The organism is Pseudomonas sp. 1L-C-7-B-C1, assembly GCF_057291635.1.
The window spans coordinates 56,157-111,326 of sequence record NZ_JBXAWH010000003.1 but is presented as its reverse complement, the minus strand read 5'-3'; the positions used below and the strand labels follow the sequence as shown (position 1 = coordinate 111,326).

53 protein-coding genes (2 of these 53 running past the window's edge) are annotated in these 55,170 nt (G+C 61.1%); 29 read left to right on the top strand and 24 right to left on the bottom strand.

Annotated features, from left to right (window positions below):
* Positions 1-253, bottom strand: the beginning of a protein-coding gene (locus tag AC0Z8Z_RS06060) for a tyrosine-type recombinase/integrase (RefSeq protein ID WP_485618406.1). It extends 1,052 nt beyond the left edge of the window; the window shows 253 of its 1,305 coding nt (coding positions 1-253); its start codon is at positions 251-253; its stop codon lies beyond the left edge, outside the window.
* A gap of 1,180 nt (positions 254-1,433) precedes the next feature.
* On the opposite strand from AC0Z8Z_RS06060, the gene AC0Z8Z_RS06055 reads away from it, so the two are divergent.
* On the top strand, positions 1,434-1,790 hold the full coding sequence (locus AC0Z8Z_RS06055; RefSeq protein ID WP_485618405.1) for a hypothetical protein: 357 nt from the start codon (positions 1,434-1,436) through the stop codon (positions 1,788-1,790).
* Between the two features lie 210 nt (positions 1,791-2,000).
* Here AC0Z8Z_RS06055 and AC0Z8Z_RS06050 read toward each other — a convergent pair whose 3' ends face one another.
* Entirely contained in the window at positions 2,001-2,249 is a 249-nt protein-coding gene (locus AC0Z8Z_RS06050) for a CsbD family protein (protein WP_485618404.1), read from the bottom strand.
* A gap of 280 nt (positions 2,250-2,529) precedes the next feature.
* On the opposite strand from AC0Z8Z_RS06050, the gene AC0Z8Z_RS06045 reads away from it, so the two are divergent.
* Positions 2,530-3,156, top strand: a complete 627-nt coding sequence (locus AC0Z8Z_RS06045) for a glutathione S-transferase family protein (protein ID WP_485618402.1) — start codon at positions 2,530-2,532, stop codon at positions 3,154-3,156.
* 126 nt (positions 3,157-3,282) lie between these two features.
* Here AC0Z8Z_RS06045 and AC0Z8Z_RS06040 read toward each other — a convergent pair whose 3' ends face one another.
* Positions 3,283-3,651, bottom strand: coding sequence for a histone-like nucleoid-structuring protein, MvaT/MvaU family (locus AC0Z8Z_RS06040; RefSeq protein WP_485618400.1), 369 nt, complete (start codon positions 3,649-3,651; stop codon positions 3,283-3,285).
* 555 nt (positions 3,652-4,206) lie between these two features.
* Between AC0Z8Z_RS06040 and AC0Z8Z_RS06035 the strand changes: the two genes are divergently transcribed.
* Positions 4,207-4,542 (top strand): hypothetical protein, encoded by a 336-nt coding sequence (locus tag AC0Z8Z_RS06035; protein WP_122537078.1) that lies wholly within the window; start codon positions 4,207-4,209, stop codon positions 4,540-4,542.
* 80 nt (positions 4,543-4,622) lie between these two features.
* On the opposite strand, the gene sfnG is transcribed toward AC0Z8Z_RS06035, so the two are convergent.
* From sfnG to AC0Z8Z_RS06020, 3 genes are all read right to left on the bottom strand, one after another.
* Positions 4,623-5,723, bottom strand: coding sequence for a dimethylsulfone monooxygenase SfnG (sfnG, locus tag AC0Z8Z_RS06030; protein ID WP_485618398.1), 1,101 nt, complete (start codon positions 5,721-5,723; stop codon positions 4,623-4,625).
* A 264-nt stretch (positions 5,724-5,987) separates the two neighbouring features.
* Positions 5,988-7,472 (bottom strand): chemotaxis protein CheW, encoded by a 1,485-nt coding sequence (locus AC0Z8Z_RS06025; RefSeq protein ID WP_485618397.1) that lies wholly within the window; start codon positions 7,470-7,472, stop codon positions 5,988-5,990.
* Positions 7,469-9,235 carry a methyl-accepting chemotaxis protein gene (locus AC0Z8Z_RS06020; RefSeq protein WP_485618395.1) on the bottom strand — a complete coding sequence of 589 codons (1,767 nt, stop codon included), beginning with the start codon at positions 9,233-9,235 and terminating at the stop codon, positions 7,469-7,471. Before AC0Z8Z_RS06020 ends, AC0Z8Z_RS06025 begins: the two co-directional genes overlap by 4 nt.
* A gap of 564 nt (positions 9,236-9,799) precedes the next feature.
* Between AC0Z8Z_RS06020 and AC0Z8Z_RS06015 the strand changes: the two genes are divergently transcribed.
* Both AC0Z8Z_RS06015 and AC0Z8Z_RS06010 read left to right on the top strand, forming a co-directional pair.
* On the top strand, positions 9,800-12,046 hold the full coding sequence (locus tag AC0Z8Z_RS06015; RefSeq protein WP_485618394.1) for a putative bifunctional diguanylate cyclase/phosphodiesterase: 2,247 nt from the start codon (positions 9,800-9,802) through the stop codon (positions 12,044-12,046).
* 320 nt (positions 12,047-12,366) lie between these two features.
* On the top strand, positions 12,367-13,506 hold the full coding sequence (locus tag AC0Z8Z_RS06010) for a glutathione-independent formaldehyde dehydrogenase (RefSeq protein ID WP_122537083.1): 1,140 nt from the start codon (positions 12,367-12,369) through the stop codon (positions 13,504-13,506).
* A gap of 132 nt (positions 13,507-13,638) precedes the next feature.
* Here the strand turns inward: AC0Z8Z_RS06010 and AC0Z8Z_RS06005 are convergent, their stop codons facing one another.
* Positions 13,639-14,262: a dTMP kinase gene (locus tag AC0Z8Z_RS06005; protein ID WP_485618392.1), complete on the bottom strand. Its 624-nt coding sequence runs from the start codon at positions 14,260-14,262 to the stop codon at positions 13,639-13,641.
* A gap of 3 nt (positions 14,263-14,265) precedes the next feature.
* Entirely contained in the window at positions 14,266-14,811 is a 546-nt protein-coding gene (locus AC0Z8Z_RS06000; RefSeq protein ID WP_485618390.1) for a glutathione peroxidase, read from the bottom strand.
* A gap of 299 nt (positions 14,812-15,110) precedes the next feature.
* Between AC0Z8Z_RS06000 and AC0Z8Z_RS05995 the strand changes: the two genes are divergently transcribed.
* Together AC0Z8Z_RS05995 and AC0Z8Z_RS05990 are read left to right on the top strand one after the other, a co-directional pair.
* Positions 15,111-16,694, top strand: a complete 1,584-nt coding sequence (locus AC0Z8Z_RS05995; RefSeq protein WP_485618388.1) for a putative bifunctional diguanylate cyclase/phosphodiesterase — start codon at positions 15,111-15,113, stop codon at positions 16,692-16,694.
* 186 nt (positions 16,695-16,880) lie between these two features.
* Positions 16,881-17,042, top strand: a complete 162-nt coding sequence (locus AC0Z8Z_RS05990; RefSeq protein WP_172612166.1) for a hypothetical protein — start codon at positions 16,881-16,883, stop codon at positions 17,040-17,042.
* A 138-nt stretch (positions 17,043-17,180) separates the two neighbouring features.
* Here the strand turns inward: AC0Z8Z_RS05990 and AC0Z8Z_RS05985 are convergent, their stop codons facing one another.
* The 7 genes from AC0Z8Z_RS05985 to AC0Z8Z_RS05955 all read right to left on the bottom strand — a co-directional run bounded on the left by AC0Z8Z_RS05985 (position 17,181) and on the right by AC0Z8Z_RS05955 (position 22,312).
* Entirely contained in the window at positions 17,181-17,420 is a 240-nt protein-coding gene (locus AC0Z8Z_RS05985) for a Rieske (2Fe-2S) protein (RefSeq protein WP_172612165.1), read from the bottom strand.
* Positions 17,413-18,258, bottom strand: a complete 846-nt coding sequence (locus AC0Z8Z_RS05980) for an iron-containing redox enzyme family protein (protein WP_485618387.1) — start codon at positions 18,256-18,258, stop codon at positions 17,413-17,415. The genes AC0Z8Z_RS05985 and AC0Z8Z_RS05980 overlap by 8 nt, the downstream gene beginning before the upstream one ends.
* Positions 18,255-19,100: a dihydrodipicolinate synthase family protein gene (locus tag AC0Z8Z_RS05975; RefSeq protein ID WP_485618385.1), complete on the bottom strand. Its 846-nt coding sequence runs from the start codon at positions 19,098-19,100 to the stop codon at positions 18,255-18,257. Before AC0Z8Z_RS05975 ends, AC0Z8Z_RS05980 begins: the two co-directional genes overlap by 4 nt.
* Complete coding sequence (locus AC0Z8Z_RS05970) at positions 19,093-19,605, bottom strand: DUF6190 family protein (protein ID WP_485618384.1); 513 nt, start codon at positions 19,603-19,605, stop codon at positions 19,093-19,095. The genes AC0Z8Z_RS05975 and AC0Z8Z_RS05970 overlap by 8 nt, the downstream gene beginning before the upstream one ends.
* Positions 19,598-20,791 (bottom strand): pyridoxal phosphate-dependent aminotransferase, encoded by a 1,194-nt coding sequence (locus AC0Z8Z_RS05965; RefSeq protein ID WP_485618382.1) that lies wholly within the window; start codon positions 20,789-20,791, stop codon positions 19,598-19,600. The genes AC0Z8Z_RS05970 and AC0Z8Z_RS05965 overlap by 8 nt, the downstream gene beginning before the upstream one ends.
* A gap of 152 nt (positions 20,792-20,943) precedes the next feature.
* Positions 20,944-21,642, bottom strand: coding sequence for a LuxR family transcriptional regulator (locus AC0Z8Z_RS05960; RefSeq protein ID WP_485618380.1), 699 nt, complete (start codon positions 21,640-21,642; stop codon positions 20,944-20,946).
* 40 nt (positions 21,643-21,682) lie between these two features.
* Positions 21,683-22,312 carry a glutathione S-transferase family protein gene (locus AC0Z8Z_RS05955; protein ID WP_485618378.1) on the bottom strand — a complete coding sequence of 210 codons (630 nt, stop codon included), beginning with the start codon at positions 22,310-22,312 and terminating at the stop codon, positions 21,683-21,685.
* A gap of 88 nt (positions 22,313-22,400) precedes the next feature.
* Here AC0Z8Z_RS05955 and AC0Z8Z_RS05950 point away from each other — a divergent pair, with 88 nt between their 5' ends.
* On the top strand, positions 22,401-23,471 hold the full coding sequence (locus AC0Z8Z_RS05950; RefSeq protein ID WP_485618376.1) for a transketolase-like TK C-terminal-containing protein: 1,071 nt from the start codon (positions 22,401-22,403) through the stop codon (positions 23,469-23,471).
* Here AC0Z8Z_RS05950 and AC0Z8Z_RS05945 read toward each other — a convergent pair.
* Positions 23,456-23,920 carry a MarR family winged helix-turn-helix transcriptional regulator gene (locus tag AC0Z8Z_RS05945; protein WP_485618375.1) on the bottom strand — a complete coding sequence of 155 codons (465 nt, stop codon included), beginning with the start codon at positions 23,918-23,920 and terminating at the stop codon, positions 23,456-23,458. The two genes, AC0Z8Z_RS05950 and AC0Z8Z_RS05945, sit on opposite strands and share 16 nt — an antisense overlap.
* 128 nt (positions 23,921-24,048) lie before the next feature.
* Here AC0Z8Z_RS05945 and aceE point away from each other — a divergent pair, with 128 nt between their 5' ends.
* The gene (aceE, locus tag AC0Z8Z_RS05940) at positions 24,049-26,718 is read left to right on the top strand and encodes a pyruvate dehydrogenase (acetyl-transferring), homodimeric type (RefSeq protein WP_485618677.1); all 2,670 of its coding nucleotides are present in this window, start codon (positions 24,049-24,051) and stop codon (positions 26,716-26,718) included.
* 112 nt (positions 26,719-26,830) lie between these two features.
* On the opposite strand, the gene AC0Z8Z_RS05935 is transcribed toward aceE, so the two are convergent.
* Positions 26,831-27,841: a zinc-dependent alcohol dehydrogenase family protein gene (locus AC0Z8Z_RS05935; protein ID WP_485618374.1), complete on the bottom strand. Its 1,011-nt coding sequence runs from the start codon at positions 27,839-27,841 to the stop codon at positions 26,831-26,833.
* Between the two features lie 176 nt (positions 27,842-28,017).
* On the opposite strand from AC0Z8Z_RS05935, the gene AC0Z8Z_RS05930 reads away from it, so the two are divergent.
* A complete protein-coding gene (locus AC0Z8Z_RS05930; RefSeq protein ID WP_485618676.1) occupies positions 28,018-28,917 on the top strand; it encodes a LysR family transcriptional regulator in 900 nt (299 codons plus the stop codon).
* An 81-nt stretch (positions 28,918-28,998) separates the two neighbouring features.
* On the opposite strand, the gene AC0Z8Z_RS05925 is transcribed toward AC0Z8Z_RS05930, so the two are convergent.
* Positions 28,999-29,928, bottom strand: coding sequence for a cupin domain-containing protein (locus AC0Z8Z_RS05925; RefSeq protein WP_485618373.1), 930 nt, complete (start codon positions 29,926-29,928; stop codon positions 28,999-29,001).
* Between the two features lie 292 nt (positions 29,929-30,220).
* On the opposite strand from AC0Z8Z_RS05925, the gene AC0Z8Z_RS05920 reads away from it, so the two are divergent.
* The 3 genes from AC0Z8Z_RS05920 to AC0Z8Z_RS05910 all read left to right on the top strand — a co-directional run bounded on the left by AC0Z8Z_RS05920 (position 30,221) and on the right by AC0Z8Z_RS05910 (position 33,285).
* Complete coding sequence (locus tag AC0Z8Z_RS05920) at positions 30,221-31,534, top strand: ABC transporter substrate-binding protein (protein WP_485618372.1); 1,314 nt, start codon at positions 30,221-30,223, stop codon at positions 31,532-31,534.
* Between the two features lie 55 nt (positions 31,535-31,589).
* Positions 31,590-32,363, top strand: a complete 774-nt coding sequence (locus AC0Z8Z_RS05915; RefSeq protein ID WP_485618370.1) for an L-iditol 2-dehydrogenase — start codon at positions 31,590-31,592, stop codon at positions 32,361-32,363.
* Positions 32,364-32,562: 199 nt separating this feature from the next.
* Complete coding sequence (locus AC0Z8Z_RS05910; RefSeq protein WP_485618369.1) at positions 32,563-33,285, top strand: YkgJ family cysteine cluster protein; 723 nt, start codon at positions 32,563-32,565, stop codon at positions 33,283-33,285.
* A 48-nt stretch (positions 33,286-33,333) separates the two neighbouring features.
* On the opposite strand, the gene AC0Z8Z_RS05905 is transcribed toward AC0Z8Z_RS05910, so the two are convergent.
* On the bottom strand, positions 33,334-34,290 hold the full coding sequence (locus AC0Z8Z_RS05905; protein ID WP_485618367.1) for a threonine dehydratase: 957 nt from the start codon (positions 34,288-34,290) through the stop codon (positions 33,334-33,336).
* A 105-nt stretch (positions 34,291-34,395) separates the two neighbouring features.
* Between AC0Z8Z_RS05905 and AC0Z8Z_RS05900 the strand changes: the two genes are divergently transcribed.
* Positions 34,396-35,202: an AraC family transcriptional regulator gene (locus AC0Z8Z_RS05900; RefSeq protein ID WP_485618366.1), complete on the top strand. Its 807-nt coding sequence runs from the start codon at positions 34,396-34,398 to the stop codon at positions 35,200-35,202.
* A gap of 15 nt (positions 35,203-35,217) precedes the next feature.
* Here AC0Z8Z_RS05900 and AC0Z8Z_RS05895 read toward each other — a convergent pair whose 3' ends face one another.
* Together AC0Z8Z_RS05895 and AC0Z8Z_RS05890 are read right to left on the bottom strand one after the other, a co-directional pair.
* On the bottom strand, positions 35,218-35,844 hold the full coding sequence (locus tag AC0Z8Z_RS05895; protein ID WP_485618364.1) for a glutathione S-transferase family protein: 627 nt from the start codon (positions 35,842-35,844) through the stop codon (positions 35,218-35,220).
* A gap of 16 nt (positions 35,845-35,860) precedes the next feature.
* Positions 35,861-36,076 carry a DUF6434 domain-containing protein gene (locus AC0Z8Z_RS05890; RefSeq protein ID WP_122537105.1) on the bottom strand — a complete coding sequence of 72 codons (216 nt, stop codon included), beginning with the start codon at positions 36,074-36,076 and terminating at the stop codon, positions 35,861-35,863.
* Between the two features lie 145 nt (positions 36,077-36,221).
* On the opposite strand from AC0Z8Z_RS05890, the gene AC0Z8Z_RS05885 reads away from it, so the two are divergent.
* The 3 genes from AC0Z8Z_RS05885 (at position 36,222) to AC0Z8Z_RS05875 (ending at position 40,171) form a co-directional block, all read left to right on the top strand.
* Positions 36,222-38,549, top strand: a complete 2,328-nt coding sequence (locus tag AC0Z8Z_RS05885; protein WP_485618363.1) for a putative bifunctional diguanylate cyclase/phosphodiesterase — start codon at positions 36,222-36,224, stop codon at positions 38,547-38,549.
* Entirely contained in the window at positions 38,537-39,412 is an 876-nt protein-coding gene (locus AC0Z8Z_RS05880) for a phosphate/phosphite/phosphonate ABC transporter substrate-binding protein (protein WP_485618361.1), read from the top strand. The genes AC0Z8Z_RS05885 and AC0Z8Z_RS05880 overlap by 13 nt, the downstream gene beginning before the upstream one ends.
* 480 nt (positions 39,413-39,892) lie before the next feature.
* Positions 39,893-40,171: a hypothetical protein gene (locus tag AC0Z8Z_RS05875; RefSeq protein ID WP_485618360.1), complete on the top strand. Its 279-nt coding sequence runs from the start codon at positions 39,893-39,895 to the stop codon at positions 40,169-40,171.
* Positions 40,172-40,209: 38 nt separating this feature from the next.
* On the opposite strand, the gene AC0Z8Z_RS05870 is transcribed toward AC0Z8Z_RS05875, so the two are convergent.
* Positions 40,210-41,037 carry an EamA family transporter gene (locus AC0Z8Z_RS05870; RefSeq protein WP_485618359.1) on the bottom strand — a complete coding sequence of 276 codons (828 nt, stop codon included), beginning with the start codon at positions 41,035-41,037 and terminating at the stop codon, positions 40,210-40,212.
* 75 nt (positions 41,038-41,112) lie between these two features.
* Complete coding sequence (gene gcvA, locus AC0Z8Z_RS05865; protein ID WP_485618358.1) at positions 41,113-42,018, bottom strand: transcriptional regulator GcvA; 906 nt, start codon at positions 42,016-42,018, stop codon at positions 41,113-41,115.
* A 352-nt stretch (positions 42,019-42,370) separates the two neighbouring features.
* Here gcvA and AC0Z8Z_RS05860 point away from each other — a divergent pair, with 352 nt between their 5' ends.
* The 7 genes from AC0Z8Z_RS05860 (at position 42,371) to AC0Z8Z_RS05830 (ending at position 50,292) form a co-directional block, all read left to right on the top strand.
* Positions 42,371-43,531: a transporter substrate-binding protein gene (locus tag AC0Z8Z_RS05860; RefSeq protein ID WP_485618356.1), complete on the top strand. Its 1,161-nt coding sequence runs from the start codon at positions 42,371-42,373 to the stop codon at positions 43,529-43,531.
* Positions 43,528-44,112 (top strand): ANTAR domain-containing response regulator, encoded by a 585-nt coding sequence (locus AC0Z8Z_RS05855; RefSeq protein ID WP_485618354.1) that lies wholly within the window; start codon positions 43,528-43,530, stop codon positions 44,110-44,112. The genes AC0Z8Z_RS05860 and AC0Z8Z_RS05855 overlap by 4 nt, the downstream gene beginning before the upstream one ends.
* Positions 44,109-44,957: an ABC transporter permease gene (locus AC0Z8Z_RS05850; RefSeq protein WP_485618352.1), complete on the top strand. Its 849-nt coding sequence runs from the start codon at positions 44,109-44,111 to the stop codon at positions 44,955-44,957. Before AC0Z8Z_RS05855 ends, AC0Z8Z_RS05850 begins: the two co-directional genes overlap by 4 nt.
* Complete coding sequence (locus AC0Z8Z_RS05845; protein WP_485618350.1) at positions 44,957-45,883, top strand: ABC transporter permease; 927 nt, start codon at positions 44,957-44,959, stop codon at positions 45,881-45,883. Before AC0Z8Z_RS05850 ends, AC0Z8Z_RS05845 begins: the two co-directional genes overlap by 1 nt.
* A gap of 26 nt (positions 45,884-45,909) precedes the next feature.
* A complete protein-coding gene (locus AC0Z8Z_RS05840) occupies positions 45,910-47,517 on the top strand; it encodes an ABC transporter substrate-binding protein (protein ID WP_485618349.1) in 1,608 nt (535 codons plus the stop codon).
* A gap of 88 nt (positions 47,518-47,605) precedes the next feature.
* Positions 47,606-48,553 carry an acetamidase/formamidase family protein gene (locus AC0Z8Z_RS05835; protein WP_485618348.1) on the top strand — a complete coding sequence of 316 codons (948 nt, stop codon included), beginning with the start codon at positions 47,606-47,608 and terminating at the stop codon, positions 48,551-48,553.
* Positions 48,550-50,292 carry an ABC transporter ATP-binding protein gene (locus AC0Z8Z_RS05830; RefSeq protein ID WP_485618347.1) on the top strand — a complete coding sequence of 581 codons (1,743 nt, stop codon included), beginning with the start codon at positions 48,550-48,552 and terminating at the stop codon, positions 50,290-50,292. Before AC0Z8Z_RS05835 ends, AC0Z8Z_RS05830 begins: the two co-directional genes overlap by 4 nt.
* A 16-nt stretch (positions 50,293-50,308) precedes the next feature.
* On the opposite strand, the gene AC0Z8Z_RS05825 is transcribed toward AC0Z8Z_RS05830, so the two are convergent.
* On the bottom strand, positions 50,309-50,860 hold the full coding sequence (locus AC0Z8Z_RS05825) for a cytochrome b (RefSeq protein WP_485618345.1): 552 nt from the start codon (positions 50,858-50,860) through the stop codon (positions 50,309-50,311).
* A gap of 190 nt (positions 50,861-51,050) precedes the next feature.
* Between AC0Z8Z_RS05825 and AC0Z8Z_RS05820 the strand changes: the two genes are divergently transcribed.
* The 5 genes in view from AC0Z8Z_RS05820 to AC0Z8Z_RS05800 are tightly spaced (each overlapping or abutting the next) and all read left to right on the top strand, a layout consistent with a single transcriptional unit that may run on beyond the window.
* On the top strand, positions 51,051-51,773 hold the full coding sequence (locus AC0Z8Z_RS05820; RefSeq protein ID WP_485618344.1) for a thermostable hemolysin: 723 nt from the start codon (positions 51,051-51,053) through the stop codon (positions 51,771-51,773).
* Entirely contained in the window at positions 51,763-53,244 is a 1,482-nt protein-coding gene (locus tag AC0Z8Z_RS05815) for an AMP-binding protein (RefSeq protein ID WP_485618343.1), read from the top strand. The genes AC0Z8Z_RS05820 and AC0Z8Z_RS05815 overlap by 11 nt, the downstream gene beginning before the upstream one ends.
* Positions 53,241-53,930, top strand: coding sequence for an iron-containing redox enzyme family protein (locus AC0Z8Z_RS05810; RefSeq protein ID WP_485618342.1), 690 nt, complete (start codon positions 53,241-53,243; stop codon positions 53,928-53,930). Before AC0Z8Z_RS05815 ends, AC0Z8Z_RS05810 begins: the two co-directional genes overlap by 4 nt.
* Positions 53,917-54,726, top strand: a complete 810-nt coding sequence (locus AC0Z8Z_RS05805; RefSeq protein WP_485618340.1) for an SDR family oxidoreductase — start codon at positions 53,917-53,919, stop codon at positions 54,724-54,726. The genes AC0Z8Z_RS05810 and AC0Z8Z_RS05805 overlap by 14 nt, the downstream gene beginning before the upstream one ends.
* Positions 54,723-55,170, top strand: partial view of a tetratricopeptide repeat protein gene (locus AC0Z8Z_RS05800; RefSeq protein ID WP_485618339.1) — the 5' portion only. 194 nt of this gene lie beyond the right edge of the window; 448 of the gene's 642 nt are visible here — the first part of the coding sequence; its start codon is at positions 54,723-54,725; its stop codon lies beyond the right edge, outside the window. The genes AC0Z8Z_RS05805 and AC0Z8Z_RS05800 overlap by 4 nt, the downstream gene beginning before the upstream one ends.

The window sequence follows — 55,170 nt, the reverse complement described above, 5'->3', positions numbered from 1 at the left end:
TGGATTTGAGCATTGTCCAAAGCAGCAATCGCTCGACGTGGGTGCGGTAGGAATTAAACGTGGATTCATTGCCGGCGTAGGATTTGAGAAAGCTGCGCACGGCGCGGTAGCCTTCGATGGCCTGAGTCTCGGCGGGGAACTGCTCGAGATATTCACGGATCGCAGGAAGCTCTTCCTTTAAGGAGCTGAAGTTGAGCTCGCCAAACTTCGCGTAGGTTTCGAACAAGGGATGAGGTGACGAGGGCGCGGGCATGGGAATTCGCTTGGTGGCAACGCGGAAGGTGTCGGCATGATCAGGCAGGATGGGCGTAGATGCAATATCCGGGTCTGACAGTTATCGGATATTGCATTTGTGGGTTGGGGTGTGTTAGCGGGGTTGCCTGGATCCATCGATGGGTTTGGTGGAATGGTCTGGGACTTACACGCTAATTCTGCCGTTACCTTTGCTCGGGCGGCATGTGCCACTGAGCGCTTGGGCGAGTTTAAGCCCATAAGCATGGCGATTTTGCGGATTATCAGGCGCTGTTACAAATGCGCCGATGCTCTGCAGGGCTTGCTCTACGTGGGTTTCAGGGCAACTTCGGGCGTTGGCGACCACGTTGAGAGGTATTGGGGACTGCCAGTTACCGGGTTTGGGTGGCTGACCATTGGAGGCGTCCTGGTTCAGACCTCGGGCGGCTGCATCTGGTGCGGGGTTCCAGCATGGGTATCCAGGGCTGCTGTTCAAGATCCTGGGGATGAGCTTCCAGTGTCGTTGACATGCAGTGCCGTAGGTCTGGAGATCTGCGCCGCGTGACACGGGATTTGTGGTGCGTGCGTTGGCGATGCGTAGAGATCGACGCGTGCTGGATGCGCGCACTCGGCACCGATGGGGTCATAAGTGTCGACAACGCTCGCAGGTTGCTCAAAGCGGATTCGAATGCGGCGTTAACTTTGCGTGGTGTGGTGTGGTGTGCAGGCAAGGCTTGATCACAGTTGTTGGATCAGCAAGATTGGAGGAAGCGGTGAGCCGCCAGCACTCAAGATGAGCCTTGATGTCAGCATGGCGGATGGCGGATGGCGGATGGCGACATAAAGGCACGACAGCCATAGCGTTCGATTCTCGCTCCAACCGCCCTGGGAACGTAATATCAGGTTACGCATAATGTATATTATGTTAAATTATGAAACACTTTACCTCATGCATCCGCCCAGCCGCCTATTGACAGCTGGCCTTTGACATCGGCCTCACGCTTGTCATACCAACGTGCTCTTAAGCAAAATGTCGGTCAGCTCGTAACGTCTTTCGCAAGGATCGGGCACGTATTCACGGATGGAGCATGAATCATGTCACTGCACAGCGCTGCCACAGCTCCATTGCCAAAAGCTAACTACAGTCTTGGCCGCGTCTTTAAATCGTTTCAACGCACCTTCGCTTGCTTGGTTACTCTCTCATGACGCTCACAGCCTGGATCACGGTCTTCCAATGGGGCTTGGGGATTGTCGGCGCACTTGTGCTGGTCCCTAATACCGCAATGCCGCCAGCATCAAAGAACGTGGACCACCCCTCAAGATTCTGGCGAGTCTTCTTCAGGGTCATGGCCGTCTTGGCGAGCAACCTTTTCTCGTGGTTCGTTACATGTATCTTGATAATCCAGGTGTTCGGAGATCTCGATACCGGTGACATGCCCGAGGGCATCCGCGCCCTGCTGACGCTGATCCTTCCGCTGCCCTTACTTTTGGTTTTCTATTGGCTGATCGTCAAAGCGGCGCGCAAGGCCGAACGCGATCGATCCATGCCTTCACACTAGCTTTCGCTAAGTGGCTTGGTCGAACGGGCAATGGGAATAATTTGCTTATTGCTGCCGGGGTTAATACCCAGCGCGCTCAAAAGAGACAGCGAATCAAAAGAAGGTACCTGACCTCGCCTCCTTCAAGCTGCTGGTAGACAGTCCTTAAGGAGGCGGGGAAATGTAAACTCAGAGCGGGACGCCCCAGGCGGAGCTTTCCTTGCTCCTCACTCAGCGGCGGAAGAGACGGTCCAGAATCAGCAAAGCAATCCCACCAATTGCCACTGCAGCGACTGGTTTTTCTCTAACAAACGCAGAGACGCTGTCCATGGCATCGCCATAGGCCTGGGTCAACTGACCGGAAGCTTGGCGACCGGTACCTTCCGCCTCCAGCGTCGAATCACCAAACAGTTTCCCTACTGCGCTCTGTGCTTTGCCGGCCATCTGCTCTACAACGCCTTCTACCTGTTCGCTCTTCATGATTCACCAAACCTTCGTATGTGAGTGACCCAGGATCAGCCTGGGAATGGGGCAACGTGCGCAGAATTAGGGGCCAGGGGCAGTGATTAGTTCAGCGACGATCAGCCTCCGGGCTCCTGCGCATGACGGCTAACCGATTCTGCGCCTGTAACCGCCATGGGCTTAGACGTCCCAAGTGCTCGCCTCGCCAAATGATCAAGCCAACGCTGACAACCATTTAGAACCACGGTGCGCCACAAGAGTCTGTCCTTACACACCCTTAAGCCTCATCGAGAACTTCATGATCATCGTTCATCATCTCAATAACTCCCGTTCGCAGCGCATCCTCTGGTTACTGGAAGAACTCGCCCTTCCCTACGAGATCAAGCACTACCAACGAGACGCCAAAACCAACCTGGCGCCCCCAGAGCTGAAAGCCATAAACCCGCTGGGGAAATCCCCGGTGATTCAGGATGGCCCTCATGTACTGATCGAGTCCGGCGCTATCGTCGATTATCTGATCCGCCGCCACGGCAACGGCCGTTTGCAACCTGACCCGGCCACCGCAACCTACGACGAATACGTGCAGTGGCTTCATTTCGCAGAAGGTTCGGCCATGCTGCCGCTGATGCTCAACCTGTATGTCGGGCGTCTTGGGGAAGCCGGCAAGCCGCTGCACCCGCGAATCGAATCTGAACTGGCCAACTATCTGGGGTATCTGGAGACCGCGTTGAAACTTACCCCGTACTTGTTGGGCGAAGAAATCAGCGGCGCGGACATCCAGATGAGCTTTATTGGCGAGTTTGCAAAGTCCCAAGGCATGCTGCACGACTACCCTGGCCTCTCCGCGTGGATCGACCGGTTCCAGGCGCGGCCGGCCTATATCAGTGCGGTAGAAAAAGGCGGTGATTACAAGTTCGCAAGCTGAGTACTAAACACGCAGGCTTGCTAGCCCCGGCCTGGAAAGCGTCTCCAGACGCTTCATAGCTCACGTCAGGGCGCAATCGCAGTCATAAAAAAGCCGTCTCACGACGGCTGTTTCAGCTTCACCGGGTCATTTAACCAACCAGTTCTCAACCTCGTCGCCGAACTGGCCTTTCCAGGCTTTCAAAAGCTTGTGGTTGCCGCCCTTGGTTTCTACGACCTCACCTGTCAGGGGGTTTTTATAAACCTTCATCTCTCGGGCCTTACGTGTTTTTTTCTCGGCAGCCACTGGAGCAGACTGCCGACCGCTGGATCCCTGAGGATCGAGAATGCCGACTATCTCTTTCAAGCTGAAGCCGTACTCACCGAGCAGGCCACGCAGTTTGGTTTCAAATTCGATTTCTTTCTTCAAGCCGCTATCATTTTTCAGGGTTTCAAGTTCGGCGAGCTGGGCTGCGAGCTGCTGTTCAAGTTTGCGGAATTCAGCAAGGCGGGACATTTAGATCTCCAAGGTCGTTTTGATATGGCCGATGTTAGCCGAACGCCGGTAATCAGTCATTCGCCTGGTTTCCCTAAGTACTCCGCCAAACGGCGGGCGCCGCAACAGTGATATCGCCCGGCTGGCTTGCCACGACTGTTTTGTCGGCTCGGCATCGCTCAACCGGTGGGCGATGGTTTGAACTCCTGCAACTACGTTGCGGCAGCCGTGGGTAGCGACGCAGCACGCACACCTGAATCAGACGCTGCAAACCTGCTCCTCTCAAGGATTCACATGACCGACGTGACTATTACGCAAAGCGAGGATGGGAGTATCTAGAGTCATTTCATGCCTGGGGCAAAGAGCATTCGCTCATGCAGCGCTTGCTTTAGGCCTTCCCTGCAACAATGTTTTCCCGTCACAGGCATCGGTCATTCAGGTCATTGGGGCGATCTGAATCGCCCCGGATTTAATAGACACCTCGAATGAAATTGAAGATGTGTCTAAGTGTTATCCCTTCGGGTAAAGTGTCGCCGCCCGATAATTGGATTCGGGCTATAGTCAATGGAGTTTTACGTGAAGTCCTTTAGCAAAATCATCGCTTCTGCAGTGTGTGGTCTGGTTCTGGCGGGTTGCACCGGCACCGCCATGAAGACTCAGCAATATGACAGGAGCCAGTACACCGTCGTTGGCCATAGCGAGGCAAGCGCGACTGGCCTGATGCTTTTCGGCCTGATCCCGATTCGTCAGAACGACCGTTTTGTCCGCGCTCAGAGTTACGCCATCCAGGCCAAAGGTGGCGATGCGCTGATCAATACTCAAGTGCAGGAAAAGTGGTTCTGGGCCTGGGTTCTGAATGGCTATACCACGACTGTATCCGGTGACGTGATCAAACTGAAAGCCGCTCAATAAGTAGCCTTCGGTTTAAGAAAGCCCGGTTCGCCGGGCTTTTCTGTTTCCAGCGTCTGGAATGTCTCTCGCTCATCAACGTATCAAGCGCTTTGAGCAATAGAACCAGTGTGATTCAAAGCTTCCAGCTCACGTACAAGTGGCAGTACCTGTTTACCGAAATACGCGACTTCCTCCTGAAAGTGCAGAAATGCGGAAAGCACCAGGTCCACGCCCACGGCTTTCAACGCCACAATGCGCTCGGCAATCTGCCTGGGCGTTCCAATCAGGTTTGTTTTAAACCCGTCGTTATATTGAATCAGGTCTTCAAAGGTGGACTTGGCCCAGTTCCCCTCGCCTTCAGGACTGGCCTTGCCGGCCTGTTTTGCCGCATCGCCAAACGCATTCACGGCTTCAGGGTCGGCCTGATCGATGATTTCCTGTAGCACCGCGCGTGCTTGCTCTTCGGTTTCGCGAGCGATGATGAACGCGTTGACGCCGATCTTCACTGAATGCCCGTTGGCCGCTGCCTTCGCACGAATATCATCCACCTGAGCCTTGATGCCTTCTAGCGTATTGCCGTTGGTGAAGTACCAGTCGGACACCCGCGCAGCCATGTCGCGGGCGGCGCAGGAGCTGCCGCCCTGAAAGATTTCAGGATGGGGTTGCTGGATGGGCTTCGGGCGCAGTGTGTAATTGTGGAAGCGGTAGAAATCACCTTTGAAGGTGAAGTTGTCTGTTGTCCAGATGCCTTTCAACGCCTGGATGAACTCTTCCGAACGACGGTAGCGCTCGTCATGCTCCAGCCATGGCTCACCAATGGCTTGAAATTCACCCTTGAACCAGCCACTGACAATGTTGATCGCCACGCGGCCTGCCGTCAGTTGGTCTATTGTCGCCAGCTGCTTGGCGACAACGGCGGGCGTCCAGGGACCGGGAAGGATGGCCGCGATCACTTTGAGTTTCTCGGTCGCCGCCAACAACGCATGACTGAACGCGACGGACTCGTGTTGGTTATCTGCGCCGTATCCGGCCGTGAAACGGATTTGCGTGAGCCCGTACTCGAAGCCCGACTGCTCGGCAATTTGTGCCAGCTTGCGGTTGTACTCGATGCCCCAGTCGGTGCGCTGCTCGATTTTACTGACGACCAAGCCACCGCTGACGTTAGGTACCCAGTAGGCGAATTTAATTGCGTTCTGACTCATCTACCGATCTCCAGACAGAGCAAGGGAGCCGCCTGGCGTGGTCACCAGGTACGGTTTGAACACCTTCCTGAAGTGGAAATAGCAGCAACTGTGCCAGCTAATAATTCAGATAAATTTCAGCGAGTTAACCCGCCGGCAACGTATTTATCGAAAGCCCGGCAAACAACGTTTTGCTGGATACGTGTTGCCAGGCAAACAGTTGGACAGTCCATCCAATAGCAGCGACCAGGCTGTTCAGTGGGCTTGGGGGCCATCATCTGTTGCTCAGCTGGCGCGGCGTTGGGTCTCTTCCTGAGCCTCGGCCTTTTCCAGCCCTTTGACGACGTTGCTCAAATTGATCAGCGTCATCCAGCGGACCTGATCGCCCTTGCCGATGCTCACCAGGCTGCGCATGCGGTCATTGACCGAACCCCTGATGCTCGCGCTTCGCTCCCACCCTTCGGGATGCTCGGAGGCCGGGTGGGTGAAGGTTTCAATGGAGTCAGTACGGTTGACCACCAGCCCGAAGTTATTAACCTCGCCTTTAACCAATAGCACCCGTTCCAGGGCATTGCCGGGAGGCGTGGTGCCTTCTACCAGACTGCTCAGGCAGACCAGCGGAATTTGCTCGCCGCGCAAATTGAAACTGCCCAGCAAATGGGTGTCCGGTTGCGCAAACCGGACAAAGTGCTCGGGCATATCGAGGATTTCCAACACTTGATCAAGCGGCACCACAAACTGCTGCGCCGCCTGGAATAGCAGGCACGTCTGGTTCATCTGCGCGAGGCGATCGCCTAGCGCGTCCTGCTTTGGCGGGCCAGTCTGATAGATCCTGGCGAAACTGAGCGTTTCCGAGCGTTCCAGCAAATCGCAATGTTCAAGCAACAATGCCTGGTCTCCGTTCTCCAGCCCGACAACACCGGCAAACATCCCGGGCTCTCGTAATCCATAGCGGGGCAGCGGCAGGATTTCATGGGCACGCTTGCGCACTATCGAGATCATTCGGTCATAGACCAGACCGATGCGATAGCCTTCTGCCGAGGTCAACACCAGCAATTGATTCTGGGGCTGCGCCATTGGCGGACGATCAATGCCCAGTATCCGGTTCAGGCTCAAGGCAGGCACATCAACCCCGCGCCGGTTCACGACGCCCAGGCAATAATCGCCCCCCAGCTTGCTCGGCAGCATGTCGGGGCGGTCGACCAGTTCGGTGATGGCTTTCGCGTCGACGGCGTAGCGCTTTCCTTCGCACTCGAACACCAGCAAGTGACGCAGCGCCTGGGATGGGTCCTGCACCCGTACTGGATGGGCGACATCGCCCGACTGCGCAGTCAACACCTGCGGCAAGCCACACAACGCGTCCAGGTCGAGCCGGTAAATCATTCGTTCATGTTCCAGCATCACGAGTTCTGGCAGCAGCGCAACCGCGGTGCCCTCCCCGCCGAGACGGCACAGGTTTCGCGCCTCGACTTTCATCACGTCACTGACGCCGCTGACCGCAATGCCCAGGCGTCGGCCTTGATGATTGACGATGGCAACCATCTCCAGCGGATCGTGCCGGGACACATCGTGCTCGCCGAGCAACGAGCGCAGCTCGATCAGTGGCAGCGCCTTCCCGCGCAGACTGAACATGCCGAGCAATGCGCCGCCTTGCAGCGGATGGGGCTGCAGCCGGGTGGGCCAGTTGATCACCTGCTCCAGTGCCTGAGCTTCGATCGCAACTTCCAGAGCGCCCAGCTTGATTACCCCAAAAGCCAGGGCGTCGCTCATAGCGTTTCAACCTGGCCTGGGGCGCTCAAGCCCTTGCCCAACCCGGTCGCCAGCTTGATACGGTTGAGCTCGCCGATCAGTTCAGCGACCCGCTCAGCCAGATGATGCTGTTCTTGCGTCGCCGCGCCGATGGTCGTCATCGCGCCATTGGTCTTTTCCACCCCGGCAACGATCCGCTCGAACGCGCTCCCTGCGCTGCGGGAGATCTCGCTGCCGGAGTTAATGCGGCGGACCGTCTCCTGGATCAATTTGTTGATCTTGGTGGTGGCTTGCGAAGACTTTTCAGCGAGCTTGCGCACTTCGTCGGCCACCACTGAAAAGCCCAGCCCATGCTCACCCGCCCTCGCCGCTTCAATCGCGGCGTTGAATGCGAGCATGTTGGTCTGACCGGCGATCGTGCTGATCACCTCGATGATTTCCTGAATGTCTTCTGCCGATTTGCCGATGGTGTCCATCGCCGCAGACGCCTCGCTGAGGGTCTGGGATCCGCGCTGGGCTTCATCCTGGGTAATGCGCGCCTGATCGTTGGCGTCGCCAGTGGTTTTGACCACTTCTTCGATGGCCTGCATCAGACGCGTGACGGACTCATCCATCGCCTGGGTCTTGGCTTCAATGGCTTCTTCCAGCTCGACCTGAGCGGTAATGTCGGTGGCGAACTTGACCACCTTGTAGGGTTGCCCCACCGCATTGAACACTGGGTTATACGTCGCCTGAATCCAGATTTTCTGACCGTACTTGCTGATGCGCATGAAGCGCCCGGTGAAAAACTTGCCGCTGCTCAGCGCGCCCCAGAATTCACGATAAGGCGTGGTCTTGACGTACTCGGGTTCGCAAAACAGCGAGTGATGGCGGTTCTTCAATTCCTCCATCCGGTAACCGACCAGATCCAGGAAGTTGGCGTTGGCCGAGAGGATATTGCCGCTCAGGTCGAACTCGATCACGCCCTGGGCGCGGTTAATGGCGTTGACCTTGCCTTCGTGCTCCATTGTGCGAACTTTGGTATCCGTCACGTCGGTGGCGAACTTGACGATCTTGTAGGCCTGGCCCTGGGCATCAAGGATCGGGTTATAGGACGCCTGAATCCAGACATCCCGACCGTCTTTGCTCAGGCGCTTGTACTCGTTGGAGTCGTACTCGCCCTTGCTCAGCTTCTCCCAGAATTCGCGGTATGCCAAAGACGCGGCGTATTCGGGCTCACAAAACATCCGGTGGTGCTGGCCCACGACTTCATCCAGCGTGTAGCCCATGGCCGAGAGGAACTTGCTGTTCGCGGTCAACACATAGCCTTCAGGGCTGAATTCGATCAACGCCTGTGAACGCTCGATCGCCTCGATTTTGCTTTCCCATTCGGCATTGCGATTGCGCACTTCGGTGACATCGCTGGCAAATTTCACGATTTTGAAAGGCTTGCCATTGTTGTCCATCACCGGGTTGTAGGTAGCCTGCAGCCAGATCTGCCGTCCGTCCTTGGCCTGACGCTGGTACTGGCCGGCATCGAACTTGCCGGTGCCCAGCTTCTCCCAAAACATCAGGTATTCCTTGCTGGTCGCATAGTCGGGCATGCAAAACAGCCGGTGATGGCGCCCACGAATTTCTTCGAGGTCGTAACCCATGCACTCGAGAAAGTTCTGGTTGGCATACAGCACGTTCCCCTGCAGATCGAACTCGATCACGGCCTGTGAACGGTCGATAGCGTTGAGGAGGGAGTTCAGGTCTGCGCCGGTCTGGGCAAGTTCGGCAGTCGAATTGGATGAATTGTTCATGGGGCAGGTCCGCAAAAAAGGATGTTGAGTGGGCGGGGCTCCTTCCCTGAAAAGCGTTCGGTGACCGCGGTTCACTGTTCGTGAGACGCCTCAGACAGAGGCGCGCTCGGGCCGGGCGCGAGTGTTCTCGTCTTGTAATGTTGACGTTTCAGATAATCGATCGGCAGCAGCTGCCAGAAACTTTAGGCAAGGTTGTACATTTATTTAATCTTGTACAAGTTTGAACCTTCGGTGCGAAAAGCAAGTCCCTGCTGAAGACCTTCGGTTTGCCTGTCCAGCCCGTGGTAGTGTCGTCGCTCCCGCCGCGCCATTGAGCGACATTCCCTGCGGGTCGGCGCACTCCCAGGGCATGGCGAGACCATGGGAAAGCCTGCCTTGGTGATCGCCGTCTGACGCGCAAATCGTTCCCACATTGCCCTGTTGAACTTCGTCGACACGCCGATACCGAAAGTGCTACCGGCTTGCAGGTGCAGCAGTTCCCCCACCCAGCCGCTCCAGGTTCACGATCGTTACGCGTTTCGTATAACCGCCTGGCACTTCGTCCCCTTTTTTCAGGTAATGCACATGGCCGCCAAGGCTCACCCCGGTTTGAAGAATCATGAAGTTTTGGGTCATTTTCTCGACGCTGCTTCCCACCTGACCGGGGCGACGGGCGCCATCCTGATAGTGCGAGACGAAGAGCAGTGGTGCACGGTGGCCACCTACGGCACTGCGCCGGAGGTGCGCGCAGACGACATCACCGGCGGCTGGTTAAAGATGGTGTTGTCCTACGGAGACGTCGTCGACGTTGGCGAGGCCATGCCCGCTGACGCTGCGCTGCCTGCCGGGCTGGATCGAGTGGTCAACGAGTCGCTGGTCTGCGTCGCCCTTCGGGATGGCGACGCTGCCCTGACCGGTGCGGTCTTGATGACGATCCCGCTCCCCCACAAGCGACTCAGCGCCGCGCATATCTATGGCGTGCAAACCCATGCAGCCGACCTCTATGACTCCCTCAAGACAGACCCCACACCTGCGGTCGGCGGATCAGCCGTCATCGAGCGCCTGCGCTTGCTGGAGTCAGTGGTGGTCAACGCGAAAGACGCCATCCTGATCACCGAAGCAGAACCGATCGATTTGCCCGGACCGCGCATCGTGTATTGCAATCCGGCGTTTCTCACCACTACCGGTTTCAGCCTCGAAGAAGTCATGGGAAAGACGCCGCGGATCCTGCAATGCCCTGAGACTGATCGTGCCACGCTGCAGCAAATCAGGGACGCGCTGCAGCGCTGGGATCCCGTCGAGGTCGAACTGATCAACACGCGTCGTGACGGGACCAAGTTCTGGGTGCAGCTCAGTATCGTGCCGGTGGCCAACGAGAAAGGCTGGTTCACTCATTGGGTTTCAGTACAGCGCGACATCACAGAGCGTAAAGACGCAGAACAGAATTTTCGCCAGGCCCAGCTTGATCGCGAGGAGCGCGTGGCGCTTGAGTCGCGGCTGATCGAGCGGGAGCGTATTCAGGACGAACTCTCCTACGCGGCGTTCCACGACGAGTTGACGAGGCTCAAGAATCGCGGGTATTTCATGGCTCGCATCCATTCGGCGTTGAGCAGAGGGAACGCCGGTAATCCCGGTGCGGCCACGGTGTTGTACCTGGACCTGGACCGATTCAAGTATGTCAACGACGGCATGGGGCATCATGCGGGCGACAGCTTGCTCAAAAGCGTGGCAGAGCGCCTGAGCGAGTGCATTGAGCCCACGGCGGTGATCGCCCGCATCGGGGGCGACGAGTTCGCGATATTGCTGACCGACGAAGGCCATCAGGAGCAGGCGATCGAGACCGCCAAGCGCGTGACCCACGCCCTCAGCTTGCCGACCGCCATCGACGGGCAACAGCTTTTCATCTCCTGCAGCATTGGCATTGCAACGCTGGACGTTCAGCACACCACCGCCGAAGACCTGATCCGGGATGCGGACGTGGCCATGTACGCGGCGAAAAAGAAAGGCCGTGGCAGCTGGGCCGTCTTCGACCTCTCCATGCGCCAGGCATCCATCGACCTGCTGGTGATGCAGAACGCGCTCAAACACGCGATCACTCGCGATGAGTTCTACCTGGTGTACCAGCCGATATTCTCCATCACCACTGAAGCGGTGGTGGGCGTTGAAGCATTGGTAAGGTGGCGCCACCCGACCCTGGGGATCGTCGCGCCTGATGTGTTCATCAGCGTGGCTGAAGACATTGGCGTCATTTGCGATCTGGGTCAGTGGGTCATGCGCAACGCCTGTCGCGAGGTCAAGCGGTGGGGTGACGCTACCGGTTCGGCCGGTATCAAGCTGAACGTGAATGTGTCAGGGGTCGAGCTCAACCGCAAAGACTTCGCCCTTCAGGTCGCCGGAATTATTGCAGAGACCGGATTCGATGCCCGCGCCTTGCAGATCGAAATCACCGAGTCAGTATTCCTGCATGAGCCGGAAATCGTTGCCAAGACCCTCGAAGACCTTCGCGCTCAGGGTATCCGGATCGCGCTGGACGACTTCGGTACGGGCTACAGCTCCCTCGGCTACATCGACCGCTACCCCATTGACGCCATCAAGATAGATCGGTCCTTTGTCACCCGCATGATGAAACATGAACGCAGCGTCGCCATCGTCAAAAGTATCCTGTCCCTTGGCGAGGCGCTGGACCTGGCAATTGTCGCCGAGGGCGTCGAGACCCCTGGCCAGATGGACCAGCTCAGGGAATTGGGCTGTCCTTATGCTCAAGGCTTTCTGCTCAGCCCGCCAGTGCTGGCCGAGGATGTTCTGACACTGCTGGTTGCGAAAAGGCGATGACAAGCCGCCTGCCAATCGCAGAACCGATGCCGCCGGTCGACGCGGTGACCCGTGCGCGTTTTGTATTCGGTTGAATGTTCATTTCCACTCCGTCACATCGGGTTGATGTGCAGACGCAATTTACCCTGGTGGAGCTGCCACGGATTGCACAGATGGGGTGGATTTTCTCGTCATCAGGGGGCCACAAGGCTCGTTCTAGAGCCTTTTGCCAGCATCTACCGTTCGTCACTCGCGGCAAATCTCTTTGAACGGCAGGTCGGTACGGTCGTACTAAAACTGGCGAACTATCCGTATCTGCATCTCAATGTTCTGGAGAACCCATGAAAGCCATTATTTACAACGGTCCTTATGACGTCAGCGTTCAGAACGTTCCCGATGCCAAAATCGAAAAAGCAACCGATGTCCTGGTCCGCATCACCACGACCAACATTTGTGGTTCCGACCTGCACATGTACGAAGGCCGCACCAGCTTTGAAACAGGCCGGATCCTGGGTCACGAAAACATGGGTGAAGTCATCGAAGTCGGTGCCGGAGTCGATCGCGTGAAAGTGGGCGATATGGTCTGCCTGCCGTTCAACATCGGTTGCGGCTTCTGCGATAACTGCGAGCGCGGCCTGACCGGTTACTGCCTGACCGTCAACCCTGGCAGTGCCGGTGGCGCCTATGGTTTTGCCGAGATGGGGCCTTACGAGGGCGGCCAGGCCGAACTGCTGCGCGTGCCGTATGGCGACTTCAACTGCCTGGTGCTGCCTGAAGATGCCAAGGAAAAAGAAGACGATTACGTCATGCTGTCGGACATCCTTCCCACCGGCTGGCACGCGACAGAATTGTCCGGCCTGCTGCCGGGTGAAAGCATCGCGATCTACGGCGCAGGCCCGGTCGGCCTGATGGCTGCCCATTCGGCGATGATCAAAGGCGCCTCGCAAGTCTTCGTGGTCGACAACCATCCAGACCGTCTGGCCCTGGCGGCCAAGCTGGGCGCCACGCCGATCAACACGGCGCAGACCCAGGCCGTCGAGCAGATCATGAACCTGACCAACGGCAAAGGCACCGACCGTGGCTGCGAATGCGTGGGTTATCAGTGCTGCGACAAGCACGGCCACGAAGCCAATCACGAGACCATGAATAACCTCGTTGCCTCCACCAAGCCAACCGGCGGTATCGGTGTCGTGGGTGTCTTTGTGCCACAGGATCCGAACGCCGCCAGCGATCTGGCAAAAGAAGGCAAGATGGCCTTCGACTTCGGCTCTTTCTGGTTCAAAGGTCAGCAGATTCGTACCGGCCAGGCCAACGTCAAGGCGTACAACCGTCGCCTCGCCGAGCTGATTCACCATGACCGCGCCAAGCCATCGCAGATCATTTCCCACAGCCTGAAGTTGTCCGAAGGTCCGGACGCCTACAAGCACTTTGATCAGCGCGACGACGGCTGGACCAAAGTCGTGCTCAAGCCATCGGCGTAACGCTGCCGGGTAATACGTCAACGCAGCGCGTAGACAGGCCATCGGGACTGGAGGGGATTTTTCCCCTTCGGTCCCGAACTGCGTTTATGGGCACAGAAACTGCCGTATTCGCGTCATCCACCTCGGTGCCTGCTACGGCAAAGCGACTTCACGCACTTTGTCTATCTCTGCGATCACCTGCCTCGTTGCGTCTTCGATCAGCCCTTCGTTTCGGCACAGCACCCAGCCGTTATCCGATATCGCCCGCTCAAACGCTTCAGTGCAAGCGGTGTGCTCCTCCAGCGAATGAATGACCGTACTGCTTAACCCACGCCGGCGTGCGGCTGCCCTCGCCCATGAAATCCCGGCCGCAGTGACGACACCGACATGCACGTCCGGCACTCGCACGTCCTGGTCAATGTTCAACTGCAGGATCTCTGCGAACGGGACCATTCGGCGAAACGCGGCGTCAGACGGGTACCAGCGATCGATCAGGATGATGCTGTCGGCTGGCTGTTGAGTCAGCACATGCCGGGAGATCCAGCCACGGCTGGCCGCCAGACGCTCACACACCTCCCATTCCAGATCGCGATCGGGCTGTCTGGCCAGCCGGTTAACGAGGGCCATTGTTTCACCCCGGTGGGGATCACGTTTGCTCTCGCACAACCGGATCACTTTCTGGCCGTCAGCCCTCAGTGACTGGGTGACGGCCTCCAGCAGCGTCGTCTTACCGACACCCTTTGGCCCATCCAGAGACACAAACAGCGGACGACTCATGCGTCAAACAGCGAGGGCTTCGTCAATGGCCGCAGTCAGCCGTGGATCATCGGCCGTCACATCCGGCGCAAAGCGACCAATCACCTTGCCATCGCGCCCGATCAGGAATTTCTCGAAATTCCACAGGACCTCGGTGCCTGCGCCGCTTTCGATACCGTAGCCCTTGAGGCGTTCACGGAACGGGCCGTCGCCGGTGGCAGCGGGCTGGGCGGCCGTCAGTTCACGGTAGAGGGGATGGGTGTCGTCGCCGGCGACGGAGATTTTCGAGAACAGCGGGAAGTGCACGTCATAGGTAGTCGAGCAAAAGGACTGGATGTCGCTGTCGCTGCCCGGCTCCTGTTCCTTGAAGTTGTTGGCCGGAAAACCCAGCACCTCAAGCCCGGCGTCCTTCTTGCTCTGGTAAAGGCTTTCGAGCCCCTCGTATTGCGGCGTCAGACCGCATTTGGAGGCCACGTTCACCACCAGCAGTACTTTACCCTTGTACTGGCCCAGGCTGGCTGGCGTGCCATCGATTTGCTTGAGGGGAATGTCGTACAGAGAATCGGTCATGGTTAGCTCCTTTGTTACTGAGTTGGCTGTCGCCGGGTGAATGGTCTGTGATCGAGGATCAGTGGTCGGACTGCACGGACACCTTAAAGCATGCGGCCAATGATTCAGTCATGATTTGCGCTTTCGTCCCAAGGCAGTGGCCTCCGAGGGATCATCACACTGCGGCCTTTACCCTTTTTCGATTACACGCAGACCACCGTTCGGCGTCCAGGCAAGATTCTGCGATCAACGGTACGAACCTATGTGCGAAGATGGCAGTCTGACATCACAATTCCCCTTCTGGCCCAGTGAGGCCTGACATGAATGACCTGCACCGCCGCAACCCTTGTCGCCTGCCTATATTGCTAATGATCGCAGTGTCCACTGTGATTGGCCTGTCCGTCCTGTGGGAATTCAAGCTCGAAGGCTGGGTCATGCACTGGCTCGCGCTGCCGTACGACGCTGACTTTGAAGACGCCGAAAGGTGGCGTTTCGTCCTGACCTCGACCGGATTTTCGCTGATTTCCCTGATCGTCCCGACCATTCTGCTCAGACGCCTGATTGCCAACGCCCAGTCGAGCTTCCGTCGACTGAAGCAGGCGCAGGCGCAAACAGAAACCCTGGCCACCTATGACTCGCTGAGCGGTCTGGTCAATCGACGTATCTTCATGAACATGGTGCGCAATCAGCTCGTTTTGCGGCGGCCTGCGGCGGTCATGCTCATCGATCTTGACCATTTCAAGGCCGTCAATGATCAGCACGGTCACGCAGCCGGCGACCTTGTGCTATTCGAGATAGCCCGCAGGCTGGAATCCATCGCCGACGATAACGGCGGGGTGGCGGTGCGTCTGGGCGGTGATGAGTTTTGCCTGCTGTTTCTCAACTTCAAACACCAGACTGAGCTATGCCAGATCGCAGAGGCCGTGGTCGTTCAGCTCAGTGCGCCGTTGTCTTCCGCGGTCGAGCCCTCGGCACTGGGCGCCACCATCGGCATTTCGCGGTCATGGACAGATGCGCAAGAGGCATCGGCCTTGCTGCACTGCGCTGATACGGCAATGTACCGGGGCAAGAAAAGCGGGCGCTCGACCTTCAACTTCTATGACAGCGAATACGAACGGCAGCGCCGGGCTCAGGCCGACCTCGAACTGGCGCTGAAGCGGGCGGTTGAAGAAGACGAAATCGTGCCCTACTTTCAGCCGATCGTGGCGCTCCCCTCACAGGAGGTCGTGGGTTTCGAGGTGCTCGCACGCTGGCTGAAACCCGACGGCAGCACCAGCACGCCGGCGGAGTTCATCCCTGTGCTCGAGCGCCTGGGGCTGATTCCCGTCATGACCCGCTCGCTGATCAGGCAAGCCTGTCGCGCCGCCAACCGCTGGGACGACCGCTTGCGCCTCTCAATGAATGTCAGCGCGACCATGGTCACCGACGTGCTGTTTCCCGATCAGTTGCTGAACCAGTTGCGGGAAGAACACTTTGCGTTTCATCGCTTCGAAGTCGAAATCACCGAGGAGGCCCTTGTCGGCAATCTCGACGCAGCACAGCGGAACCTGAGCAAGTTGCATGATCACGGCATCACGGTCGCGCTGGATGACTTCGGCATCGGCTACTCGAGTCTTTATCACCTGACCCGCCTCTCGATCGACAAGATCAAAATAGACCGGTCGTTCTTTGAACCCGGGCAGACCGATCACTTGCCCATGGTCGAAGCGATTCTGGGCATGGCCCGCAGCCTGAAAATGCAAGTCACGGCCGAAGGGGTCGAGGAGTTTCACCTGCCTCATCTGCCGTCGTGGCTGGCGAACAGCGGATGCAATTACGCCCAGGGCTACCTTTATGGCCGTCCGAAGCCGGCCTCGAGCCTGTTCTGCTACACGCATTCGTCTTTTGTGCAGCAAGCATGCTGAGGGTTCGCGAGCATTTCCCGTGTCGACATCGTCCGCCCGCGCGACCGGGTCATGGGGCTCAGTCATCGCGGCTCGAAATGCACTGAACGCTGAACCCGGCACTGACTCCAAACCTTGTCCCGACGCCCACGGCCACCGTGCCGCGTCGGCAGGCATTCGAATCATCTGCCCACCCAAGGAATTCCCATGACCGATCCACGTAACGTCGCCCACGACAAAAAAGTGCAGCAAGAGAAAAAGAACCATGGCGAAGAAGTCGCGCCGGATGCCGTGCACGCCCCCCAGCCAGGCATGAAGCCTGCGCTCAAGCACGACGACGATGAGACCGAGCAAGACGAACAGGCGTGAATCAGGCACTGACCTGAGCTGAGATCCAGCGTCTGGCGGCGCTGACGAACGTCAGCCGCCGCCGCACAGACCCCCGCCCCCCCAATCCTGCGAATTCCTCACCGCCCAAGCCACGCGAATCCGCGTCCCTGCAAGCCGTCACGTCAATTTGCGGCAGGTCAGATTCCCGCAGGCAGGCCCGCTCAACTGCTCGCCCGTTTCCAGACTGAACACCGAGAAGTGCAGCGGACAGGCGATCGTCCGTCGGTTGTGATTGACGGTCCCGTGCTCCAGCCAGCCCTCGCGGTGCGGGCACAGACTGGGCACTTCGTAGAGGTCCTCCCCGGCTTGAATCACGAAGGTCGCCGGCCTCACTGCCACTTCCCCTTCGTCAAGCATGGGCAACGCCCTCGCCGATGTTGATCGACTGAGCCTTGTACACCGCCTGATCGAACGCATGGTTGGTGATCAACCGCCCCATGCAGATGCCTTGCCAGGCATTGGCGTGGTTCAGTTGCTTGTCGTTGTCCATCGCTTTGAGCAGCCGCTGACCTTCAAGGGCATGGAAGACGTCGATGTGCACATGTTCGCTGTAATAGGTGTGGGCTTTGATCCCGAGCCTGTCGCACAGCGTGGTGTAGCAACCGAAGAAGAACGGCACCACCGTCTCGAAGTAAGTGATGACGCCAGCGAAATACGACGGATCCTGGGCACGCATGGTCAGCCAGCAGAACATGTTGGGAAACGTGCAACCTGCCTCGGCGTTCGCCTGAATATTGCTTTCCAGATCCGTCGGCATGCCCAGTTCATCCAGCAGCACCTGATAGAGCGTGGTGTGCGAACGCTTGATGTTCCCCGAACCGAATTCGTCGATCATCATCCGCAGCATGGGCATCTGGGCTTCAAGGCTCAGACGCGGCATGAGGTGATAAAACACCTGGGCTTCGGTGAGACCGTCGAGGGCGAACTCCTGCACGAGGATCTTGAATTCGTCCAGGCTCATATGTTCGGCCACGTAGCGCGCCGTCTCTGGCTCTTCTGCCTTGTCCTGTTCCACCAGCGCCGCGAGCATGGCGCGCAGTTCGCCCAGATTGGCCGGCTGCTGCTCGGTCATGCTGTCGCGGATCGCAGCGTCAAGCCATTGCTGCTCAAAGTCCAGCAGCTCGGCGGGGATGGGCTGAAGCGTCTCGATCAGTGCCCGGTTTGCGCGAAACAGCGATTTCTGGGAAACGATCATCTGGCGTACTCCGCACTGACTGGCTCGAGAGCAACGCGCTCGTGAGCACTCTGTTTCTGCGTCGTGAGCGACGAACGCAGGACCCCGCGGGCCGCCAGCTCGCGCTTCACGTGTGCGTACCAGTCATCCTCACCCAGGCAGAATGTGTCATTCAGCCGGGCCACGATGGCTGCAACGTCTGGCTGCTGTGCGAGGCAGGCCACCCGGCACAGGGCCGGCTCGAGGTTGGCAAGGGAGACAACGTTTCCATCGCTGATCAACGCGCCGGCCAGTTCCCGTTCCCAGCCGATGAAGTAATCCACGCCCTCCCCCCGGATCCGGTCGATCTGCGCCTGCGTCCGCGCCTGGCTCGGCGAGTCCTTGAGGCCGGTCACACGCTCCAGCCGAGCAATTTTCAACAGCGTGTCGAAGCTCTTTTCATTACCCGACAGCGCCGATTCGTTGTAGACCAGCAGGTCCAGGGGGGTGCGGCTGTGAATGGCCTGGTAGTGGGCCAGAATGTGCGCCTGACTGATGCCTTCGGCAAAGGGTGACGTCACGATGATTTCCCTGGCGCCAAGCTCCCCCGCGAGTTCGGCCCGTTCAATCACCTCCTCAGTGGTGGGGAGCTCAATGCCCGCCACAACGCGATGGGTGTCTCCGGCAAACTCCAGGGTGTACCTGAGCATGTCGGTCCACTGCGCGGCGGACAGATTCCAGCCCTCGCCCGAGGTCAGACACGGGATAAACCCTTCAACCACCGGCGCGCAGGCACGAACGAGCTGCTTCACGCTTTGCCGGCAGACCCTCGCGTCGGCGTCGAGCGGCGTCACCAGGGGCACCAGCACTTGATGTCTAGACATGCTGGTAATCCTCCTCGGCAATGACCAGGTCAAGGGACGCGTCATACAGCCGCTGCAAACCCTCCGGAAATACATTGGCGGCGGACGCGGCATCGAATGAAGCCAGGTGCGGTTTCAGCGCCGCGCAGTCCTGGTAATCGCGGTCATGGGTATAAAACAGACAATTGGCCTCAAGCACCTGCGCCGCCTGCAGGCGCTTTTCCGCAGACAGCCCGGCCAACGCCGGGCTGCTGGCCGCCCGGGTCAGCGCTGCGTCGCTGTAGCCCGCGCGCAGAATGTTCATGTCGGAGTGCAGAACATCCATAAAGGGGTAGTAAACGTCCTGAAGCGCGCGGGCCTTCTTCCAGATAATGGCATCGCAGACGCCAATCTGGCTGAAGCTCATGCGCACTTCGCTGTGATAACGCCGGGTGAAGAACCCCAGCGACTTGGCGCGGATGTCGGCATTTTGGTGATGCATGCCCATGAACACCGTCGCGTCAATCATCGGCGCCTCTTCAAGCATCGTAAGCCTCCAGCGCCTGGCGGATAACCTGCAGAGCCGCTTCGAAAGCGTCAGGGTCGCGTGCCAGGGCCAGGCGCACAAAAGAGCGACCTTGCTCCGGATGACTCCAGAAGAAATAGCGACCGGGCAAAACGTACGCCTGATGGGTCAGCAAGTAGGCCTGCAGGTCATCCCCCGACAGGTCATCGCGCTGGATTTCAAACCACGCAACGCTGGTTTCGATGGCCGGTTCTACGTAGCGCAGCATCGTGCCTTCAAGGTATTCGCGTGCCACCTTGCGGTTGGTCTGCAGCACGTCGCGAACGGAGGCAAAGCCATCGGCTTCGCTGTCGTTGATGTACTCGGTGACCACTTGAAGAATGAAGGGCGAAACGTTGAGCAGCACGCTGGTGACGATGCTGTAGATCTCCGGGTTCAAGCGGCGACTGCTCATCAATGTCGCGCATTTGGTGTCCTGCAGCGGCCAGGTTTTGCCGGTGTCTTCCATCACCAGGTAGTCGGTGCCGATCTCATCGAGGATCGCGTAGGCGTCGACGCGCTGACCGCCGGTTACCTTCAGAAACGAGGCGAAGCAGAAGTCCAGAATCAGGATCTTGTCGTGATCGCGGCAGTACTTCGCGACTTCGATAAAGGTTTCCGGGCCCTCGGCAAACATGGACGTGCCGGTCGGGTTGTTCGGGTCCACCAGAAAAATCGCGTCGACCGACGATGCGGTTTTCTCCAGCAGCCGGTAGACCTGGGTAGGGTCAGCCAGGATCGCCTCCGGCAGCGGGGTCATCGGCACTTCCATGTGCTTGAGCAGATCGTGCAAGTTGTCGAAGCAGGGTTCGATCAGGGCGACGCTCATGTCGTGCTTGCGCAGAAAGGTGGCGGTGATGTGCATCGCCACCGAGGCGGCGTACACCAGGTAGATCTCATCGCTGCGCTTGAGCGCATGGTGCTGACCGTGAAACTGATAAAACGCCTTGATGAACGCTTGCTCGCTCTCGTATTGGGTCAGCGTCTGCGCGCGTTGCCACAACTGGGGGAGCTTTCGGACGATGTCGGCCTGGGTGCGGCTCTGGTTCTGGTGGGTGTGGGCGTCGGCAAGATTGTGCCGGGTTTTGAGGGCGGTAATTTCGTGCTGAGTAATGTCTTCCAGGACACGTGCTTCATGCGTACTGACGGGCTGGGCAGAGAACGTCATGAGGGATCCCTCTCATTGTGGGTTTGTTATCAGGGCTGCCCGGCAATCATTCTGTATTCCTTTTCGCCCCGAAACTGTACCTAGGTACAGGCAACGCTTGCCCGCGCAGCCTTGTCGGATGCGCCGGTGCAGAACGCGCACCGGCACCCCCGTCAGGCGATTCCCAGGCGGGACGCCACAAACACCGCCTGCTTGGCGGTGTCGACCTCAAGCTTGCGCACGATGTTGGCCATGTGGAACTTGACCGTGCGCACACGGATGTCACAGATGCAGGCGATCTCGCTGTAGGACTTGCCGAGGGACACCCAGCCGAGAATCGTGTGCTCGCGGACAGTGAGTGGCGGCTCTGCGGTGTTCTGCGACATCGCGTCCGGGTTCATGCCGCTGTGAAACGCCACCAATGCCAGTTGCAGCGTGCCTTTGATGTGCTGGATCTGGCGGTGGAAGTGCGGACTCTGTTCGCGGTTGACCAGGCTCAACAACCCCATGCGCTGTTGCGGATCGTGGACGACGAAGGTGTAGCCGTCCTGCATCGAGAACTCTCGGGTGAGCTGCTCGAATGCGCCCTGCCCCTGCACGGGCTTGCGCCGGTAGGCTTCTGTCCAGTGGAAAGGCGCGACGCTTTGCACGCCGTGGGAAATGATCGGATCGACGCGGTGCAGTGCCTCGGCGCAGTATTTGCGCTGCCAGGCAATGGGGAAGCTGGACAGGAAGTTCGACAGGCCAAAGGTGCGTTTGTCGATGGTGGCGTAGGTGAACGGGCAGTCTATTTCGGAGGGCAAGTGCTCGATCAGGGTGGCCAGGTTTGGATCCTGGCCCGGCCTGACGAAAAGCGGAGCGTTGAAATGCATGATCAGCATCTTCTTTTTGTTGGCATCAGGCGGATGGGGTTCAGTGTTCCTGGCGAGAGGTTGCCAGCCCTCGCTTGACGGCCGGGCGCTGCTCGATGGTTTGCAACCAGGCGCGCACCACCGGAAACAGCGAAATGTCCAGGTCCAGCTCTTCATACGTGCGCAGCCAGGTGAACAGCGCAATGTCGGCGATGGTGTAGCGCTGGCCGGCAATGTACTCGCGATCGGCAAGTTGACTGTTCACCACCCCGTAGAGCCGCAGCGACTCTTTACGGTAGCGGTCCAGCGCCTGGTCGTTGGCGATCGTGCTGGCATGGCGGAACCACCAGAGCTGTCCGAGCATCGGCCCCACGCTTGCGATCTGGAAACTCAGCCATTGCTGGACCTGCAGGCGTTCTGCCGGGTTCTCGCCACCCAGTGCAGCGTGCTGATCAGCCAGATAAGTCAGGATCACTGCCGATTCAAACAGCGTCACGCCGTTGGCGCGATCGATCAGGACCGGGATTTTTCCGTTCGGGTTGAGGGCCAGGAAGTCGTGGGCTTTCTGCTCGCCCTTGTTCAGATCGACATGGGTCAGGGTGTAGTCGAGGCCGAGTTCCTCGAGGGCGATGGGGATTTTCTGGCCGTTGGGAGTGTCGGCCGTATAGAGGTGAAGCGAGGCATTATTCATCAAAGGTTCCGTCCTTGTGGTTGCATTTGCAATGAGTCTGCATTATTCCTTTAGCACCCCGCAAGACAGTCACAGGAGTTTCATCTTCATGGATAGCCTTCGTTTACAGCGCACCGCCAGGACCGAATCGGCGGCCCAGGCGTGCATCGAGCTCATTGAGCACAGCCACCTGTCGGGAGTGGTCACCCAGAGTTCTCCGCTCTTTACCGTTGTCGATCTGATCAAGCGCCTTGAAAGCGATCAGCGCACCCGCGGTCAATTCTGGAAGGTCAACGACCGTGCCCACGAGCCATCCACCGGCACGGCGATCAGTGCGTGGCCGCTGTGGTTCAGCGAACCGGCGCGCAACGATGAGCGGCCGTTGTTCTACATGACTCAGTCAGCCACCTCCGCGCACCTCTCGATGCTCACGTCCCAGACCGGGCAGCGGGGCATTGTGCTCAATGACATTGAGTCTTCCCCGTCGCGCTGGGCAAAAGGTGCTCACCCGTGGTTGCCGTTGTGGCTGGCCTCCAATCGGCACTGCATCCCTTTCGACCCCGCCAGTGGCGATGAAGCCAGGGCAATACTTATCGGCGCGCTTGACGAACTCTATGTGCAAGGGGCGCCCGGCTTCTGCTACATGACGCTGCACGATGAAAGCGGTGATGGGCTGGCGTGTGATCGGACCCAGGCGTTTATGGGGATGTACCGGCTGGACAGCCCGACACCCGCGGCACAGCACGTTCGGTTGCTTGGCGCAGGACTCATGCTGCGGGAGGTACAAGCCGCCGCGCAGATCCTGCACGATGACTGGGGCATCGCCGTCGAAGTGTGGAGCTGCCCCAGCTACACCAAGCTGGCGCGGGACGCGGAACGGCAGTCCCGGCGTAAACGCCTTCTGCGCGGCGAGGCACCCGGAAGCAGTCATCTGCACGACTGCCTCGGCCACTCGCAGACCCCGGTGGTTGCCGTGACCGGGTACGCAGAGTTCGTCGCGGCACAGCTGGCGGCCCATGTGCGGGGACCGTTCACCGCGCTGGGCGCCGACAGCCTGGAACCCCATCAACGCCTGGACCGGCACTGGATCGCGATGACGGCCCTGCGCGAACTGGCGAATCTCGAGCAGATCAGCACTGCCCTTGTCAGCCAGGCGCTGGAACGTTACCGGCTGGTCTGAGAGATTTTTCGGGACTGACGGGCGTTGCGGCTGGCATTTTCCAGCGCGTCCGCAAACAGGCGTTTCTGATCTTCATCGAACTCCACCAGAAACAGTTCTTCGACGGCCTGCTTGTAGACCTGCCAGATACGTTTGCGCAGGGTCCGGCCGGCGTCAGTGATCCGGGCGATGGCGCCGCGCCCGTCTTCGAGGGACTTCTCCCGGGTGACCAATCCTTCCTTCTCCAGACGGTCAACCAGCCGGGTGAGGTTGTAGCGTTCGATGGCCATGACGTCAGCGAGTTCATGCATCCTCCTAGCGCCGTCCTGCCCGCTTTCGATACCCCAGAGCGCGTCATACCAGTCGTACGGCGGCAGCTGTTCTTCGGCCAGCCGCCGCTCGATTTCCTTGATCAGGCAGCGGTGCGCCCGAATGAAGTTGTACCAGAGGTCTGGCGATGGGGTGGCCATGGTCTCTCCAAATCCTAGGGTTGATTGCAGTTGCAATCATAGCGGCAATGACGCTAGATTCAATTGCAATTGCAACGATGAGCGGGTTGAACAACGGCCCGCTGATGCCATTTTCAGGAGATGTAATGATGGAACAGAGCTACCTGCTTCGCGACGAGGATCCACAAGAAACCCGCGAATGGATTGACTCGATCGCATCCGTCGTCGAGGCAGAAGGCCGCCCCAGGGCCCACTTCCTGATCGACCAATTGCTCGATTTCGACGTTTCTGTTCATGGTGACTTCCATGGACGCGTCACCACGCCGTACGTGAACACCATTCCCCCCGAGCGCGAGTTGCCTTACCCGGGCGACCTCGGTATCGAAAAGCGCCTCAACGCCTTCATCCGCTGGAACGCCCTGACCATGGTCCTGCGGGCCGGCAAGCATTCCGGTGTGGGTGGCCACATCGCCACGTACGCATCGGCGGCAGTGCTCTACGACGTGGGTTTCGATCATTTTTTCCGCGGCCGGACAGACACCTTCGCCGGCGATCTGGTGTATATCCAGGGTCACTCGGCGCCGGGGATCTACGGCCGGGCCTTTACCGAGGGCCGTCTCACCGAGGCGCAGCTTGATAACTTCCGCCGGGAAACCGATCGCGACGGTGTGTCGTCCTATCCCCACCCCCGCCTGATGCCCGACTTCTGGCAATTCCCGACCGTGTCCATGGGACTGGGCCCGATCACGGCCGCCTACCAGGCGCGCTTCATGCGTTATCTGGAAAACCGTGGCCTCAAGGAGCATCAGGGCCGCAAGGTCTGGGCGTTTCTGGGCGACGGCGAAATGGACCAGCCGGAATCCCTGGCCGCCATTTCCCTCGCCGGGCGCGAAAAGCTCGACAACATCATTTTCGTCGTCAACTGCAACCTGCAACGTCTTGACGGGCCGGTGCGCGGGAACAGCAAAGTCATCCAGGAATTTGAAAGCCTGTACCGGGCCGCCGGCTGGAACGTGATCAAGGTGATCTGGGGGGGTGGCTGGGACGAACTGCTGGCCAAGGACAAATCGGGCCTGTTGCGCCAGCGCATGATGGAATGCGTCGACGGTGAGTACCAGACGTACAAGTCGCAGAACGGCGCTTATGTGCGCGAGCACTTCTTCGGCAAATACCCCGAGCTCCTCGAGCTGGTCAGCGACATGACCGACGACCAGATCTGGAAACTCACCCGTGGCGGCCACGACCCGGTCAAGGTCTACAACGCCTACGCTGCGGCATCCCGCAAGACCGGTCGGCCCACGGTGATCCTCGCCAAAACGGTGAAGGGCTTCGGCATGGGCGAAGCGGGCGAAGGCCAGAACATCAACCATCAACTGAAGAAAATGGGGGGCGACGCGGTCAAGGCATTCCGCGACCGTTTCGGGCTTGAGCTGAGCGATGATCTGCTTGGCGAAATGCCTTACCTGCGACCGGACGAAGACAGCGTCGAAGCCCGGTATCTTCGCGCCCGACGCGCGAGCCTCGGGGGGCAGATTCCCGCCCGACACGCCCAGGTCGAGCCGTTGCAGATCCCGCCGTTGGCGGCGCTGGAGGTGCAGCTGAAAAGCACCGGTGACCGTGCGATCTCCACCACCATGGCCTTCGTGCGGATCCTCGCCACGCTGCTGAAAGACCCGAACATCGGCAAGCTCATCGTCCCCATCGTGCCTGACGAGTCGCGCACCTTCGGCATGGAAAACCTGTTCCGCCAGATCGGCATTCATTCCCACGTCGGCCAGCTCTACACGCCGCAGGATGCCGGCACGCTGTCCTACTACAAGGAAAGCACTGACGGGCAAATCATGCAGGAAGGTCTGAACGAGTCCGGGGCGACGTCATCCTGGATCGCGGCCAGTACCTCCTACGCCAACCATGGCGTAATGACCCTGCCGTTCTACATCTTCTATTCGATGTTCGGCTTCCAGCGGGTCGGTGATCTGCTCTGGGCCGCAGGGGACGCGCGGGCTCGAGGCTTTTTGCTCGGCGCAACCTCCGGGCGTACCACCCTGATGGGTGAAGGCCTGCAGCACGACGACGGTCACAGCCACGTAATGTCGGCCACCGTGCCGTGCTGCGTTTCCTACGACCCGACGTATGCCTACGAATTGGCGGTCATCGTCCACGACGGCATGCGCCGGATGTACGTCGATCAGGAGGACATCTACTACTACATCACCCTGCTCAACGAGAACTACCCGCACCCCGAACTGCCCGAAGGCGCCGAGCAAGGCATTCTCAAGGGCCTGTATCGACTGCCGATCGAACGCGAGGCCCAGCCCGGTCGCCACGTTCAGCTGATGGGCAGTGGCTCGATCCTCCCCGAAGTCATCGCAGCGGCGGAGATCCTTGCCAGCGAGTACCAAGTGAGCAGCGACGTCTGGTCGGCAACCAGCCTCACCGAGGTCCGCCGTGAGGCGCAGCAGGTCGAACGCTGGAACCTGCTGCATCCGCTGGAAGAGCCGAAAGTGCCGTATCTGACCGAGGTGCTCGAAGGGCACCCTGGCCCGGTGGTGGTCGCGACGGACTACATGAAAATCCACGCTGACCAGATCCGTCCATGGATCGGCAATCGTCGCTTCGTCGCGCTGGGCACCGATGGTTTCGGGCAGTCGGACACCCGCGAAGCGCTGCGCCGGCACTTCGAAGTGGACCGTCAGTTTGTCGTGCTGGCAGCGCTGAAAGCCCTGGCTGACGAGGGGGCAATCGACCGGCAAGTGGTCGCCCGCGCGCTGGCCGAGATGCAGATTGACGTTGAGAAAGTCGATCCGATTACCGTCTGATTCGACACCGCGATAGACAAAGAGCCAGGCCATCCGCCTGGCTTTTCGTCGCATGCACAGGCCGCCTCCTTGACCCCGTGCATCAGTCAGCCCGGCCTTGAATAAGTCGACCTCAGCTGACCTTGATCACCACCTTGCCAAACGGCCCCCGAGCCAGATGTTCGTACGCCTCACGGGCCTGCTCGAACGCGTAAACATGGTCGATGACCGGACGAATGTGGTGGGTGTCGAGGAAAGCATTCATACGGTCGAACGAAGAACGTGGCGCTACGGCAATCCCGCGAAGGGTGGTCTGACGGAAGATCAGCGGCATCAGGTTCAGCGCGGTGGTTTGCCCGGTCAGGAAACCGATCTGGGCAATCTTGCCACCCACTTTTGTCGCCTGAACGGACGCGTTGACGCCCTCCCCGCCGGCCACATCCAGCAGCAGGTCCACGCCTTTGCCTTCGGTGAGTTTCAGCACTTCCGCCGCCCAGTCCGGGGTCTTGCGGTAATTCACGCCCGCCATTGCGCCGAGCTTGATCACGGCGTCCAGATTGTCGTCGCGGCTGGAAGTGACGATGACCTTGGCGCCCAGTGCCATGGCGATCTGTGCGGCGAAGATCGACACGCCGCCTGTGCCTTGCACCAACACCGTCTGGCCAGGCTCGATCTGGCCGTAATCCACCAGCGAGTACCAGGCGGTCAACGCGGCAATAGGCAGCGTCGACGCCTCTTCGTCGGTCATGTCATCCGGCGCACGCACCGCGCTGTCTTCGTGGATGATCATGAATTCCGCCAGCCCGCCGGGCAGTGGCGAGCCGAAGCAGTAGTCGGGTTCGTCGGAGGCGGGCATGCCGTCGAGCCAGCGCGAGTACAGGTGCGAATTGACCCGGTCGCCCCCCGCAAAGCGGCTGACGCCCTCGCCCATGGCGACCACCGTGCCGACAGCGTCGCTCACTGGAATCAGGGGCTTGGGCACCGTGTGCGGTTCGTAGATTCCGTCAACGATGGCTTTGTCGCGGAAGTTCAGGGACACCGCGCCCACCTTGACCAGCAGCTCGCCGGCCTTGGGGGTCGGGGTTGCGGTTTCGCCCAGTTGCAGGTTGTCGAGGCCGAAATCTTTCAGAAGCCAGGCTTTCATCGCGTATCTCCGTTGAAGTGTTTACCAGAAGGCCGGGGTCGGCCGTCAGTGTGCTGGGGGCATTGTTTCTGTTATGAGCGCAGGGATAAATGCCCGGCAACGCACAGGATTGTTATCCTAATGCGCAACAGTCATCGCGATTTCCAAGGAGCGAACTGATGGACCTTTTGCAGTCGATGCAGGTGTTCGCGAGGCTGGCGGAGCTCGGCAGCTTCACCAAAGTGGCCGAAGCCACTCAGTTGGGCCGCCCGCACATCACGCGATCGATCCAGACGCTGGAGGCTTCCCTCGGCGTGCGCCTATTTCAACGCACCACGCGCACGGTCAAGCTGACGGCGGAAGGCGAGCAGTTTTACCAGCGGGTCAAAGGCATCCTGGCCGACGTTTCGGACACCACGTCGATGTTCGACCGCAGCGGCGTCACCCTTCAGGGTCGGCTGCGGGTGGACATCCCCACGGCGTTTTCCCAACGCAGTTTCATCGAGAGCCTGAAGGGATTCACAGGCGCGTTTCCCGCGATCGAACTGGTGGTGGGCGTCACCGATCGAGCGGTGGATCTGGTGGCTGAGGGCGTTGATTGTGTGTTGCGGATTGGCGAGTTGCGGGATTCAAGCATGGTTGCGCGGCAGATCGGTACCGTGGAGATGGTCACCTGCGCGGCGCCTTCCTACCTCGATACATGGGGTAAACCCACAACGCTCGGCGATCTGGCCCAGCATCAGGGCGTCGATTTCCTCTCGGGACAGAGCAACCGGCCCCTGCCCTGGTATTTCCAGGACGGCGGCGAAGATCGGCCCTACCCGAGCCGCGGGGCCATTACGGTCAACGAGTCCAACGCCTATGTTCACTGCGGCCTGGCGGGCTTCGGCATCATTCAGGCGCCCGGCATCACCGTGGATGCGTTTCTCGCCAGCGGCGAACTGATCGAAGTGCTGCAACCTTTTCGTCCGGCCCGGCGCAAGGTGTCAATGCTTTATCCGAGCCGGACGCACCTCGCGCCCCAGGTGCATGCCTTTGCCGACTGGTTGCGTGAACACTTCCCTGCGCTGCATCCCACATGGTTCAAGACCGAGTGAGCCAATCAACAAGCCGGGATGTGCCGGTCGGCCGTGGCGCTGCGTCCATGGCAGCGCGGTAAGCATCGCGCGACAGAGCGGTCAGGACGCCTTCGACGTATTCAAGTTAAACAACGTCGCCGCCGTGCCGCTTCGATAGTCGGACGGCGTCTGCTTCATCTCGTAACGGAAGTGTCGATTGAAGTTCGACAGGTTGATGTAGCCCACTTCAAAACAGACATCGGCGATGGACATCCGGGTCTGCAGCAACAAGCGGCAGGCCCTCTGGATGCGCAGCTTGCGCATCAGGTCGATGAACCCGTGCCCGGTGGCGCGCTTGAAGAATCGTGAGAACCCCGGCTCGCTCATGTGCAGTCGCTCGGCAATCACTGAGAGCCGGATATCGCCGGTGAGCTCCCGCTGCAGGTAGTCGAATGCCCGGTGGACCCGCTCGGCGCTTTTCGCGTCCAGGGTCGGTGCGTAACACGAACTCGCCAACGTGCGGGCTTCCCTGTCAGACGCTACGCTCAGGGTCTGGAGCAGCTCAAGAAACAGCAGCAAGCGCTGTAACCCGTTCGCCGAGCCTATGCGTTCAAGCAGGTCGGCCGCCCGCAGTGCGGTTTCGCCGGTGAATTCCAGCCCACGACGGGCGCGATCAAACAAGCCCTGCAGTTCACCCAGCTCAGGCATCGTCTCGCGCAGCGCCAGCAAGGTGGCACCGTCGAACTGAAGCACGACGTCACGGCCTTCCTGGTATTCACCCGGCGCCAGATCGCCCATCCAGTCATGGGGCAAGTCGGGGCCGATCAGCGCAACATGGCCAGGGCCGAAGGCACCAATGTAATCGCCTGCCACCAGCTTGCCGCTGCCTTTGCGGATCAGATGAATCTCGTATTCAGGATGGTGATTCCAGCGCGCGAGCGCATAGGGATAGTCGTGCTCGTACCAGCGAAAACTCTGCTGGGGCGCCGGCAGGATGATTTCCAGCTCCGCAGGCAATTGCTCGAATAAGGCGGTCCGGCTTGCAGGCATGGTCTGCCCCTTTTTTGTCGTTGTTGGCGCGTGCATCGACGCACCATACGCCCATTGCATCACCCTGCTCCACCTCGCCTGTCGCTGCGCGCTGATACTTTTTTAGCCGGACGCAGGGCTGAGCTGCACGGTTAAAAAAGCATCAGTGGGACATCCTCAGCGTGTTTGTTGCAGCGCGTGCGAGCTGCTGTAATCGGCACGCCACTGCCCCGAAGTGAGACGTCAGAGGGACCGGCAGTGCTAAAAAACAACAATAACGATTCCGCGCCACCGGCGTGGAATGGAGATCACCATGAAGATCACCCATCACGCGCTGCTGCTCTCTGCCGGTCTGTCCCTGGCGGGCATCAGTCAGGCTGCCGAGACGATCACCATCGCCACCGTCAACAACAACGACATGATCCGCATGCAGCGGCTCTCCAGGGTGTTCGAAGAGCAGCACCCCGACATCAAACTCAACTGGGTGGTGCTCGAAGAGAACGTCCTGCGCCAGCGGCTGACGACTGACATCGCAACCCAGGGCGGCCAGTTCGATGTGTTGACCATCGGCACCTACGAGACGCCATTGTGGGGCGCAAAAAACTGGTTGGAGCCGATGAAGGACCTGCCCGCCAGCTACGACCTCGACGACATCATCCCCTCCGTGCGCCAGGGCCTGTCGGTCAACGACACGCTCTATGCGTTGCCCTTCTACGGCGAGAGCACGGTGACCTACTACCGGACCGACCTGTTCAAACAAGCCGGGCTGAGCATGCCCGAGCACCCGACCTGGACCCAACTCGGGGCGTTTGCCGCCAAACTGCATCACCCGGATCAGGGTCAGTACGGCATGTGCCTGCGAGGCAAGGCCGGCTGGGGCGAGAACATGGCCTTGCTGACAACGATGGCCAACGCCTTCGGCGCCCGCTGGTTCGACGAGCAATGGCGACCCGAGCTGACCAGCCCCGAGTGGAAGGCCGCTGCCGATTTCTACGTCAACACGCTGAAAAACTATGGGCCGCCCGGCGTCTCAAGTAACGGTTTCAACGAAACCCTCGCCCTGTTCAACAGCGGCAAATGCGCGATCTGGGTCGATGCCAGCGTGGCGGGCTCGTTCACTACCGACAAGGAACAGAGCCGGGTCGTGGACAGCGTGGGCTTCGCGCCAGCACCCGTTGAAGTGACCGACAAGGGTTCGTCCTGGCTGTACGCCTGGTCTCTGGCAATCCCGGCAACCTCCCAACACAAAGACGCCGCCAAGGCCTTCACCACCTGGGCGACCTCCAAGGAATACATCCAGCTCGTGGCGCAAAAAGACGGCATCACCAACGTGCCGCCCGGCACCCGCACCTCCACCTACAGCGACGCCTACCTCAAGGCTGCGCCGTTCGCCAAAGTGACACTGGAGATGATGAAGCACGCCGATCCGACGCACCCGTCGGCCAAGCCTGTGCCCTATGTTGGCATTCAGTACGTGACCATCCCGGAATTCCAGGCCATCGGCACATCGGTGGGCAAGCTCTTCTCCGCCGCGCTCACCGGCCAGACCTCCGTCGAGCAGGCACTGGCCGCCGCGCAGTCGACGACGGAGCGGGAAATGAAGCGCGCTGGCTACCCAAAGAAATAAACCCACCGCCGACGGCTGTCGGCCGGTTCTCACCGCATGACGGATGACTCTTTTTATGAAACGACTCGAAGGTAAAAGCGCGCTGATCACCGGCTCGGCGCGAGGTATCGGGCGGGCGTACGCCGAAGCCTACATTCGCGAGGGCGCGACGGTGGCCATCGCCGACATCAATCTGGAGCGCGCGACCCAGACGGCCACCGAACTGGGCCGCAATGCCTACGCGGTGAAGATGGATGTCACCGATCAAACGGCCATCGACGCGGCCATGGCGGCCGTCATCGCCACCACCGGCAAGCTGGATATTTTGATCAACAACGCCGCGCTGTTTGATCTCGCGCCCATTACGGACATCACCCGCGAGAGCTACGAGCGCCTGTTCTCCATCAATGTGGCCGGCACGCTGTTCACCCTCCAGGCGGCGGCGAAGCAGATGATCGCCCAGGGTCATGGCGGCAAGATCATCAACATGGCGAGCCAGGCCGGGCGGCGCGGCGAGGCACTGGTGGGCGTCTACTGCGCGACCAAGGCCGCGGTCATCAGCCTGACCCAGTCCGCCGGGTTGAACCTGATCAAACACCGGATCAACGTCAACGCGATCGCACCGGGCGTGGTTGATGGCGAGCATTGGGACGGCGTCGACGCGCTGTTTGCCAGACACGAGAACCGGCCGCTGGGGGAGAAGAAAAGGCTCGTCGGCGAAGAAGTGCCCTACGGTCGCATGGGCACCGCCGAGGACCTGACCGGCATGGCGATCTTTCTCGCGTCAGCGGAGAGCGATTATGTCGTCGCCCAGACCTACAACGTCGACGGTGGCAACTGGATGAGTTGAGGCCGGGGAAAACGCGGGGCGCTGATCCATCGCGTCAGTCCGTGGGAGCGGCTCGCCCCGCGGATGGCCGCACACGGGACTAACCGGATTGAGCTAACCGCCGTATGATTCCCGTTCAACGAATAGCGGCGCAGGCGACCTAACCATCAACGATTCAACGATTCCCTCAACAGCCAACCCTCCGAACGTAGACCCCGACGTGCGCTTCGAGTGCGTCGGCTGCGGCGCCTGCTGCCGCGGCCGCTTCGTCCCCTTGACCCTGAGTGAAGCAGTGACCTGGCTAAAACGCGGCCATTCTGTCGGGGTTTTGCTTGAGGCGTTCGATGAGTCGCTCTGGCCGGTCGGATCGCCCGAGTACGCCTACAACGCCGGGCGATCCGCGCCGGTCACCGGCGGTTCGGGCACCCTGCGGGTAACGGTGATTCTGGCGGCGAATGCCTTGCCTGAGTGCCCGAACCTTCAGCAGAACGGGCTCTGTTCGGTTTACCTGGAGCGTCCGCTGGTGTGCCGGATCTACCCGATGGAGATCAGTCCTTTCATTGAGCTGAAACCCCAAGCCAAAGACTGCCCGCCGGAAGCCTGGCAACAGGGCAACCTGCTGGCGTCGGATCAGGGATTGGCGATGCTGGTCCAGCAATCGCGCCAGTCCGACCGCGAGGATGCCCGGCGCAAGGTGGCGATATGCGAGAGGCTTGGTCTGACCGTCGCCGGCTGGAAAGGCAACGGTCTGGTGATTCACCAGCCCTCGGTCGAAACACTGCTCGCCGCCTGCGAAAGCGCTGAGATCAATGCCGGCCCAACTGCTCAAGCCTGGCAGATCAAGACAGAAGACCCGGCGTTGAGGGAGTATCTCAACACGGAGTCGGTGCTCCTGGCTGACTCACCGACCGACGATTACATCTTCCACCCACTACCCCGCTGAACGGCCGCCGCTGAACCGCTTGCAGCTTGCAGCTTGCAGCTTGCAGTTTCAGCCTATCACCCGCGCATACACCGACCGGTCCACATTCCCGCCAGACAGGATCACCCCGACCTTCTTTCCTGCCATGGCCTGGCGTTCCTGAATGAGCGCCGCCAGTGCAGCGGCGCCTGCACCCTCCGCGAGGTTGTGGGTGTCGGTGTAATAGACGCGCATGGCCTCGGCGATTTCTTCCTCGCTGGCAGCAACGATGCGCTGCGCCCCTGCTCGATAGATCGCGAAGGCGGCAGGAATGGGCTGGCGCACGGCAAGGCCGTCGGCAAAGGTGTTCGCCGACGGGGTCTGCAAAAGGGTGCCTTCTTCGAACGACCACTTGGCAGCCGCTGCTTCGGTGGACACCACGCCGACCACCTTTGTCTGCAGGCCCAACGCGTCGCGGGCCGCAATGACGCCGCAAATCCCCGACCCGCAGCCGATCGGCACGTAAACCGTGTCCAGATCCGGCACAGCCATGAACAACTCCAGCGCATACGTGGCCACGCCCTTGAGTAACTCGATGTGGAAAGGCGGGACCAGATAGTGCCCATGCACGTCCGCCAGCCGCGCAGCCTCTTCCCGGGCTTCGTCGAAATCCCGGCCGCATTCGATCACGGTGCCGCCGAGGGCGCGCATGGCGTTGTTCTTTTCCGGCGAGTTGCCTTCCGGCACCACGATCGACGCACTCAAGCCCAATGCCGTGGCGGCCAGCGCCAGGCTCTGACCATGATTGCCGCGCGTCGCGGTGACGATGCCTTTGACGGCCGGGTAAGTGCGTTTGAGCCAGTGCATGAAGGTAATCCCGCCGCGCACTTTGAAGGCGCCGGTGGGCGTGTGGTTTTCATGTTTGACCCACACCATGGTGTTCAGCCGCTCGGCCAGTAACGGCCAGGCATATTGAGCGGTCGGCGGCATGACCGCATACACCTGGCGAGCGGCCTGTTCGATATCCTCGCGTGTCAGTCCGTGCATGGGCGTCTCCTCGAAAATGTGGCCCAGTCTACGCACAGCCCCGCCGCGCCGGCTTTCAAAAAACTGACCTGACTTTTTGCCGCGCACTTCATTAGTATCAATGCCATGAGCCCGACAACACGCCCGCCTCGCCCGCTCCCGCCTGAACCGGTTCGCCGTGTCGAGGCAGGCCCGTGGATGATTGAATTGCTCCCCGCCGCCGGTTACGCCACCCGTTACGTGGCGGCTCAGGCGGCGATCGGTTTCGCCTTCGAAAGCCAGCGCGGTCTGCACGCCATCGGCAGCGATCGGGTGCAGCCTTTCGATGCGTTGCCCAACGGCCTCGCGTTCGTGCCCGCCGGTTGCGACGTGTTGTCGGAGTCGCCCACGGGCGGTGAATACCTGCGGCTGCTGCGCACGGACGAGCTTGCGCTGACGGGCGACCAAGCCTTTAACAACCGCATCGATGCACAGGCGATCCCTCTGGCGATGAAGATGCGCGCCGCGTTGCTGCAGTCCTCGCCTGCGGACGACTGGGAGGGTTGGGCGCTGGCGCTGGCTGAACGGGTCGCTGACCGAAGCCCCCACGAGACGCCGCTGCAAGGCTCGATCAACGGCAGCCGGATGCGCAGGCTGGATGAGTTCATCGACGCGGGCATCGACGGGCCGCTGGGGGTGCACGCCATGGCGGACATGCTGGGGTTGTCCGAGGGGTATTTCATCCGGGCCTTCAAGAACACCACGGGCAAAAGTCCGCACAGTTACCTGATCGACAGGCGCCTGGCCAAGGCCCGGACCCTGATGCGCGACTCAACCGCGAGACTGGCACAGATCGCCCCGGCCTGCGGCTTCAGCTCCCAGGCCCATATGGCGACCGCCTTCCGGCTGCGTTTGGGCACGAGCCCGGCGAAACTGCGCAGCCAGTGGGGGTGATGACTTATTTCCCAGTCACCAGCCGTGCCGATGCAGAACCGCACTGACAACGGGATGGCGGTCAACCGTCTCTAAAGCCGAGTGAAATCCGGGCCGAGCCCCCTGCAAATGATTCCGTGCCCCGCTCCACTGGCTGACCACGCTGGCAAGCATTTCGACCGCGCCAGGTGCCTGTGGGTGCCAGGCCACCGGGTTGTCAAACACATCGCTGAATACCTCCCACTGACTGTGCAATTTGCGCCGGGCGCCTGCGACCAAGCGATCCAGTTGGTCGGGATCGGCATCAGGCAGCCACCGTTCCGGGTAGTCGATCAGGCCGATGGAGGCATAGCAGTTGGTGGTGATGTACGCCAGCGCACGGAGTTGTTGGCCACGTTCAAGGACGTCTTGAGCCAACAGGCCGGACAGCGGAAATGCCAGGCCCAGATGGGTGAGGATCGCCGCGCTCTCCGTCAGCACGCCACCGCCGGGGATGATCAGGGTCGGCACCTGCATCAACGGATTCAAGCGTTTCAACTCGTCCTGCCCTGCGCCCGCTTCCCACGAACTGGCGGGCACCAGGCGGTATTCGGCGCCGCACAGCGTGAGTGCCATCTCGATGGCGGCCGAGCCGGATCTCTCGGCCCCAAATAACGTGAACATGCGTTCCCCTCTGTCATCAGGCTTTATGGGCATGCCGGCGCTGCCATTCATCAGCCACATCGCCCAGGGTTTTGCGGGTGTCGTTGCGTATCCAGGCCATGAAGTCGCGGTCGAATTTAAAGGCCGGTCCGCACTGCCCGGTCATGAAGCGGCGCACGTTCTGGGTGTTGCGGTAATCCTGAGTCACAGGGGTGTTTCGGGAAAGCGGATCGCTGTGCCAGTCGAAAGCCATGGGATAAGTCCGAAAGGGTTGTCCTATGCATTCTAGCGGCGAAACCTGCGTTGCCATGACCGTCCATAAGTGCGCAGGAAGAAACCGTCACGGGACGGCAACAATCTGGTATTAAAGTGCCACCACCTTCTGCCGGAAGCACCCAGTGATCCCTCGATCGTTGTCCTCGCTCCGTTTCATTCAATCGCTATTGGTACTTCTCTGCGCGGCGACCTTGCTGTTCCTGTGGGGACTGCATTACCAGCAAAAAGCCTCATCTCGCGAGGAGGCGCTGGCAGCCAAGGCGGCCGAGCATTTGAATCTGGCCACCATCGCTGCCGAAAACCTGCGTCAGTTGGTCGACAGGGCCCAGGCCATCGGCGGGGTCGCCCGCAGCGATATGCAGACGTTGGGCGTGCAGCATCAAGGCCTGGTGCGGATGTTGGCCGAGGACCCGGTTTTCAAACGCATGAGCCTGTATGCCGTCGACGGCCAGTTAATCTCTGCCAGCCACAGCGATGAGCCCGCCCAATTACCTTCCCTGTGGCTCACCCAGTTGCAGGATCACTCGGCCCGGTACGGTTTCAAGGCGCTTCTACCCTCTTCCCTCGGCCCACAGACAACGTCCCTTGGGCCCAGCTGGCGTCTGCCATTCCTCTTGCCGCTTACCGATCCGTTCACCGGCAGGCTGGATAACGTCCTCTTGATCCAACTGGACATCGGCTACCTCGCGGCCCTGTTCGAGCACATCGATCTGGGCCAGAGCGGGATGATGCGGCTGATCGATAACATCGGCCGAGAGCGCGTGCGGATCAGCAGCAGCGGCGTGGTGTTCTCCGGGGCACCGATGACGCCCGAGCTGCCGGGTGACGGCCCGGTGGCGGGAATGCTGCCTCAACACTCCCCGGCCGGCCTTTTTCAAAGCCTGTACCTGCGCGTGCCACAGCGGGGTTTCAGCGTTGTCGTGAGCCAGGCGGAGGACGAAATCCTTGCGTCCTCCCTGCTCGCCTCGCGGCAGCAATTCTGGCTGAACCTGTCCATGACCGTGCTGATTCTGGGCGCCCTGTTCTGGACCTTGCGGGTGCTGCGCAAGCGTCAGGAAGCGTTCACCGCCCTTGAAGACGCCCAGCTCATCAATCAGCAACTGATCAGCCGACTGGAGGACGAACATCGCCGCAGCAGCCATGCCGCTGCGACGGATCACCTGAGTGGCCTGCACAACCGGCGCCAGTTCATGGAGCTGACCACGCAAGTACTCGCCAGGCAGCGCGGCAGGCGGCGGTTGCTGGCCATCCTGTTCATCGACATGGACCGCTTCAAATCAATCAACGACTCGCTGGGGCACAAGGTCGGCGACATGCTGCTGCAGGCTGTCGCGGGGCGCATCTCCCGCATGCTTGAACCCGGCGATGAAGCAGCGAGGTTCGGCGGTGACGAGTTCGTCATCCTGCTGGCAGGCGAGCGCAGTGAAGAACAGATCGATGGCTGGGCGCGGGCGCTGGTCGACAAGTTGTCGGCGGTGTACTCGCTCAACGACCATGAAGTCACGACCAGTCCCAGCGTCGGCGTCAGCATCTGCCCCCGGGACGGTCAGGACGTCGAAGAGCTCATTCGCGGCGCGGACGCGGCGATGTACTCCGCCAAGCGCGCCGGTCGCGGCCAGTACCGCTTCTTTGACCCGTCGCTGAACGTCGCCGACGTCGAGGAATTCATGCTGGAACAGACCTTCAGCCATGCATTGAGCCATCACCAGTTCGTTCTGCACTATCAGCCGCAGATCAGGCTCGACACCCTGCAGGTCGAGGGTTATGAAGCGCTGGTGCGATGGCAGCATCCAGAGTTCGGGCTGCTGTATCCGGACCGCTTCATTTCGATGGCTGAGCGTAACGGTTTCATCGTCGGCCTCGGCTGGGAAGTGTTGCGCCTGAGCTGCGAGGACTTGATGCGCTGGCACGCCGAGGGTAGGGCGCTGAAGGTCGCCGTCAATGTTTCTGCGATCCAGCTGCATCAGGCGGACTACAGCGACAGGTTCCTGCGGGAGCTGGCAATACGGGGCATTGCCCCGCAGTTTCTGGAGGTGGAGATCACCGAAACCTGCCTGCTCGACCCTGAAGGCCTGGCCGTTGAGCACCTCCAGCGCCTGCGCCTGGCGGGCGTGCGCATCAGCCTCGATGATTTCGGCAGCGGCTACGCAGGCTTCGCGCACCTGCAACTGTTGCCGTTGAACACGCTGAAGATCGACCGCGCGTTGATCGCCCCACTCTCCAATAGCCCCGATGACAACCCGATCGTCTCCTCCACCATCATCCTGGCCAAGCGTCTGGGGCTTGAAGTGGTGGCCGAGGGCGTGGAAACCCGGGAGCAAGTCGTGTGCCTGAAGCTGGCCGGCTGTGACATCGTCCAGGGCTACCATTTCAGCCGGCCCCTCAGCGTCGCACAGTTGCAAGAGTACCCACCCTTCATGAACCTGGTAGGCGAAGCATGCGTGCAGTGAAAGTTATGGCGGCTCTGCTGGCGAGCGTGATGCTGATCGAGCCGGCGTATGGCCAATGTTCGCAGCAGAGCCTGCGCATCGCCGTGATTCCGAAGAAAAGCATGGAGGTGCTGCTGCGCGAGCAGCAACCGCTGATAGAACACCTGCGTCGGGCGACAGGCATCCCGGTGGAGATCGTGCCCTCTTCTTCTTACGAAAGCGTGGTCGATGCCATCGTATCGGGCGGGGTGGACCTGGCCTGGCTCGGGCCGGCTTCCTACATCCTGGCGTATCAACGTGATCCGCGCATCGAACCGTTCGCCAGCCTCACCATCGCCAAAGGCTTCTTCACCCCTGCCGGCCAGCATTATCAGGCCTTGCTCGTGGCCCGCCAGGAGGTGGCCCGGCAAACCGAAGGTCTGCGCGGCAAGCGGGTGGCGCTCACGGACCCCGCCAGTACCTCGGGCAGCATCATCCCCAACGCGGAGTTCTCCGCTCGGATCGGCATGCCCCTGCCGCAGTTTTTCAGCTCGGTGGTGTACTCCGGCTCACACGACAAGTCGCTGGACGCAGTGCTGGACCGCAAGGTCGAGGCCGCCTTCGTGTCCAGTGTCCGGGTGGATGAATACCTCAACAGAGGCGTGATCAGCCGCGAAACCCTGAGCGTGTTGTGGCGCTCGGAGCCCATCTACTACGACCCGTTCGTCTTCCGTGGTGCGCTCTGCGCCGACATCAAGGCCAGGATCCGCGACGCGATGCTGGTGAATAACCAGGGCTTGAGCGGCTTTCTTGATTCCCAGGAAGCCTCGGGAATCGTCCCGGTCCGCCACGCGCAATACGCTCCGTTGCTGCAGAAGATGCAGCAGATCGCGCCGGCGCAGTGATGGAATTCGCCGAGCGCAGACTGTTTATCCGGTAGCGCCCACCCTTCACGCCCTGGAAGGGCCTTACATCGTGCCCAGCCCGACGTCAGCTTTGCGCGCGACCCCCCTGATCGACGCATCGGCGCCCTGCTCGGTGAACACGTCACGGGCGATTACCAGGATGTGTTCGTAGTTTTTTGCGCGTCAGCTCTCATTAACAACCCATTCTTGAAAAAGTGGAGCAACACCGGCTGTATCCGGATCAGTGTTCCGATGACTATGGCCGTGACTGGGTTCAGAGGACGGCACCCGAATGTAGGACCGGCTTTAGCCGGGAAGACGTCGGGCGGTACGGCGCAAATCCGGGGTGTTCGGACGGGCCCTTTCCCGGTTGAAGCCAGTCCACTAAAGAATCCGTGCACTCAGTGAGGAAGATGTATCGTTTCGGGCGCTGTCCAACCGTGTGACTATCCGCAACCAATGTGCTCCCCTGGAGGCTGAATGGATCCGCACTTGACCACCGACGACGCGGGATCACCGCCCCAGCAGGACTGGTTTTCCAACGAGCACCGCGGGCGCATCGACGAACTGATCGCCAAGCTCAAAACCAGTGACACCAAAGAAAGCGTCTCGCGCTACCACGCCATGGCCGAAGGCTATTTGCTGGGTCTGCTGGACAGCTACCACGTCAGCACAGAGCACCACGATGCCGTTCGCCAATACCTGCACAACCTGGCGATAGCGCGGTTGAAGGCCGTGAAACCCAGGCTGCGCAAATGATCCGGTGTGAGCAGCCTGGGCGAATGAGCCTGCGCCGCTCAACCGATGATGATCGTGCCCGCCGCAATGACCACGCACGACAGGATCTTGCGCGCCGTGAGCGACTCGCCCAAAAATAGATACCCGAGCAATGCCGCAAACAGCACACTGGTTTCGCGCAGGGCCGACACCGCCCCCATGGGGGCCAGGGTCATGGCGTAGATAACGATGCCGTAGGCCAGCAGCGACACCACGCCCCCGCCTAACGACGTCACCAGTCCAGGCCGGACGCTCAACAGACTGCGAACGTCGCGCAGACAAACGTACGTGATCGGCATCAACACCCCCCATAGCGCGCACATCCAGGCGGTGTAGGCCATCGGCGCACCGGACAGGCGCCCGCCAATCCCGTCCGTCACGCTATAGGCGGCGATGAAACACCCGGTGCCCAAGGCATACGGCAGGTTGGCAACGTGCAGCTTTCGGCCCTTGAACGCGAGGGAAATAATGCCTGCCGAGACCAGCGCGATGCCGATCATCGTGCCGGTCTGCACCACCTCCCCCGCAAAGATCGAAGCGCACAGGGTAATCAGCACCGGTGAAGAGCCCCGTGAGATCGGGTAAGTCTGGCCGAGGTCGCCGCTGCGGTAGGTGCGTACCAGAAACAGGTTGTAACCCACATGCAAGAGCGCCGAGAGGCCAGCGTAGAACCAGCTTTCCTGCGCCGGTGCCGGCATGAAGAAAGCCCCGATCGTGCTGACGATGGCCACCGCCACGCACATGATGGTCATCGACCAGAGCTTGTCGGTGCCGCCACGCAACAAGGCGTTCCAGCTGGCGTGCAGCAAGGCAGCGAAGAGGATCAACAGGATGATGTAAGTAGGCATGTCGGATTCTAGGCAGTGGCTCATTCGAAATTAAAGCGAAGGCTTTTCATCCGATCATGAATAAATCCTCATGGGTCAATCGTAGGAAATTCCGGCTGCGGTTGATTCTTCGAGCAGCCAGTCGCGGAAACTGGCCACGTGGGGCTGGGTTTCCACCCCCTTCGGGCACACGAAGAAATAGGCAACCGGCGAGGGAAACGGCACCTCGAACAACCTGATCAAACTGCCGTCGCGCAGCTCTTTTTCCACGTGCCCGCTGCGAACGAGGGCAATGCCCTGCCCCAGCAAAGCCGCTTCCACGGTCATGTTGGTGTCGGGAAAACGCACGCTTTCCTTCAGCGAGGTCACGCCAAGGCCTATGTTTTGAAACCACACCTCCCAATTCGGCACCAGGTCGGAGCCGTCCCGCGCCAGCAGCGGATAGCGCAACAGCTCCGCCGGTTTCCGGGGTACGCCGAAGCGCTTGAGCAGGTCAGGGCTCGCCACCGGAAAAATGTGCTCTCTGAACATGAATTCCGAATGCAGCGCGGGGTAATTGCCGCCGCCCAGACGGATCGCAACGTCCGCCTCGCCGCCGGCGAAGTTGATCGTGGTGTCCGTACCGTCCAGGGAGACGAGGATTTCCGGGTGCCGTTCGGCCAGATTGGGCAAGCGCGGCAACAGCCATTTCAGCGCGAAGGAGTAGGTCGTGCTGACCTTGAGCCTGACGCGGCCGTTCTCTTCGCGAAGGTCTGCAAGCGTCGCCTCCAGGTTCATGAAAAACGTCCTGACAATCGGCGCCAGCGCCGCTCCGGCGGGCGTCAGTCTCAACGTCTTGCCGCGCTGAAACAGCTGCACGCCCCAGATATCTTCGAGATTTTTCAATTGGTGACTCACCGCACTTTGGGTCACGTGCAGCTCCTCGGATGCGGAGGTAAAAGTCCCGTGACGGGTGGCGACTTCGAAAGCGCGCAAGGTGGCGGTGGGTGGCAGGTCTCTCATTTCACCGAGCCTCTACAAGCAGAGCGGTAGCCGCTCCGATCATGAATGACGGCTCATGGTAGAGGATTTGTTCAGCGAACGGGTGCAGTGCGTCAGCTTACCCGCCCTGCTCCGCTTTGAGGCTTGATCGCAGGCGAGCGCCCCGCGGCGGAGCATTCCTGGCGAGGCAATCGACGATGAGGCTCGTTACGCCGGGGGAATTCACTTGGCACGCTTATTTCATGCCTAAAGCAAACGACAAGCCGGACTTAGGTCCTTAAGTCTCGTCCACATACGCGCCTCGAATGCGCCAGGTATCGAAGCCTGATCGACCCCTACCGGGTTGATCGGGCTTTTTTTATGGATGCTGTTCATGCCGAACCTTTTGACTCCCGACCTGCGCCCCACCGTTCACGTTGGCTTCCTGCTCTCGACCGAAGGCACCTATCGGCGCATGGGCCGCAGTGCCCTGCTCGGGTTGCAGGACGCGCTGGCCGAGATCAACGCCGACGCCCGGCGCAACGTGAAACTGGAAGCCATTTGCGTCGACCCCCAAGGCGATCCGGCACGCTACAGCAGTGGCGTCGCGCAGCTGCTGGGTGCGGGCGTCAGACACATCTTCGGCACCACGCTGTCGGCGAGCCGCAAGGAAATCATCCCGGATCTGGACCAGCACGGCGCGCTGCTCTGGTATTCAAGCCCCTACGAAGGCTACGAAAGCAGCGAGAACGTGCTGTACCTCGGCGGATGCCCGAACCAGACGCTGCTCCCGCTGCTGCGCTACGCCCTCGGCCAGTTTGGTCGGCGGGCTTTTTTGCTCGGCTCTAATTATGTGTGGGGCTGGGAAAGCAACCGTATCGCCCGGGAGGTGCTGGAAGCCAACGGCGCTGAAGTGCTCGGGGAAAAGTACTGGCACCTGGGCGCGACCGGCTTCGACACGCTGATCGAGGGGCTCATTCAAGACCCGCCAGCGTTTGTGCTCAACAACCTGGTCGGCGAATCCTCCTACGCGTTTCTGCAGCAACTGGATCGGGCCTGCGCGCGCCAGGGCCTGCGCCTGCCGGTGCTCAGCTGCAACCTGACCGAAGCGGAGCTCGACGGGGTCGGTCCGCTGCAAGCATTGCGTCTGCTGTCCTGCGGGCCGTTTTTCGAAACGTTGAACCCGGCTTTTTGTCAGGGACAGCAGCGCCATGGCCCGCGCACCTGTTCGCATTACTACACCAGCGCTTACACGGCGTTGAGGGTGTTCGCCGATGCTTTGCACGCCAGCGACGATGCGTCGCCCAAAGCGATCTGCGAGCACCTGTACCGACACCCTGTCGCCTGCGTCCTCGGCACTGTCAGCCTGTCGGCGCGCAATCATCACAGCGCGCTGGCCAGTCATATTGCCGAACTGCGCGGGGGACGCTTCGAAGTCGTGCACTCGGCGCCCCACCCGATCGCCGCCGATCCCTATCTCACTGTTACGGATGTACACGCCGACGTGGTGGACCGACACGCCACTCCGGCGCCGCGCTTGAGGATCGTCAAATGAACACACGCGCCTTTCCTGCTTTCGACCAGGGACACCTGCTGCTGATCGACTGCGATGAACGCAGTCAGGCCAACCTGGGCAAGAGCCTGCACCGCCTGGGGATTCACTCGCAGGTGCTCGATCACGACGGACCGTGTAACGCACAGGGCTGTTTCGCGGCGATCCTTGAAATCGAGCATTTCGCCAGTCCGCTGGCCGTTGAGGCGCTGAATGAGGCCAGCATTCCCATCGTCGCGCTGACGGCTCACGAAACCCTGTCGCAGATCCAGCGCGCACTGCAGCTCGGCGCCACGGCGTTGCTGAACAAGCCCATCAGCCAGGGCTCGGTCTACACCACGCTGATGATGGCGGTGGGACTGCGTGACCGTCAGCGCGCCGATGCCGAACAACTCAACGAGCTGCAACAGCGGCTGGCGCTGCGTCCGCTCATGGCCCAGGCCCTGGCGCGCTTGATGGTGACCCAACGCATCAACGAGGCGACGGCGTACGAGCGTTTGCGCAGTCTGTCGATGCAGCTCAACCGGCCGATCGAAACACTGTGCGTCGACCTCCTCGCGGCGCGGGACGAGGACCGCGCATGAACACCCTCAAGGCCCTGTTGCGTCGACCTGCCGTGGCGGTTTCGCTGGTGTTTATCGTCACCGTGGTGCTGCTCGCGGCGCTGGCCCCGTGGATAAGCCCCTTCGACCCCGATGAGCAATTCGTCGAAGGCCTGACCCTGGAAGGCGCACCTCTGGCTCCGTCGACGCCGTACTGGATGGGCACCGACCTGCTTGGCCGTGACCTGCTGTCGCGGTTGATCTTCGGCGCGCGCACCTCGCTGTTCATCGGTGTGCTGGCCAACGGGCTGGCGGTGCTGATCGGCACGCTGGTGGGCCTGACTGCCGGTTTCGTCCGCGGCTGGCTGGGCAGCGTGTTGATGCGCCTGACCGACCTGATGATGGCCTTCCCCGCTTTGCTGCTGGCGATTGCCCTCTCGGCGATTTTCCAGCCGAGCGTGTGGATCGTTGCCATGGTCATCGCGATGGTCAACTGGGTGCAGATCGCCCGGGTGATCTATGCCGAAACCGTGGCGCTCAGTGCGCGTGATTTCGTCGCCGTGGAGCGCACCCTGGGCGCCAGCTCCCTGCGCATCCTGTTCTCGCACCTGTTGCCCCATCTGCTGCCGACCATTCTGGTGTGGGCGACGCTGGGGATTTCCACCACCGTTTTGCTGGAAGCCACCTTGTCGTACCTGGGCGTGGGCGTACAACCGCCGACGCCGAGCTGGGGCAACATCATTTTTGAAAGCCAAACGTACTTCACCTCGGCGCCGTGGCTGGTATTCATTCCGGGGGCAGCGATCATCCTGCTGTCCCTGGCGTTCAACCTGGTCGGTGACGCGTTGCGCGACGAACTCGACCCCACCCTCAAGGGGCGTCGCTGATGCTGCCGTTCATTTGCCGCCGGGTGGGTTACGCGCTGCTGATTCTGCTCGGCGTGACCTTCATCACCTACCTGTTGCTGTTCCTGCTGCCCGCCGACCCCGCGCGGCAGATCGCCGGGCGCAGCGCCACGCCTGAGGTGGTCGCGGCGATTCGGGCGCAACTGGGGCTGGACCTGCCCTTCTATCAGCAATACCTGAGTTACGTGGGCAACCTGCTCCACGGCGACCTTGGACGCTCCTACATCCAGCGCACGGCCGTCAGCGAACTGATCGGCGCGCGACTGCGCCCGTCCCTGGAACTCATGGCCGCTGGCATCGGCTTCGAGCTGTTGATCGGCATCAGCCTGGGCATGCTCGCGGCGCTCAAGCGCGACAGCTTCGCTGACAAATTGCTCATGGCGTTCTCCTTCGTCGGTGTGTCGGCCCCGCAGTTCATCGCCGCCATGCTGTTTCTGTACTTCTTCGCCGTGCAACTGGGCTGGTTCCCGCTGGGGGGCTATGGCGGCGCCAGCCACCTGATGCTGCCGGCGCTGACCCTCGGACTGCTCGGCAGTGGCTGGTACTCGCGCATGGTTCGCTCTTCGATGATCGAAGTGTTGCACCAGGATTTCATCCGCACGGCACGGGCCAAGGGCCTGAGTCGTGCGCGGATAGTGTTCGTGCACGTGCTGCCCAACGCGATCGTCCCGGTGATCCCGATGATCGGCATCGACATCGGCGTGTTCATGGGCGGGCTGGTGGTGGTCGAGTCGGTGTTCGGCTGGCCGGGCATCGGGCAGCTCGCCTGGCAGTCGATCCAGCAAGTCGACATTCCGGTCATCGTCGGCGTCACCACACTGTCGGCGGTGGCCATCGTGCTGGGCAACCTGCTGGCGGATCTGGTAATCCCGCTGGTGGACCCGCGCATCGACATCAAGCAGCACTGAATTCATCAACACAACGGGGCACAACAATGAAGATCAACGCGCTGACCCTGGCCGTGGCGGCCACGCTGTTTACCACGCCACTGTGGGCCGACACGCCGAAAAGCGGCGGCGATGTGGTGGTGACCTACCAGAACGATGTGGCGACCCTGGACCCGGCGATCGGCTACGACTGGCAGAACTGGTCGATGATCAAAAGCCTGTTCGGCCGTCTGATGGACTACAAGCCCGGCACCACCGAGCTGGTGAAAAGCCTGGCCGAGGACTACAGCATTTCCCCGGACGGGCTGGTGTACAGCTTCACTTTGATCAAGGGCGTGAAATTCCAGAACGGCCGTGAACTGGTCGCCAATGACGTCAAGTACTCCCTGGAGCGTACCGTCAACCCGAAGACCCAGAGTCCGGGCGCCGGTTTCTTCAGCTCCATTGTCGGCTACGAAGACGTGACCGGCGGCAAAAGCACGACCCTCAGCGGCATCAAGGTGGTCGACGACCAGCACCTGACCATTACGCTCAGCGCACCGAACGCGACCTTCCTGCACATCATGGCGATCAACTTTGCCTCGGTGGTGCCCAAGGAAGCGGTGGAGCAATGGGGCGCCGACTTCGGCAAGCATCCGGTCGGCAGCGGCGCGTTCAGCCTGGCCGAGTGGAAACTGGGGCAGAAGCTCGAACTGGTGAAGAACCCGAACTACTTCCAGAAGGGCCTGCCCTACGTCGACAAGATTACCTTTGAAATCGGCCAGGACCCGACGGTCGCGCTGCTGCGCCTGAACAAGGGCGAAGTGGACATTGCCGGCGACGGCGTGCCGCCTGCGCAGTTTCTGCAGTTCAAGAACGACCCGGCCTCCAAACAATTGCTGGTCACCGGGAATCAGCTGCAGACCGGCTACGTGACGCTGAAAACCACCCTGCCGCCGTTCGATAATCTCAAGGTGCGCCAGGCCATCAACATGGCCATCAGCAAGGAACGCATCGTGCGCATCATCAATGGTCGCGCGGTCCCGGCGAACCAGCCGTTGCCACCGGCGATGCCCGGTTATGACACCCAGTACAAAGGCCTGCCCTACGACGTCGAAGGCGCGAAAAAGCTGCTGGCCGACGCCGGTCTCGCCAAGGGTTTCGACACCGAGCTGTACGTGATGAACACCGACCCGCAGCCGCGCATTGCTCAGTCGATCCAGCAAGACCTGGCCAAGGTCGGCATCCGCGTGCAGATCAAATCCCTGGCCCAGGCCAACGTGATTGCCGCCGGCAGCTCCAAGGATCAGGCGCCGATGGTGTGGTCCGGCGGCATGGCCTGGATCGCCGACTTCCCGGATCCGTCAAACTTCTACGGCCCGATTCTCGGTTGCACCGGCGCGGTCGAAGGTGGCTGGAACTGGTCGTTGTACTGCAACAAGGCGCTGGACGAACGCGCCGCCAAAGCCGACGCCATGGCCCGCCCGGAACAGCAGGCCGAGCGCACCGAAGCCTGGAAGAAGATCTTCACCGACGCCATGGCCGACGCGCCGTGGGTGCCGATTTTCAACGAGCAGCGCTTCACCGTGCGCTCCAAGCGCATGGGCGGCGACGACGCGCTTTACGTCGACCCGGTCCACGTGCCGGTCAACTATGACTACATCTGGGTGAAGTGATTTTGCGCTGGCCTGTTCCCGGCAAAGTCTGGGGCACAGGCCACTGCTTTCCCTCCCCGATAGCCTGTTTGCAACGAGGACCGCACCCATGTGCCAGAACTGCCTGGTCAAGACCATTCACAGCGTCAACAGCCACTTCGGCTGGGACCGCAGCTTTACCCCGGTCGAGCGCGTGGCGCCCGGCACCACCCTGCAGATGAACTGCCGGGATTCGTCCAACGGCTATTTCACTGCGCAATCGCAAGTGGCCGACGTCAGCGTGATGCCCTTTGACCAGATCAACCCGGTCACCGGGCCGATCTACGTGGAAGGCGCAGAGCCTGGCGACATCCTGAAGATCACCCTGGACAGCTTCAAGCCCGGCGGCTTCGGCTGGACCGCCAACATCCCCGGCTTCGGCCTGCTCGCCGACCAGTTTCAGGCGCCCGCCCTGGCCCTGTGGCATTACGACACGCAAACCCTCGCCCCCGCCGCCTTCGGTGATTTCGCCAAAGTGCCGCTCAAGCCGTTCGCCGGCACCGTGGGCGTGGCGCCGGCCGAAGCAGGCCTGCATTCCATCGTGCCGCCCCGTCGGGTCGGCGGCAATCTGGACATCCGCGACCTCGCGGCCGGCAGCGTCTTGTACCTGCCGGTGGAAGTGGCCGGCGCGCTGTTTTCCATCGGTGATACCCACGCGGCCCAAGGGGATGGCGAGGTCTGCGGCACCGCCATCGAGAGCGCCATGGACGTGGTGGTCACGCTCGATCTGATCAAGCAAACGCCGCTGACAACGCCGCGTTTCAGCACCCCCGGCCCAGTGACGGGGCACCTGGATAGCGCCGGCTACGAAGCCTTCACCGGCATCGGCCCGGACCTGATGCAGGCCGCGCGGCAGGCCGTCGCCAATACCATCGACTGGCTGTGCCGCGAGCACCGCATGCCGGCGGAACAGGCCTACATGCTGTGCTCGGTGTGCGGGGATTTGCGCATCAGCGAAATCGTCGACTTGCCCAACTGGGTGGTGTCGTTTTACTTCCCGAAAGTGGTGTTCCAGTGAAACCAGACGATCAGGCGAGTCTCTCGGTGGAGCGGCTGAGCATCGACGTCGGCGGCGGTGCCTCACGGCGTCGGGTGGTCGAGGAGCTGAGCTTCGCGCTTTACCCGCGCCGTACCCTGTGCATCGCTGGTGAATCCGGCAGCGGCAAATCGCTGTCGTCTCTGGCGATCATGGGGCTGTTGCCCAAGGCGGCCAGCGTCCCCAGCGGCGCCATTCTCTTCGACGACCGCGACCTGCTGAGCCTGCCGGAGCGCGAGCTGCAACGCCTGCGCGGCAAGCGCATCGGTATGATTTTTCAGGAGCCGATGACATCGCTGAATCCGCTGCTGACCGTTGGCCAGCAACTGGCGGAAACCCTGCGCCGGCATGAAGCACTGAATCGCAGCGAGATTCGGCAGCGCTGCCGGGCCATGCTCGACGCCGTGCGCATGCCCCAGGTCGACAAACGCCTGACCCAGTACCCCCATGAACTGTCCGGCGGCATGCGCCAACGGGTGATGATTGCCATGGCGATGCTCTGCCAGCCGGAGATCCTCATCGCCGACGAGCCGACCACTGCGCTGGACGTGACCATTCAGGCGCAGATCCTTGAGCTGATGCGCGAGTTGCAGCAGCAGTTCGCGACCAGCCTGTTGCTGATCACCCACGACATGGGCGTGGTCGCGGAAATGGCCGATGAAGTGGTGGTGATGAATCAGGGCCGCATGGAAGAGCGCGGCTCCCTGCATCAGGTCTTCACTGATGCGCAGGCGCCGTATACCCGCAAACTGCTGGCCGCCGTGCCGGTGCTGGGCAGTGCGCCGCCGCCTGATGTAATGACCGAACAGCCAGTGGTGCTCGCGGTCAAGGACCTCAGCGTGCGCTTTCCTCTGCGCCACGGCTGGTTCGAAGCGCCGCGCACGGTGCATGCCGTCGAGGGCGTGAGTTTCGAGCTGCGTCAGGGCGAAACCCTGGGGCTGGTGGGCGAAAGCGGCTGCGGCAAATCCACCACCGGCAAAGCCTTGATGAACATGCTCAGCTATCAGGGCAGCGTCAAACTGCTGGGGCAGGAACTCAATGGTTTGCAGGGCGACGCGCTGCAGCGGGTGCGCCGCGACGTGCAGATGGTCTTCCAGGACCCGTACGCGGCATTGAATCCGCGCAAGACCGTGTTCGATCTGGTGGGCGAGCCGTTGCTGATTCACGACAAGATGCCCGAGCCCCAGCGGCGCGAGCGTGTCGCGCAATTGCTGCAACAGGTCGACCTGCCACGGGACACCCTGGAACGCTATCCCCATCAGTTTTCCGGCGGGCAACGCCAGCGAATCTGCATCGCCCGGGCGTTGGCGCTGAACCCCAAAGTCATCATCGCGGACGAATCGGTCTCGGCGCTGGACGTGTCGGTTCAGGCGCAAGTGCTGGAGTTGCTGGAACGGCTGCGCGCCGAGCATGGATTGAGCTACCTGTTCATCTCCCACGACATGGCCGTGGTCGAACGCATCTGCCACCGCGTGGCGGTGATGTACGGCGGCCGCATCGTTGAAATCGGTGCGCGTGACCAGGTGCTGCACAACCCGCAACACCCCTACACCCGACGTTTGCTGGCGGCAGTGCCGGTGCCCGAAGTGGGCCGGCGAAGGGATTTTAAGAGCCTGCTCAAGGAGCTGGAACGGCCTGACCCGATCAAGGCAGCGGATTTCGTTGCGCCGGAGCAGCGATTTTCGGCGGTAGCCACAGATCACTGGGTCGCGGTGGAGTGATAAAAGCCGTGACCGCTTAAGGCTTTTCCGCCGCCCACGGCAGCATGCGGCGCAGGGTGTTGTCGCGGACAACATAATGATGAAAGAGCCCTGCTGCCGCGTGGACGCCGATCAACCAATAGCCCAGGTTGCCGGCCCATTCGTGCCAGCCTTTGATTTGTCTGGCCAGATCGGGGTCGACGGCCAGGGGTGACAGGAGGAAGAAGCCGAAGTACGGCATCGGCTTGCCAGCCGCCGACAGCATCAGCCAGGCCAGCACCGGTGTCGCGATCATCAGTGCGTAAAGCAGCCCATGAACGAGGCGGGCCATCCCGAGCTGCCAAGTACGAGGGGCCGGCGTGATCGGCGGCGCCTTGTACATCAGTCTGCCCAGCAGACGCAGCCAGACCAGTGCAAATATCGACAGACCAAACATGCCGCGCAGCCCTAGCAACAGCGAGCGCAGCGTGCTGCCCCGGGGTACGAAGCCCTTCAGCTCGATGCAGGCGTAAACGCCGACGAACAGCGCCAGCATCAGCCAGTGCAGGGACATCGACAATCTGGCGTACCGGTGTGGGGTTGAATTCATAGTGGGCGCTCGCTGGGTGGGAAGGATGTTGTTGAACTGCTCCGCACCATGGGGCCGCTGTCTTAAGGCAGTCTGAAGACGTCGCGCAGATCGCCAGGAAAGCCGGACCCGGCAAATTTCTCACCTTCAGACTTCGTTAAGAATCGACCCCGATACTCCACCCCATCACCACTGGGGAGGAGCCACACCCATGCCGGGTCTGGACTGGAATAACCGATTACCACCGAACTCAATGCCGTCCGGTGCGCTGCCTCTGGATTTCCTGCCCATGGGATTCGGCGCTGCGCAATCACCGGCCCTCTCGCTCAATCGTGCGCTGTCTCAGGAGCCCCTGCGCGACGCCTACGAGACGTTCATCCAGCATCGCTTCCGCCAGGCGCACAACGCCGAGATCCGTAGCTTCATGCCCGAGCTGTTCGGACTCCACGACAACAGCGGCACGCTGTGTGCCGTGGCCGGCGTGCGAGTGGCGAGCTCCGGCGCACTGTTCCTGGAACACTATCTGGACCAGCCTGTCGAGCAGATGATCGAAGCCAGTGCCGGCAGGCCCGTGGACCGTCAGGGCATCGTCGAAGTGGGCAACCTCGCCGCCAGCAACCTGGGCAGCGCGCGGCTGAGCATCATCACCGTGACCTGGCTGCTCGCCATGAGCGGCCTGGAATGGGTGGCCTTCACCGGCAACGCCGGGCTGGTGAACAGCTTCAATCGCCTCGGCCTGCGCCCCGTCACGCTTTGCGTTGCCGACCCTCTGCGCCTGGGCGAAGACCGGCACGCGTGGGGTAATTACTACGCTTCTCAACCCAGCGTGCACGTCGGCGACATTCGCTCCGGGTTCCTGCATTTGAGCAGCAGCGGCGTGTTTGAACGCTTCGGTCTGCCCCTGACCCTGGAGGACACCTGCCATGTCGCCTGAACTGACCGGCTTCCGCCAGCGCATCGCTGATCTGGCGCTCGGGCAGCCCGATGCGTGCGCGCTGTGGGGCGATGACCTGAAATTGAGTTATGCCGAACTGGACGCAGAAATCAATCTGCGCCAGGAGAGGCTCAAGGACCTCGACGCCAAGGTCGTTGCCCTCGCCCTGGAGAACGGTCCGGACCTGCTGATCTGGGACCTGGCGATTCTGTTCGCAGGCCTGGCCTGTGTGACGCTGCCACCGTTTTTCAGCGCCGCGCAGCGCCTTCATTGCCTGGAGCAGAGCCAGGCTGACGTGGTCATTGCCGACGACGACTACGCCGGTGAACTCGCCACCTCGGCGTTCCGTCATGGCGGGGGGGTCTGGTTGCGCGTGAACCGTCAGCCGTCGCCCCTGCCCGTGGGCACGGCGAAGCTCACCTTTACCTCCGGCACGACCGGCACGCCCAAAGGCGTCTGTCTGGACGCCGCAAGCGTGTTGACGGTGGCCATGGAGGTGCAGCGCGCCAGCCAGTCTCGCCAGCCCGCCCACCACCTTTCACTGTTGCCTCTGGCGATTCTGCTGGAAAACGTCGGCTGCTACGCCGCGCTTTACGCCGGCGCGATGCTGAGCCTGCCAAGCCAGCGAACCCTGGGCATTCAAGGGGCCAGCGGCGTGGAGTTGCCGCGTCTGCTGTCAACCTTGGCGGTGCGCCAGCCCCACAGCCTGATCCTCGTCCCGCAGCTGTTGCTGCTGCTGGTCAGCGCCTGCGAGATGGGCGTTTTCAACCCGGCAGCGCTGCGTTTCATCGCGGTGGGCGGCGCCAGAGTCAGCCATGAACTGTTGCTGCGCGCCGAGACCCTTGGCATTCCGGTGTACGAAGGCTACGGCCTGTCCGAGTGCGCGTCGGTCGTCGCTCTCAACCGCCCCGACGCCAACCATCCCGGCAGCGTCGGCAAACCGCTGCCCCATGTGCAGATACGCCTGGCCGAGGACGGTGAAGTCCTGATTGGCGGGTCGCGGATGCTGGGCTATCTCGGCGACGCGGAACCCACACCGCAGTGGTGGCCGAGCGGTGATCTCGGCGAGTTTGACGCCAACGGTTACCTCTACCTTCACGGGCGCAAGAAGCATCAGTTCGTGACCAGTTACGGTCGCAACGTCAACCCTGAGTGGGTCGAGGCCGAACTGACCCAGCGTGGTCAGATCGCTCAGGCATTCGTCTACGGCGAAGCCCTGCCGCGCAACCATGCGCTGCTGTGGCCACTGCGCCCGGACGCCACCGACTCGCACCTGCACAGCGCTGTCGAGCAGGCCAATCAGGCGCTGCCGGACTACGCACGCGTCCACACCTGGACGCGTCTGGAGCAGCCTTTCACCGCCGCCAACGGCATGGCCACCGCCAACGGCCGACCCCGGCGCGACGCCATTCTGGCTAATTACCGACATCTGTTCACTGAACCCACGCGAGCAAAGGACCTTCAATCATGAGTTTTTTCGACACCCTGCAAGACGCCACCCGCACCGAGCGTGAGACCTTGTTCAATTTGCCCGTCATCCATCAGGCGCTGCACGGTGAGGTCTCGCTGGAAAGCTATCGCGCCTTCCTGACTCAGGCGTATTACCACGTGCGCCATACCGTGCCGTTGATGATGGCCTGCGGCGCCCGGTTGCCGTCGCGACTGGAATGGCTGCGTGGCGCGGTGTGCGAGTACATCGAAGACGAATACGGCCACGAGCAGTGGATCCTCAACGACGTGCGCGCCTGTGGCGGCGATGCCGAGGCCGTGCGCGACGGTACGCCCGGCCTGCCCATCGAACTCATGGTCGCCTACCTCTACGACCTCATCGCCCGGGGCAATCCGGTGGGACTGTTCGGCATGGTCAACGTGCTGGAAGGCACCAGCATCGCTCTGGCGACCCATGCCGCCGGCAGCATTCAGCAGCGCCTGGCACTCCCGGCCACTGCCTTCAGTTACCTGAGCTCCCATGGCAGCCTCGATGTCGGCCACATGGAAACCTATCGCACGCTGATGGACCGTCTGGAAGATCCGGAGGATCAGGCGGCTGTGATCAAGGCTTCGAAAGTGGTCTATGGCTTGTACACCGACATGTTTCGTCAGTTACCCCTCGCCCAGGCCGAACCGGTGAAGGAATTCGACCATGCGCCTGTCTGAAGCGCGCGTTGTGCTGACCGGCGCCAGTGGCGGCATCGGCATGGCCATTGCCCAGGCGCTGTGCAGCCAGGGCGCCGAAGTACTCGCCGTCTGCCGCCATCAAGAGCCGCTGTCGCCGTTACAACAGCAGTATCCGCATCTGTTGCACTGGGTGAAGGCCGATCTGACCAGCGCCGAAGGCCGTCAGCACGTGCTGATGACGGCGCAGGCGATGGAAGGGGTCAACCTGCTGATCAACGCCGCCGGTGTCAATCATTTCGCCATGCTGGAACATCTGCCAGGGGACGAGATCGATTCGATGCTCGACATCAACCTGAACGCGCCAATCCAGCTCACTAGCCTGCTGTTGCCGCTGCTGCGCCAGCCCAACCGCGCCATGGTGGTGAACGTCGGCTCGACCTATGGCTCGATCGGCTATGCCGGTTACGCCACGTATTGCGCGAGCAAGTTTGCGCTGCGGGGGTTTTCCGAGGCGCTGCGACGTGAGCTGGCGGATACGCGGGTCGGCGTGTTGTACGTCGCCCCGCGCGCCACCCGCACCACGATGAACAGTCCCGCCGCGCGCGCGCTCAACTCTGCCCTGAAAACTGCGGAGGACGATCCGCAGACGGTCGCCGCCGCCGTTGTCCGTGCGATCGCGGGGAATCAGCGCGAGCTTTATATGGGCTGGCCAGAACAGTTCTTCGTCCGACTCAACAGTCTGCTGCCCGCCGTGGTGGATCGTGGGCTGCGCAAACACCTGCCCCTCATTCGCCGATTCAGCAGCGCCACTCACGAAAAGAGCACCAAGCCATGAAACGTTTACTCGTCGTACTGCTCGCCACCCTCGCCCTGCCCGTGTGGGCACTGGATGCACCGGACCAGCAACGCCTGACCGGGATCCAGCAGGAGTGGGCGCGGATTCAATACCAGTTGCCGGAAGACCAGCGCGTCGCGGCATTTGAACAGTTGGCCGCCAAGTCCTCCGCCTTCACCCAGCAGCGTCCCGCCGTTGCAGAGGCATGGATATGGTCGGGCATTGTCATCAGCAGTTGGGCCGGTGCCCAGGGCGGACTCGGTGCATTGAGCAAGGTGAAAACCGCGAAGGCCGATCTAGAGAAAGCCATGACGCTGGACCCCAATGCCTTGCAAGGCTCCGCCTACGCCAGCCTGGCTGCGCTTTATGATCGCGTGCCGGGATGGCCCATCGGCTTCGGCGACCCGGACAAGGCCCAAGCACTGCTGGAGCAGGCGCTGAAGC

What these genes read in the sequence shown, in the direction of transcription:
- AC0Z8Z_RS06020 (WP_485618395.1), bottom strand. Translation starts at nt 9,235, where the DNA reads ATGAACAATTCATCCAATTCGACTGCCGAACTTGCCCAGACCGGCGCA.
- AC0Z8Z_RS05950 (WP_485618376.1), top strand. Translation starts at nt 22,401, where the DNA reads ATGGATAGCCTTCGTTTACAGCGCACCGCCAGGACCGAATCGGCGGCC.
- AC0Z8Z_RS06050 (WP_485618404.1), bottom strand. Translation starts at nt 2,249, where the DNA reads ATGAAGAGCGAACAGGTAGAAGGCGTTGTAGAGCAGATGGCCGGCAAA.
- AC0Z8Z_RS06000 (WP_485618390.1), bottom strand. Translation starts at nt 14,811, where the DNA reads ATGACCGATTCTCTGTACGACATTCCCCTCAAGCAAATCGATGGCACG.
- AC0Z8Z_RS06005 (WP_485618392.1), bottom strand. Translation starts at nt 14,262, where the DNA reads ATGAGTCGTCCGCTGTTTGTGTCTCTGGATGGGCCAAAGGGTGTCGGT.
- AC0Z8Z_RS05805 (WP_485618340.1), top strand. Translation starts at nt 53,917, where the DNA reads ATGCGCCTGTCTGAAGCGCGCGTTGTGCTGACCGGCGCCAGTGGCGGC.
- AC0Z8Z_RS05920 (WP_485618372.1), top strand. Translation starts at nt 30,221, where the DNA reads ATGAAGATCACCCATCACGCGCTGCTGCTCTCTGCCGGTCTGTCCCTG.
- sfnG (WP_485618398.1), bottom strand. Translation starts at nt 5,723, where the DNA reads ATGAGTCAGAACGCAATTAAATTCGCCTACTGGGTACCTAACGTCAGC.
- AC0Z8Z_RS05835 (WP_485618348.1), top strand. Translation starts at nt 47,606, where the DNA reads ATGTGCCAGAACTGCCTGGTCAAGACCATTCACAGCGTCAACAGCCAC.
- AC0Z8Z_RS06040 (WP_485618400.1), bottom strand. Translation starts at nt 3,651, where the DNA reads ATGTCCCGCCTTGCTGAATTCCGCAAACTTGAACAGCAGCTCGCAGCC.
- AC0Z8Z_RS06055 (WP_485618405.1), top strand. Translation starts at nt 1,434, where the DNA reads ATGACGCTCACAGCCTGGATCACGGTCTTCCAATGGGGCTTGGGGATT.
- AC0Z8Z_RS05820 (WP_485618344.1), top strand. Translation starts at nt 51,051, where the DNA reads ATGCCGGGTCTGGACTGGAATAACCGATTACCACCGAACTCAATGCCG.
- AC0Z8Z_RS05995 (WP_485618388.1), top strand. Translation starts at nt 15,111, where the DNA reads ATGAATGACCTGCACCGCCGCAACCCTTGTCGCCTGCCTATATTGCTA.
- AC0Z8Z_RS05875 (WP_485618360.1), top strand. Translation starts at nt 39,893, where the DNA reads ATGGATCCGCACTTGACCACCGACGACGCGGGATCACCGCCCCAGCAG.
- AC0Z8Z_RS06025 (WP_485618397.1), bottom strand. Translation starts at nt 7,472, where the DNA reads ATGAGCGACGCCCTGGCTTTTGGGGTAATCAAGCTGGGCGCTCTGGAA.
- AC0Z8Z_RS06015 (WP_485618394.1), top strand. Translation starts at nt 9,800, where the DNA reads ATGGCCGCCAAGGCTCACCCCGGTTTGAAGAATCATGAAGTTTTGGGT.
- AC0Z8Z_RS05965 (WP_485618382.1), bottom strand. Translation starts at nt 20,791, where the DNA reads ATGACGTTCTCTGCCCAGCCCGTCAGTACGCATGAAGCACGTGTCCTG.
- AC0Z8Z_RS05985 (WP_172612165.1), bottom strand. Translation starts at nt 17,420, where the DNA reads ATGCTTGACGAAGGGGAAGTGGCAGTGAGGCCGGCGACCTTCGTGATT.
- AC0Z8Z_RS05930 (WP_485618676.1), top strand. Translation starts at nt 28,018, where the DNA reads ATGCAGGTGTTCGCGAGGCTGGCGGAGCTCGGCAGCTTCACCAAAGTG.
- AC0Z8Z_RS05895 (WP_485618364.1), bottom strand. Translation starts at nt 35,844, where the DNA reads ATGTTCACGTTATTTGGGGCCGAGAGATCCGGCTCGGCCGCCATCGAG.
- AC0Z8Z_RS06045 (WP_485618402.1), top strand. Translation starts at nt 2,530, where the DNA reads ATGATCATCGTTCATCATCTCAATAACTCCCGTTCGCAGCGCATCCTC.
- AC0Z8Z_RS05970 (WP_485618384.1), bottom strand. Translation starts at nt 19,605, where the DNA reads ATGCTTGAAGAGGCGCCGATGATTGACGCGACGGTGTTCATGGGCATG.
- AC0Z8Z_RS05825 (WP_485618345.1), bottom strand. Translation starts at nt 50,860, where the DNA reads ATGAATTCAACCCCACACCGGTACGCCAGATTGTCGATGTCCCTGCAC.
- AC0Z8Z_RS05900 (WP_485618366.1), top strand. Translation starts at nt 34,396, where the DNA reads ATGAGCCCGACAACACGCCCGCCTCGCCCGCTCCCGCCTGAACCGGTT.
- AC0Z8Z_RS05960 (WP_485618380.1), bottom strand. Translation starts at nt 21,642, where the DNA reads ATGCATTTCAACGCTCCGCTTTTCGTCAGGCCGGGCCAGGATCCAAAC.
- AC0Z8Z_RS05935 (WP_485618374.1), bottom strand. Translation starts at nt 27,841, where the DNA reads ATGAAAGCCTGGCTTCTGAAAGATTTCGGCCTCGACAACCTGCAACTG.
- AC0Z8Z_RS05845 (WP_485618350.1), top strand. Translation starts at nt 44,957, where the DNA reads ATGCTGCCGTTCATTTGCCGCCGGGTGGGTTACGCGCTGCTGATTCTG.
- gcvA (WP_485618358.1), bottom strand. Translation starts at nt 42,018, where the DNA reads ATGAGAGACCTGCCACCCACCGCCACCTTGCGCGCTTTCGAAGTCGCC.
- AC0Z8Z_RS05980 (WP_485618387.1), bottom strand. Translation starts at nt 18,258, where the DNA reads ATGATCGTTTCCCAGAAATCGCTGTTTCGCGCAAACCGGGCACTGATC.
- AC0Z8Z_RS05925 (WP_485618373.1), bottom strand. Translation starts at nt 29,928, where the DNA reads ATGCCTGCAAGCCGGACCGCCTTATTCGAGCAATTGCCTGCGGAGCTG.
- AC0Z8Z_RS05890 (WP_122537105.1), bottom strand. Translation starts at nt 36,076, where the DNA reads ATGGCTTTCGACTGGCACAGCGATCCGCTTTCCCGAAACACCCCTGTG.
- AC0Z8Z_RS05905 (WP_485618367.1), bottom strand. Translation starts at nt 34,290, where the DNA reads ATGCACGGACTGACACGCGAGGATATCGAACAGGCCGCTCGCCAGGTG.
- AC0Z8Z_RS05860 (WP_485618356.1), top strand. Translation starts at nt 42,371, where the DNA reads ATGCCGAACCTTTTGACTCCCGACCTGCGCCCCACCGTTCACGTTGGC.
- AC0Z8Z_RS05850 (WP_485618352.1), top strand. Translation starts at nt 44,109, where the DNA reads ATGAACACCCTCAAGGCCCTGTTGCGTCGACCTGCCGTGGCGGTTTCG.
- AC0Z8Z_RS05840 (WP_485618349.1), top strand. Translation starts at nt 45,910, where the DNA reads ATGAAGATCAACGCGCTGACCCTGGCCGTGGCGGCCACGCTGTTTACC.
- aceE (WP_485618677.1), top strand. Translation starts at nt 24,049, where the DNA reads ATGGAACAGAGCTACCTGCTTCGCGACGAGGATCCACAAGAAACCCGC.
- AC0Z8Z_RS05815 (WP_485618343.1), top strand. Translation starts at nt 51,763, where the DNA reads ATGTCGCCTGAACTGACCGGCTTCCGCCAGCGCATCGCTGATCTGGCG.
- AC0Z8Z_RS05975 (WP_485618385.1), bottom strand. Translation starts at nt 19,100, where the DNA reads ATGTCTAGACATCAAGTGCTGGTGCCCCTGGTGACGCCGCTCGACGCC.
- AC0Z8Z_RS06010 (WP_122537083.1), top strand. Translation starts at nt 12,367, where the DNA reads ATGAAAGCCATTATTTACAACGGTCCTTATGACGTCAGCGTTCAGAAC.
- AC0Z8Z_RS05955 (WP_485618378.1), bottom strand. Translation starts at nt 22,312, where the DNA reads ATGAATAATGCCTCGCTTCACCTCTATACGGCCGACACTCCCAACGGC.
- AC0Z8Z_RS05915 (WP_485618370.1), top strand. Translation starts at nt 31,590, where the DNA reads ATGAAACGACTCGAAGGTAAAAGCGCGCTGATCACCGGCTCGGCGCGA.
- AC0Z8Z_RS05855 (WP_485618354.1), top strand. Translation starts at nt 43,528, where the DNA reads ATGAACACACGCGCCTTTCCTGCTTTCGACCAGGGACACCTGCTGCTG.
- AC0Z8Z_RS05870 (WP_485618359.1), bottom strand. Translation starts at nt 41,037, where the DNA reads ATGCCTACTTACATCATCCTGTTGATCCTCTTCGCTGCCTTGCTGCAC.
- AC0Z8Z_RS05880 (WP_485618361.1), top strand. Translation starts at nt 38,537, where the DNA reads ATGCGTGCAGTGAAAGTTATGGCGGCTCTGCTGGCGAGCGTGATGCTG.
- AC0Z8Z_RS05945 (WP_485618375.1), bottom strand. Translation starts at nt 23,920, where the DNA reads ATGGCCACCCCATCGCCAGACCTCTGGTACAACTTCATTCGGGCGCAC.
- AC0Z8Z_RS05810 (WP_485618342.1), top strand. Translation starts at nt 53,241, where the DNA reads ATGAGTTTTTTCGACACCCTGCAAGACGCCACCCGCACCGAGCGTGAG.
- AC0Z8Z_RS05990 (WP_172612166.1), top strand. Translation starts at nt 16,881, where the DNA reads ATGACCGATCCACGTAACGTCGCCCACGACAAAAAAGTGCAGCAAGAG.